Here is a 48,832-nt window from a genome sequence, read left to right as displayed (position 1 = left end):
CAACTCGCTGTCGAAAACCGCGTAACTCATTGTTTACCAAGGAGTTTTCCGTTTCGACTGCGCCGGAAGTGGGGCGAATTATAGACTTCCAGAATCTGTCGTCAACCCTTAATTACGCTTTTCGTACAGAAGGTGTCTTTTTGGCTATTAATCGTGGGATTCGGCGGGTTACAGGGGGTAGTCGCAACACTAATAGCAATGTACCTATAGCGGCGTAAACCGCCCACTCCTTAAGATCAGCGCGCACGATCCACAACATATGCAGCAATCCAAGCCCGAGAACCACATAGGCAAGACGATGTAATTTCTTCCAGCTAGAACCCAAACGCCGCTGACTATAGCGATTTGAGGTCACCGCCAAGGCCAACAAACACAGAAACCCAAGCGCCCCGACAATAATGTACGGCCGTTTGCGCAACTCGACACCCAACTGCGACCAATCAAAGCCGAGAATGAAGGCCGTATAACCACTCAAATGCAAAACCACATAAGCGAAGCACCACAACCCCAGTTGCCGCCGAACAGCAACCCACCCCGCCCAACCGGTAAGCTTCTGCGCAGGTGTGATGCTTAACGTAATGAGCAGTAGGACAAGCGTCCCCAGCCCCAACCGGTCAACCAGCACCTTGCCCGGATCAGGCCCCAGCACATCCTCCCAGGCCTGATAAAACCAAAGCAGCGGCCAGACCGCAGCAGCTATAAAGACGCCAATTCGCCAAAACGGAAATCGCATCAGTAGTTCTTCCGCAAATCGAGCCCCGTATATAGAGAGGCGACTTCATCCGAGTAGCCATTGAACATCTGCGTATCCCGCACACTGGGCTTGAACAGCCCGCTCGGCAAACGTCGCTCACGCGCCTGAGTCCAACGCGGATGGTCGACCGCAGGATTTACGTTCGCATAAAAACCATACTCATCCGAGGCAATGCTCTGCCAGGTGGTTTTCGGCTGCTCACTCACCAGACTGATCCGCACGATGGATTTGATGCTCTTGAAGCCGTACTTCCACGGGACCACCAAACGCAGAGGCGCGCCGTTCTGATTAGGTAACTCCCGCCCGTACATACCCACGGCAAGAATCGCCAACGGGTTCATCGCCTCATCCAGGCGGAGCCCTTCCACATAAGGCCAGTCAATCAAGGCAAAACCGGAACGTTGCCCGGGCATGCTCTTGGGATCTTCCAGGGTTTCGAAGCGAATGAATTTGGCTTTGGAAGTCGGTTCGACTTCCTTGAGCAAGGCCGAGATGGGAAATCCGATCCATGGAATGACCATCGACCAGGCCTCTACACAGCGAAGACGGTAAATACGCTCCTCCAACTGATAAGGCTTCATGAAGTCTTCCAGTGCATACCGTCCCGGCTTACCCACCTCCCCGTCCACCACCACACTCCAAGGTTCGGTTTTCAGCGCGCCGGCGTTGGCGGCAGGATCACCTTTATCGGTGCCGAACTCATAGAAGTTGTTGTAATGGGTCGCGTCCTTGAATGGCGTGATCGCCTCATCCTTGACGTTGACCGCTCCCCATTTGGTAGCAGGCAGTTTTTCGGCAAACCAGGCAGGCGCCTTGCCTGGCTCGACATCCGCATAACGCGCAGCATCCTCCGCAGCCGCCCAACGCGGCAGACTGCTCACGGCCAAACCGGCAACGGCGGCACCGAGAACATTGCGACGAGATAGATAGAAAGATTCAGGCGTGACGTCCGACTCATGGCAGTCAGACGCTTTGGGGACTTTGATCAGCATGGCAACTCCGCAGCATTGGAGAACAGATGCACCAACAGACTGCGGAGTATGAGGGAAATTACATCACTCGGCGTTTTTGTGCCGACGAAGACGCAACAGGTACTGCACCGGTCCAGAAGCCGCATAAGCGAGGAAAACCAGCAGCAGGATGCGCGGCGGATCACTGAACACTACGGCAAACACCAACACCACCGCGAGGATGGCCACGAAAGGTACACGCCCTTTCAGATCCAGCTCCTTGAAGCTGTTGTACTTGATGTTGCTGACCATCAGCATGCCGGCGGCAGCGACCATCAGCGCAACCAGGAAGGACATCTTCGAACCCTGAATGCCGTAGTCACTGAATGCCCAGACAATGCCAGCAACCACACCAGCAGCAGCCGGACTGGCCAGACCAATGAAGTAGCGCTTGTCCGCAGTGCCAACCTGGGTATTGAAACGCGCCAGACGCAACGCCGCACCGGCCACATAAATGAAGGCAACCATCCAGCCGACCTTACCCATGTCGCCCAAGGCCCAACCGAACGCCAGCAATGCCGGCGCGACACCAAAGGCGACCATGTCCGACAGCGAGTCGTACTCGGCACCGAAGGCGCTCTGGGTATTGGTCATACGAGCAACGCGACCATCGAGGCCGTCGAGCACCATCGCGACAAAAATCGCGATCGCTGCAAAAGCAAAATACTTGCTCGCACCAATCGAATCACCGGCACTCAAGGCGCTCTGGGCGCTCATCGAGTTGATGATGGAATAAAACCCTGCGAACAGATTCGCAGTGGTAAACAGATTCGGCAGAAGATAGATACCACGATGCCGGACTTTACGACCTTCAGCGTCATGCCCTTCCTCGATGTGTTCATCGATGGGCAGCAGGCTTTCGGCGTCAGAAGCCTGGTTTGGCTCTTCGGGACGTTCGCTCATGGACATTACCTTGCAACGGGGTGGAAAGTTTGGACAGGTGTCTGGGACGACGGTTCGGCCGCAAACGATGCAGCTTTATACCAGAACCAGCCACCCAAACGAAAAAACGCGGCCTAGGCCGCGTTTTTCGTACAAGTGCGCGACTTAGTTTTTAGCTTTGTCGACGATCTTGTTGGCACCGATCCACGGCATCATGGAGCGCAGTTGCTCGCCGATGATTTCGATACCGTGAGCGGCGTTGTTACGACGCTTGGCGGTCATCGAAGGATAGCCGGTAGCGCCTTCGCTGATGAACATCTTGGCGTATTCGCCGTCCTGAATACGTTTCAGGGCGTTGCGCATGGCCTGACGGGATTCGGCGTTGATCACTTCCGGACCGGTCACGTACTCGCCGTATTCAGCGTTGTTGGAGATCGAGTAGTTCATGTTGGCGATACCGCCTTCGTACATGAGGTCAACGATCAGCTTCAGTTCGTGCAGGCATTCGAAGTAGGCCATTTCCGGCGCGTAGCCAGCTTCAACCAAGGTTTCGAAACCGGCTTTAACCAGCTCAACGGTACCGCCGCACAGAACGGCTTGTTCGCCGAACAGGTCGGTTTCAGTCTCGTCCTTGAAGGTGGTTTCGATGATGCCGGTACGACCGCCACCAACGCCAGCAGCGTAGGACAGTGCAACGTTTTTGGCGTTGCCGGAAGCATCCTGATAGATAGCGATCAGGTCAGGGATACCACCGCCTTTGACGAACTCGGAACGTACGGTGTGGCCCGGAGCTTTCGGCGCGATCATGATCACGTCGAGGTCAGCGCGCGGAACAACCTGGTTGTAGTGGATCGCGAAGCCGTGGGAGAAGGCCAGGGTGGCGCCTTTCTTGATGTTCGGCTCGATTTCGTTCTTGTACAGAGCGGACTGGAACTCGTCCGGGGTCAGGATCATGACTAGGTCGGCAGCCGCAACAGCGGAAGCAACGTCGGTCACTTTCAGGCCGTGAGCTTCGGCTTTGGCAACAGTGGCCGAACCTTTACGCAGGCCAACAGTAACGTCAACGCCGGAGTCTTTCAGGTTGCACGCTTGAGCGTGGCCTTGGGAACCGTAACCGATGATGGCAACTTTCTTGCCCTGGATGATCGACAGGTCGCAGTCTTTTTCGTAATAAACTTTCATGAAATTCCCCTATATATCCAGGCCGTTCAGGCCATTCGCTAATTTGGTTTAGATGCTGAGTACTTTGTCGCCGCGGGCAATGCCGGTTACGCCGCTGCGGACGGTTTCCAGAATCGAGGCGGTGCCAATGGACTGAATGAAGCTGTCGAGCTTATCGCTGGTACCGGTCAATTGAACGGTATACACGCTAGCGCTGACGTCAACGATCTGCCCACGATAAATATCGGTAGTGCGTTTGATCTCGGCGCGCTGGGCGCCGGTGGCCTTGACCTTGACCAGCATCAGTTCGCGCTCGATGTGAGCACTCTCCGACAGGTCGACCAGCTTGACCACTTCGATCAGCTTGTTCAGGTTTTTGGTGATCTGCTCGATAACTTCATCGTGACCAACCGTGGTCAACGTCAGACGCGACAACGTCGGGTCCTCGGTAGGTGCCACGGTCAGGCTTTCGATGTTGTAGTTGCGCTGCGAGAACAGGCCGACTACACGAGACAGAGCGCCGGGTTCGTTTTCCAGAAGCAAGGAAATAATGTGCCGCATGATTAAGTACGCTCCGTCTTGCTCAGCCACATATCGCGCATGGAGCCGTCTTTGATCTGCATCGGGTAGACGTGCTCGCTGGTGTCGACCGAAACATCGATGATCACCAAACGATCCTTCATGGCGAACGCTTCTTCCATCTTCGACTTCAAATCTTTCGATTCGGTGATGCGCACGCCGACGTGACCATAGGCCTCTGCCAGCTTGACGAAGTCAGGCAACGATTCCATGTAAGAGTGCGAGTGACGGCTGCCGTAACTCATGTCCTGCCACTGGCGAACCATACCCAGAACACCGTTGTTCAGGATGACGATTTTCACCGGTAAGCCATATTGCAGACAGGTGGACAGTTCCTGAATGTTCATCTGGATACTGCCCTCGCCCGTCACGCAGACGACGTCGTCATCCGGGAAGCTCAGCTTGATGCCCATGGCCGCCGGAAAACCGAAGCCCATGGTGCCCAGGCCGCCGGAGTTGATCCAGCGGTTCGGCTTGTTGAACGTGTAGTACTGCGCCGCAAACATTTGGTGCTGGCCCACGTCGGAGGCAACAAAGGCATCGCCCTTGGTGACTTCGCACAGGGTTTCGATCACGGTCTGCGGCTTGATGACGCTGCCGTCACCCTTGTCGTAAGGGAACAGACCGCGGTCACCGCGCCACTCATCAACTTGCTTCCACCAGCTGGCAACGGACTCCTTGTTCGGGGTCTCGCCGATTTCCTTGAGGATCGCGACCATTTCGGTCAGGACACTCTCGACCGGACCGACGATAGGAACGTCTGCCTTGATGGTCTTGGAAATCGAAGCCGGGTCGATGTCGATGTGAATGATCTTGGCATTCGGGCAGAACTTGGCCGGGCCGTTGATCACGCGGTCGTCGAAACGAGCGCCGACTGCAAGGATCACGTCGGCATGGTGCATCGCCAGGTTAGCGGTGTAGCTGCCGTGCATGCCGAGCATGCCGATGAACTGACGGTCGGTGCCAGGGTAGGCACCCAGACCCATCAGGGTATTGGTCACTGGCAGGTTGAGCATCTTCGCCAATTCGGTCAGCGGCGCGGAGCCGCCACCGAGAATCACGCCGCCGCCTGCATACATCACAGGACGCTTGGCCGCCAGGAGCATTTCTGCCGCCTTGCGGATTTGCCCGGAGTGACCGCGAACGGCCGGGCTGTAGGAACGCAGCTTGGCTTTTTTCGGGAAGATGTATTCGAACTTCTCGGCCGGGTTGGTCATGTCTTTCGGGATATCGACAACGACCGGACCAGGACGACCGGATTGCGCGAGGTAGAACGCTTTCTTCATGACTTCCGGGATTTCCGACGCGTGCTTGATCATGAAGCTGTGCTTCACGATCGGCCGGGAGATACCGATCATGTCGGTTTCCTGGAACGCATCGGTGCCCACCATGTTGCTAGGCACCTGGCCGGAAATGACCACCATCGGAATGGAGTCCATGTAGGCCGTGGCAATACCGGTGATGGCGTTGGTTGCGCCCGGGCCGGAGGTCACCAGTACCACGCCGGCTTTACCGGTGGCACGGGCATAGCCGTCAGCCATATGGGTCGCAGCCTGTTCGTGACGAACCAGGATGTGGGTCACTTCCGGTTCTTTGAACAGGGCATCGTAGACATGAAGAAGAGCACCACCCGGGTACCCGTAGATATATTTGACGCCTTCGTCACGCAAAAAGCGGACGAGCATCTCACCGCCAGATAAAAGCTCCACGTTGTTCACCTCTAAAACGCCAGAATACCGCCCACATAAAAGAGGACGGGTCTTAATAGGTTTACTTCTCAGCAGAGCATGAGCGACGGTGGTCGCCGACTACGTCAGCACTGACTGAGCAAGTATTGGGATCGTCCCAAGTGTTGCGGGCCTTTCCCACCCAGCGCGAGGTAACGCGTTGCGGGTGTAACAGGTCGGCGCGGATGTGCGCCTCATGATCTGCTGAGCGGGCCTGCTTCTGGCAGTCCCTCTACAGCGGACTTTGGATTCTTCTGTTTCGTCCTCTCCAAGTCAAGTCGTCTATGTGCTTTATTGAACTAAGCACATGAGAAAGCAAGAAAAAACCGCTAAACAGCAACTGTGTTAGCTTCAATTGCGCAACCCAATACAAGGAAATGGCATGCGAACGTTTTTCCTGACCGTCAGCCTGCTGATTGGCATCAGCCCTTTGTGCATGGCCGCTCAGATCTACAAATGGGTCGACGCCCAGGGCGTTACCCACTTCGACGCCCAGCCACCCCAAGACCGGGAAGCCACCACCGTGGTCACGCCCTCCTCGCCTGCCGGCAACCAGACTCCGCCGCCACGCAGCGGTGCCATTGGTGATCAACAGGCTATCGACAACAAAGTGAAAAAACAGGTCGCCGAGCAGCAAGCCCAGCTGAAGGAATTCTGCGAACAGGCGCGAACGAACCTGGCTCAACTGCAGAACAATCCGCGAATACGGGAGGATGTCGAAGGCGAGATGCGCCGCCTGACCGACCAGCAACGTCAGGAGCGCATTAGCGAAGCACAGAAACAGATTGCGGATAACTGCCAGTAGACACTGGCCGCCTCCGGTTTAGCGGGAGGCGGTGATCAGTAGATCAAACTCTTTGAGCAGCACCTGCAACTGCCGGTCCTTGCCCTGAACATTACGGGCGGCGAAGACCATTTCGGCCATCTCCTGAATTCCCGAAGCGTTTGGTAAAGGCAGATCCTGCTCGAGGATCACCTTCATCCGCGGAAGGAAGATCCATTGCAGCCACTGCTCGAAATCCAGCGTGTCGACCGAGAAGGGTTCGACGCTGGAAAGCGCTTCGGCGGAGGGCGAGACCTCGTCCCACCAACCCTGAACCCGCAGCTCGCGCTCGATCAATAGCAACTGTTCGGCAATCTTCGGAAAGCGTGCGTCCATCACAGCGAAACCTTGGCCTTCTGACGGGCCAATGCTGCGCCAGCAGAATCACCCTGTTTCTCACGTGCCTGAGCGATCAATTCCCACAGACTGGCCTGAAGTGCCGAACGACCGTTGGCGAAGGTCAGGCCACGACGAGCAAACTGCTCGGCTTGTGGTGCATCGCCTTGAGCCATGCGCACCTGAGCCAGACGATAAAGCACTTGCGGCTCACGCGGCGCAACACGCTGGGCGCGCTCGAGGCTGGAGGAAGCACCGTTGAGATCACCGCTCGCCTGTTGCTGCTGAGCGGTAGTCAGCAAGGCCAGAACCGGACCGTCCAATTGCTCGTCGGCAGACAAGCCACCAGAGCTCGCCGAAGGAATCCCGCTCGGCGTCGACGGCATGCTGTAGCTGCCCTGATTGATCGGTGCCGACTGAACCGGCGAAGTATCGATCGGCCCCGGGGTGATCGGGCCTGGTGTGATCGGCGCAGTGCTGATCGGGGCCGACGTCACTGCACCACCACCTGGCACCATCACGACGACGCCGGTATCACCTTGTGGAATCGCCTGAGTCTGGGCTTGCGCAGGACGTTTAGTCGTCGTCTGACGGAAACCGCCATTCGCCGAAATCCGTTCACTGTTCGAAACCGCGCTACCGGAATCCACAACCGGAATCGAACCGCGTTGTACGGAGGAGCAACCGCTGAGCAAAGCCACGGCGGTAACCGCTGGAATCAACCACTTGTTCACTTGAAACCCTCTTTGCTTAATTCATCCAGCCCTTGACCCAATCCATCACCGTTTCGCCGGAAACAGGGCTTTCGCCACCGCAAGCGGCACCGGGAGGCGGTTCGCTGCCGCGAATATACGGCATCTGCACCGCACCTGGGCAGTTGGCATCAGAGCCTTGTCCGGTACGCGAATCGACCCAGGCCTGAACAATGTTGTCTGGCTGCGGCATGTCCAGCGGCAACGGATCGGCCTTGCGCATGAAACTGGTCCAGACCTGCAGCGCACCGGTGGCACCGGTGAACGGTGTCTTGCCGTTGTCATCGCGACCCAGCCAGACCACTGCCAGCAGGTCCTGACTGAAACCGGCAAACCAGCTGTCCCGCGAATCGTTACTGGTACCGGTCTTGCCGGCCAAGGTCAGGGTTTTCGGCAATACGTTGTAAACAGAACTGCCGGTACCTTCACGCATCACCCGCTGCATGGCGCTCTGGATCAGGTAAATGGAGGCTGGATCGAAACGTTGCTGAATCTGGAACGGATAACGCTTGAGCGGTTCGCCTTCAGCGGTCAATACGCTACGGATCCCGCGCATCGGCGTATTGAAACCACCGTTGGCCAGGGTCTGGTACATGGTCGCCACTTCGATCGGGGTCAGACCGCCAGCCCCCAGCAACATCGACGGGAACGCCGGGAATTCACGACTCACACCGAGACGCGCCAGGGTCTTCAGGACATTCGGTACGCCCACCGCCAACCCGAGACGCGCGGTCGACAGGTTGTAGGAATGTGCCAGCCCCTGATACAGAAATACGGTGCCATGGGAGCGGCGATCGTAGTTCTGCGGTTTCCAGACTTGACCGTCCGCGCCTTTGACCGAGAAGGAATCGTCCGACAGCCAACTGGTCAAGGTGTACTGACTTGGCTTCTCAAGGGCTGTCAGATAAACCGCCGGTTTGATCAAAGAGCCGATCGGTCGCACAGCATCCAGCGCCCGGTTGAAGCCGGCAAAACTCGCCTGACGACTGCCGATCATGGCCTGGACTTCACCGGTTTCCGGGTTGGTCACGACCATGGCCGCTTCGACCTCATCGGAACCCTTGCGCCCGGAGAGTCTCTTGAAGGTGTCGTTGACCGACGCCTCGGCTTTCATCTGCAGGATCGGGTCGAAACTGGTGAAGATCCGCAGACCTTCTTCGGTCAAGTCTTCGTCGCGATAGTCTTCGCGCAGCTGACGCTTGACCAGGTCGAGGAAGCCGGGGAACGAGCTGTCCGCCAGCTTGCCGCGAGTCGTCACACCCAGTGGCATTTTCTTCGCAGCAGCGACCTGATCGGCGGTGGCAACACCTTGTTGCTCAAGTACATCGAGCACGAGATTACGCCGTTCAAGCGCCCGCTCAGGGTTGCGACGAGGGTTGTAATAGGACGGCCCCTTGACCATGCCCACCAGCATCGCGACTTGATGCAGCTTCAGTTCAGACAACGGCTGCCCGAAGAAAAACTGGCTTGCCAAGCCGAAACCGTGCACCGCGCGCTGCCCATCCTGACCGACGAACACTTCATTGAGGTAAGCCTCAAGAATTTCTCGTTTGTCGTAATGCAGCTCAAGCAACATCGCCATCATGGCTTCGGTGAGTTTACGGGTCAGGCTGCGTTCGCTGGTCAGGTAGAAGTTCTTGACCAATTGTTGCGTCAGCGTACTGCCGCCCTGGGTCATCTTGCCGCCAGAGGTGTTGACATAGATGGCGCGGGCAATCGACTTGGGCGACACGCCCCAGTGGCTGTAGAAATCCCGGTCTTCCACAGCGACCAGAGTTTCCAGCAGATACGGCGGGACCTGATCAATTTTGATCAAAATGCGATCTTCGAGATTTTTCGGGTAAATCCCGCCAATCAGTAGCGGTTCCAACCGCACCACAGAGAGTTTCGAACCGTTGGTCGCCGAAAGTTCGGCCACGTAGTCGCCAGAGAAACGTACCCGTACTGGTTGCGCTTGCTCCATGCCTTCATAGAACTGGAAGCCACGGGTATTCAAGTCGACGGTATTGCCGCTGACCGCCGCCGCGCCGGGTCCATTGCTCACGCTTTCACGTCGATAGCCCAAGGCATCGAGTTCAGTTAGAAAGTCGTCCTTGCTGAGCTTTTGTCCGACGAACAGCTCCAGCGGGCGCGCGTACACCTTGGCCGGAATGGTCCAGCGCTTGCCGGAGAACTTCTCCTGGACGATCGCGTCGAGGTAAACCGCGAACCCGGCCAGCACCACAAGGCCGACCAGACTGAGTTTAAGGGCCCAGCCCAGCCAGGGGCGCAGGCCCTTGGAAGGTGGTTTTTTTGGGGTGCGGGGGGATCGAGTACGAGTCATGGCGGCGGATTATACGCACTTTATTCATACTCAACAGGAGCCCTCCGAGGTTTGCGTCAGACGGACTTGCGGCCATAATGACGGCCGTGAATTTTCCCCAGACTCTGAAGGATCGCCTGTGAGCCAGTCCCTGATCGCTGCCCTGCAAAACCCGGCCCTCTACCCGCATCCCGTAGACGGGTTCCAGGTCATCGAAACCCATATTTCCTGGGTAATCCTCACCGGCCCCTTTGCTTATAAAGTGAAGAAGCCCGTGAATTTCGGCTTCCTGGATTTCACCAGCCTCGACGCCCGCAAGCATTTTTGCGGGGAAGAGCTGCGTCTTAACCAGCGCCTGACCAACGATTTGTACCTCGAAGTGTTGCCAATCACTGGCAGCGCCGAAGCCCCACAATTGGGTGGCGAGGGCCCGGCCGTCGATTACGCACTGAAAATGCGTCAATTCCCACAGAGCCAGCTGCTCAGCACGCTGCAAGCCAACGGCGAATTGACTACCGCGCACATCGACGAGATGGCCGCGCAGATCGCCCAATTCCACCTCAGCGCACCGAAAGTGCCTGCCGAACACGAAGCCGGCACGCCGGACAGCGTGATGGCACCCGTACGCCAGAACTTCGAACAGATCCGCCCGTTCCTCAGCGACAAGGCCGACCTGCTGCAACTGGATGCGCTGCAAGCCTGGGCCGAAAGCAGCTTCGAACGCCTCAAGCCACTGTTCGCCCAGCGCAAGACCGAAGGTTTCATTCGCGAATGCCACGGTGACATCCACCTGGGCAACGCCACCGTGATCGACGGCAAGGTCGTGATCTTCGACTGCATCGAGTTCAACGAACCGTTCCGCTTCACCGACGTTTATGCCGACACCGGCTTCCTGGCGATGGACCTGGAAGACCGTGGCCTGAAGAGTCTGGCGCGCCGCTTCATCAGCCAGTACCTGGAACTGACCGGCGATTACCAGGGCCTTGAGTTGCTGAACTTCTATAAAGCCTACCGCGCACTGGTTCGCGCCAAGGTCAGCCTGTTCAGCATGCCGGCCGAGGCCGACCCGGTGCAGCGAGCCACTACCCTGCGTCAGTACCGCAATTACGCCAACCTGGCGGAAAGCTACAGCACCATTCCTTCGCGCTTCATGGCCATCACCCACGGTGTTTCTGCCGTCGGCAAGAGCCACGTGGCCATGCGTCTGGTGGAAGCGTTGGGCGCCATTCGCCTGCGCTCCGATGTAGAGCGCAAACGTCTGTTCGGCGAGCAAACAGTGCCAAACGACCCTCAGGCCGGCATCTATACCGCCGACGCCAGCGCCGCCACTTACACCCACCTGCATGAAATTGCCGCGGTGATCCTGCGTGCGGGCTTCCCGGTGGTAGTCGATGCGACTTACCTCAAGCGCGACCAGCGTGACGGCGCAGCAAAAATCGCCGAAGCCACTGGCGCGCCATTCCTTATCCTCGACTGCAATGCGCCACAAGCGGTGATCGAGAGCTGGCTGGCCCTGCGTCAGGCAGACAAAAAGGACCCGTCCGACGCCAACCTGGCCGTAATCGAAGCCCAACAAGCCACTCGTGAGGCCCTGACGCCGGCAGAGATTCTCTGCAGCAAACGCGTTCAGACCAATGAAAGCGGAACCCTCGACACAGTCGTTGCACAGATCCGCCAGCGCCTGCCGGGTCTGTAAGAAACTATTTCAGCCGTGAAGCCTTCGCCGGCTTCACGGCTGCCAAATAGTGGCACTATACTGGCGTCATAAAACCAACAGGTGATGTGACATGAGCCAGCCGAAACTTCTCGACACCCCGCTTTATGCGTTGCTGCACAAAGACGACATCACAGGTTTCAACAACGAGCGCCCGAAAGACGGACCTATCGACATGGTCGGTGGCGATTTCCGGGGTCTGGACCTGCGCGAATTGAACGCCGACGGCGTCGACTTTACCGATGCCTATTTCCGCTCCGCCGACTTGCGCGGCATCGACTTTCGCAATGCCTCCCTGGAAGGCGCGAGCCTGGCTCACGCACAGATCTCCGGCGCCTACTTCCCGCCAGAGCTGAGTGCTGACGAGATCCTGATGTCGATGAATTTCGGTACACGCCTGCGTTATCGCACCCGCTAAAAGCGACTTTTAACTGACCCGTTCGGCGCCCCCGCTTTGCGCTGGACTCTGGGCATGGTTTGCCCGGAAACCTGATTCCACCGCCCTCTCTTCCTACCGCACTCGCAGACTTTCACGCAGCTTCAGGACTTCTCTTCTTAGAAGCTTTTGCGTCGAAACCGACCAAACAATCACGCTTTTCCTACTGATGGCTACACTCCTGAGAAGCTCGCCCACGCACCGTTCGGCCGTCGCAAGGAGGCTTGATGAATGATGAACTGCAGCACCTGAAGAATCTTGGCAAGACGTCGGCGCAGTGGCTGCATGCCGTGGGCATCCACAGCGCCTCGGACTTGCGTCGCCTGGGGGCGGTGGATGCTTATCGCGCCGTGCGCACGCGCGGGTTTCGGGCGTCCAAGGTGTTGTTATATGCCATCGAAGGTGCGCTGATGGATGTGCACTGGAACGACATTCCCGCCGAGCGCAAGGACGCCTTGAACAAACAGCTGGAAGCTATCTCGTCACGTCACAAAAACTGAACGGACGCAGCTGCCATGTACCTACTTGGGGAACAACCGGCTTACGCCGACGCGCTGATCAACCGACTGCAACATATTCCCGTCCGGCTGCTGGAAGGTTTGATGCCGTGCGGACCCACCCTGGAATTTTCAGCCGTCGATGATCTGGCCGTCCTGTTACCCGGCAATCAACTGTTTGTGCTGAACAATGGCCTGTTGCATGGATGCATCGACGAACGGGCGTTGTTCTATCTGCACGAGGGAGATCTGATCGGCTTGCGCCAAGGCACGGAACTGCCCCGCTGCCGGTTTCGCAGCGATAGCCCTTTGGCTCTGACGCCTTATCTGCGCTCCGAGGTTTTTCAGCATATCTATGCCGACCCGGAGCGTTCGGAGCTGTTCCTTCAATACATGGCCGGTCAGTCCGCCCTGCTGTCCGACGCACTCGCCCGCCTGAAACAACCTGAGTTTCGAAGCACCAATGGTTTTCAGCGCGTGGCCAGTGGCGAAGTGTTGATCCGTCAGGGCGAAGACGCGGATCACGTATTCGTCATCATTGATGGTCACGCCGAAGCCTTTGTCGACGGGCACAAAGTCGGCGATGTACCCAAGGACGAGATTTTCGGCGCCATGGCGGTGTTCACCGGCGAGAAGCGTAACGCCAGCGTGATCACCAGCGAGCCCAGCACTGTCATGCTGATCCCCAAGGACCAGTTTCTCAGCCTGACCCAAAGCAATCCGAAGATCGCCCACAGTCTGATCGAGAGCATGGCCCGACGTATCGACCTGCTGAACAAGCAGCTCATTCAGCTGAGCTTGCTCAACCGCACAGGCTGAAACCCAATGATTACGGGCGCTTCCAGTGAACGGACAGCGCATTTCAAATAATTGAGAAATCAGCGGTTGACTTGGTAATGAGAATCGATATGATTATCACAACTGGTCGCGAGACTGGTCGATATTTGAAAAGCCCTTGGTTCGGACTCTCAGATATCTCCTCATCAGGCTAATCACGGTTATTTGACCCGGCTCTTGCCGGGTCTTTTTTTGCCTGGAGAAAAGTCGTTCGATCACTTGCCAAATTGCTTACGCATTTGCGCGCAGTAATCCTGCGGCGGCGTGGCAGGCGTGTACCAGACATAATCAGCCATGGCCGGTGTGACCTCGCTGCCCTGCTCCGCCAGCATCAACACCGCAGGCGTCTGAGACTCTCCCAGATCAAGCACATGAATCGGCACGCCGACATCCTTGCGCGCATGGTAAGCGCCGGCAAACAGCAGTGAAGGCGTGGGTGCCGCCAGCAAGCGCTCGGCCATCCGTCGGTCGCGTTGCTGCTGAACCGCCAGCATCGCCGGCATCTGCGATTCGGGCAGCAGACCACAGTGGGAGTCGCTGACCTGCTTCAGCAACTCGTCTTTGACTGAAGCAGCGTTGGAGCGCGAACCGCTCAATGTCGGAGGGTTAGCGTAAACGGCACGGACTTCAAGCGTGTCCAGATTGGCTGCCAGCAGCGGATATGGCTGGGTCAGGGCGAAACGAACGATCGGCCCGTATAGATTCCAGTCCCAGCCAGACTGCCAGACTAATGCACCGGGTAAATCCGCCGGTGGTGTCGAAGCGTGACGAACATCATCAACACGCAGCTGTTGATCCGGCGTGAGCATTTCCAGCAGCAGACTGCCTTGAGGTCGCCGCTCACCCAGCGACTGCAATAACCACAACTGCAGTTCATGGTGATCGCGATTGTCATGTTGCTCGCCCACGATCACCCGTGAAGGCGTCTCCAACTGCGCAACCAGCTCCTCTGCCGTGAGGGTCTGACCGCTGCGCAAGTCCCGAATCTCGCCCACAACCGGCGGCGGAGTCGAAACATGCTGACAGGCACTCAGCATCAGCAAGGCCAGCATCAAAATCCCACGCATGTTTTCACTCCCTAAAAACTCAGCGGGCGATGATCAGCGGATGCCCACGCTCCGGGTGCTGCTGCACCAGCACTTCCAGCCCGAACACGGCCTTCAGTGGTTCCGGGCGCAACACCTGCTCCGGCGTATCGAGCGCCACCGGGCGCCCGCCTTCAAGCAGTAACAGGCGATCACAATAGCGCGCTGCCAGGTTCAGATCATGCAGGATCACCAGCACCGCCGCGCCGCGATTGGCGAACTCGCGTACGGCTTGCAACGTAGTGTGTTGATGAAGCGGGTCGAGCATCGACGTTGGCTCATCGAGCAACAACGTTTGCCCCGCTTCGCCCGGCCAGAGCTGCGCCAAAACCCGAGCCAGATGCACCCGCTGACGTTCGCCACCGGACAAGGCCAGATAGCTGCGGCCACTCAAATGCCCGGCATCGGCAGCGTGCAATGCGGCGGCAACAATCTCGTCATCGCGAACCCGACCGCTTTGATGCGGCAAGCGGCCCATGCCGACCACTTCTTCGACACGAAAGGCGAAGTCCAGGGTCGAGACCTGCGGCAATACCGCCAAGCGCTGCGCTCTCAGCGTCCCGGCCCATTGATTCAACTCACGGTCGTCAAGCCAGACACTGCCGTGATCGGCATGCAACTCGCCGCACAAGGCGCCGAGCAAGGTGCTTTTACCGGCGCCGTTAGGTCCCAGCACTCCGAGGACTTCGCCCGGTTTGAGCTCAAGCGTGATGTCCGTCAGGACAATCTTTCGGCCTCGACGGATTTGCAGATTTTGCGTTCGCAACATCAGGCACGCCCTCTGAGCAATAAATACAGAAAGAACGGCGCACCGATGAAAGCCGTGACGATCCCGATCGGCAATTCAGCCGGCGCCAGGGCCAGTCGCGCCACCAGATCGGCAAACAACAAAAGACTGGCCCCCGCCAATACTGACGCAGGCAACAGCACACGATGATCGGGGCCCGCCAGCAATCGCACCAGATGCGGCACCACCAGACCCACAAACCCGATCATCCCCGCCGCTGCCACCGCAGCACCGACACCCAACGCCGTGCAAAACACCAATTCGCGCTTGAGCCCTTCGACGTCGATACCCAGGTGACCGGCCTCCGACTCACCCAGCAACAACGCATTCAAGGCTTTGGCCCGACGCGGCAGCCACAACGCCACGCCGGCACTGATCAGCAGCAACGGCCAGAGCCGCGAATAGCTGGCGCCATTGAGGCTGCCCAGGTTCCAGAACGTCAGGGTGCGCAGCGTCGCGTCATCCGCCAGATAGGTGAACAGCCCCACGGCGGAGCCGGCCAGCGCAGTCAACGCAATACCGGCCAACAGCATGGTCGCAACATGGGTCTGCCCGTTGCGCCGGCCCAGTCGATACACCACCGCGGTCACGCCGAGCCCGCCGAGAAACGCGCACAGCGATAACAGATAAGGCCCGAAGGATTCGGGCAGTCCGCCGAATACCGAGCCACCGACAATCGCGATCGCCGCGCCCAATGCCGCACCGCTGGAGACGCCGACCAGCCCCGGATCAGCCAGAGGATTTCGAAACAACCCCTGCATCGCCACGCCGGACAATGCCAACACCCCTCCCACGGCCAAACCTAACAAGGTTCGCGGCAAGCGAATTTGCCCGAGGATCAGTTCGGCCTGCTCCAGTCCGTCGGGCGCGATCGGCACCCCCACCAGCCGCAGGGCTGCGCGCAAGGTGTCGAACAACGGCAAGCTCACCGGCCCAAGCGCCAACGACAGCCAGATGGCCAGCAAACACAGCAGGATCAGACCAATGAATAAAGCGCGGGGTTTAACCAGGATGGTCATTGGCCGGCCGAACCGGGGTAGAAAGCGTCAGACAGTTTTTTCAGCGCATCGGGTAGCCGCGGCCCCAAGCCCCCCACCAACAAAGTCGGATCAAGCTCCATGACTCGCCCGTCCTTGGCCGCGCGGGTCGAGGACAGGACCGGGTTCTCCTTGAACAACGCCGCACGGGCGGCATCGCCGGTCAGTGCGCGATCGGCAAACACCAGCACCTTGGGATCCAGGCTGACCAGGGATTCGACAGAAAAGGGTTTGTAGCCGGTATGCGTGGCCAGATTGTGCCCGCCGGCGTGTTGCAGCAACCAATCGGCGGCAGTGTCCTTGCCGGCGATGAGCGGTTTGCCGCCTGCGTGGCCCAGCAACAACAGCACACCAGGCGATTTCTCCTTCAACTGTGCCTGAGCGACCCGGATCTTTTGTTGATCGAGTTGCTGTTGATAAGTCTGAAACACCTGCGAAGCCTGATCTTCAGCGCCAAGCAACTTGCCCAGACGCTGCAAATTGCCCTGTAACGTCAGCAGATCCGGCTGGGCCGAGAACAGTTCGACCTGCACGCCTGCGCTGCGAACCTGCGAAAGCACCGGTGGCGGTCCCATTTCCTCGGTGCCAACCAGTATCTGCGGGCGTAAGCTCAAAAGGCCCTCCGCCGACAATTGCCGCTGATACCCGATGCTTGGCAATGCCTTGAGCGATTCCGGGTGCTGACTGGTGGTGTCGACACCGACCAGTTTCGATTCACCGCCCAGCGCGCTGATCCATTCCGATAAAGCTCCACCGGCACTGACCCAACGTTGTGGCAACTCGGCCGCTGCGGCGTGGTGGCTGACGAGGAGTCCGACACAGAGCGCAGCAACGCGGGTACTCAGGCGCATAAACAGCTTCCTTTAAGGGTTTTCCCGGGCATCGAGATGTCAGGCCAAGTATCCTCGGCATCTGGCACCTGAACCCGACAGGCAAGGCAGCCATTTGATAATTGTTTGCATTTGAACGTCAAGCTCGGACATATCCAGTCACGAGCTGCAGGACTTGAGGATAGACATGAAGTTTCTTTGTGCAGGCGTTGAGCTGGCCGATGCCAGCAGCCGCGGTTTCGACATCGACGGCCAGAAGCTCTTTGCCGTGCGCCGTGACGGCCAGGTTTACGTCTACATCAATCGCTGCCCGCACCGTGGTGTCGGACTGGAATGGAAGCCCGACCAGTTTCTCGACCCCAGCAACAGCCTGATCCAGTGCGCGACCCACGGCGCACTGTTTCTGATCGAGGACGGCGAATGCGTCGCCGGCCCTTGTGCCGGGCAGTCACTGACCACCGTCGCCTGCCGCGAAGACGAGCGAGGGATCTGGGTCAGTCTTTAGCCGTTGAGCAACACGTCCAGACGCCGATTGACTAGCATTTCTTCGTGGGTCAAGTGCACGCCATAGGCCAGCACCTCGACCCCGCACGACACCGCCTCACGCAAGGCTGCGGCGTAGGCCGAATCGATTTCTTCTGCCGGACGCACAGCGTCGATGCCGGTGAGATTGACGCAATACAACTGCACCGCACGAATTCCGTCCCGGGCCAAATGCGCCAGTTCGCGCAAATGCTTGGCCCCGCGCTGGGTCACTGCATCGGGAAATGCCGCTACCAATGAGCCATCGAAGCCCAGGGTGACACTTTTGACTTCGACATAAGCCGGCCCGCTCGGGTAATCGAGGCGGAAATCGATGCGGCTGCTTTCCTGACCGTAGGCCACTTCGCGCTTCAACTCGGTAAAGCCGTTCAACTCGGTGATGACACCGGCTCGCAGTGCCTCTTCGATCAAGCCGTTGGCCCGTCCGGTGTTCACACAAAACAAGCGTCCCTGCGGGGTTTCGCCGACTTCCCAAGTACCGGGCAACTTGCGCTTGGGATCGTTGGAACGGCTGAACCAGACCTGTCCGCCTTCGACCTGGCAATTGAGCATCGAACCGGTGTTCGGGCAGTGAATGGTCAGCAACTCGCCGCTAACGGTTTCGATATCGGCGAGAAAACGCTTGTAACGACGAATCAAACGGCCTTCTTCGAGGGGAGGATGAAAACGCATCAGCCTTGCCAGCTCTTCAAGCCGCGCGCAATCCGCTCGACCGCTTCCTGTAGGCGCGGAAGACTTTGGGTGTAGGCAAACCGCACATGGTGGCCAGCCTGAAAACGACCGAAGTCCAGACCCGGAGTAATCGCCACGTGTTCGGTTTCGAGGAAATGTCGGCAGAACGCGAAGGCATCGCCGCCGAACTTGCTGATATCGGCATACAAGTAGAACGCGCCTTCAGGCTCAACGGCGATACCAAAGCCCAGCTCTCGCAGGGCTGGAAGCAGGAAATCCCGACGACGGCCAAATTCGGCGCGACGCTCTTCCAGGATACTGATCGTGGCCGGTTCGAAGCAGGCCAGAGCAGCGTGCTGAGCCATGCTCGGGGCGCTGATGTAGAGGTTCTGTGCGAGTTTCTCCAGCTCACCGACCGCCGCTTCAGGCGCCACCAGCCAACCCAGTCGCCATCCCGTCATGCCGAAATACTTGGAAAAACTATTCAGTACAAAGGCACTGTCATCGACCTCCAGCACGCTGGCCGCATCGGTGCCGTAAGTCAGACCGTGATAGATCTCGTCCACCACCAGATGACCGTGGCGCTGCTTAATCGCGGCAGACAGGCCCGCCAGCTCATCACGGGTCAGGATCGTCCCGGTCGGATTGGCTGGCGACGCCACCAGGGCGCCGACGCTGTCTTGGTCCCAATGGCGCGCAATCAGGTCCGGCGTGAGTTGATAGCGCACGTCCGGACCTACAGGAACAAGCTGCGCCGCGCCTTCCACCAGCCGCAAAAAGTGCCGGTTGCACGGATAGCCTGGGTCCGCCAGCAGCCAGTGCTTGCCCGGATCCACCAACAAGGCGCTGGCCAGCAGCAGCGCACCGGAACCGCCAGGCGTGATGAGGATTCGTTGCGGGTCGATGTTCAAACCGTAACGCTGCTGATAAAACCCGGAAATGGCCTCACGCAACTCGGGAATGCCGCGCGCGGCGGTGTAACGGGTCTTCCCCGCCGTCAATGCGGCCTGGCCGGCCTGAATGATCGGCTCGGCGGTGGTGAAGTCGGGTTCACCGATTTCCAGGTGGATTACGTCGTGGCCAGCGGCTTGCAGTTCATTGGCCCGCGCCAGCAGCGCCATGACATGGAAAGGTTCGATCGCGCGACTGCGGGCACTGTAGGACTGAGCCATTAGCCTTCCTTCAACGGGGAAAAAAACTGATTCTACCCAAGCGCAGGAACGAGCGAGAACCTAAAGCGGTCAGACCGTTATAACGCTGGTCTCAAACGACTCAAGCGAGTGTCTCAGGTTTGACTAAAATCAATAATTGATCAGGTCTCCAGCACCGCCAGACAAGGCTTTGCAATCATTTGCAAGCACAGCGGGCCACTACCTCGACATCCGGGAGTAGCGCGGTCCGATTTGATCTGGTAAGTTCGCCCGCTTGCAGCCGCAGGGCCGGCAGGTGTCGGTGATGGAGCAATCCTGCGCAATGGATTACAAGAGTAGAGGCGGTCTATTTCATGTCCACCCAAGCAAAGCAACAACAGAACCAGTCGATCAGCGGCTTCGAACCCTACAAAGAAGTGAAGGGCGAGGAGTACATGGGCAAGCCCATGCGCGCTCACTTCACCAAGATCCTGAATAAGTGGAAACAGGACTTGATGCAGGAAGTCGACCGTACTGTTGATCACATGAAAGACGAAGCGGCCAACTTCCCGGACCCGGCAGACCGTGCCAGCCAGGAAGAAGAATTCAGCCTCGAGCTGCGTGCCCGTGACCGCGAGCGCAAGTTGATCAAAAAGATCGACAAGACGCTGCAACTGATCGAAGACGAAGAATATGGCTGGTGCGAGTCCTGCGGCGTCGAGATCGGCGTCAAGCGACTGGAAGCCCGCCCTACCGCCGACATGTGCGTTGACTGCAAGACCCTGGCGGAAATCAAGGAAAAGCAAGTCGGCAAGTAATCTCGACTTGAACTAAAAACGGAGCGTGCGAACGCTCCGTTTTTGTTTCTGACATTCGCCACGGCATAAAACCTGTGGGAGCGGGCTTGCTCGCGAAAGCGGTGTGTCAGTCAGCATAATTGTTGAAGCTGATGACCCCTTCGCGAGCAAGCCCGCTCCCACAGAGACTTGCGCATGACCAGACAAAGTAAACTTGCCCCATGACCGCCATCACCTCCCCCACCTACATCGGGCGCTTTGCCCCCACGCCCAGTGGACATCTGCATTTCGGTTCGCTGGTCGCAGCGCTGGCCTCGTACCTCGACGCGCGCTCGGTGGGTGGCCGTTGGCTGATGCGCATGGAAGATCTCGATCCGCCACGGGAAGAGCCCGGCGCTCAAGCGGCGATCCTTAAAGCCCTGGAAAGCTACGGTTTCGAGTGGGATGGCGAAATGGTCCGACAGAGTGACCGGCACGATGCCTACGCCGAAGTCCTCAATCGCCTGTTCAATCGCGGTCTGGCCTACGCGTGCACCTGTTCACGCAAAACACTTGCGCCCTATCACGGGATTTATCCCGGGCTGTGCCGCAATGCCGGCCATGGCACTGAAGACGCCGCGATTCGCCTGCGGGTCCCCGAGCTGGAATATCACTTCATCGACCGGGTGCAAGGCGAATACCGCCAACACCTGGGCCGGGAGGTCGGCGATTTCGTGATCCGTCGCCGCGACGGGCTCTACGCCTATCAATTGGCGGTGGTGCTGGACGATGCCTGGCAAGGCATTACCGATATCGTCCGCGGCGCCGACCTGCTCGACTCCACGCCGCGCCAGCTCTACCTGCAAGAACTGCTCGGCCTGCCGCAACCGCGTTATCTGCATATCCCGCTGATCACCCAACCAGATGGCAACAAGCTCGGCAAGTCCTATCGTTCGCCGCCGTTGACCGAAGATCAGGCAACCCCCTTGTTGCTGCGTGCGTTGCGCGCATTGGGGCAGAATCCCGGTGCCGAACTGGCTTACGCCACCCCACGGGAAGTGTTGAACTGGGGCATCGCCCACTGGGATGCAGCGTTGATCCCGCGCACACTCAACCTGCCCGAAGCGCAACTACAGTGATCACACTTGCAGTGGCGCGCCCATCCGTTACCATCGCCGCACGTTTTCGGGCACGCGCATAAAAAAGAGAGGCCGGGATGTACATCTATCGCTTGGTCCTGCTCCTGGTAGTGGGGATTTATCTGTTCTCCCCAGCCATCATGGATTGGTGGATCGACGCCACTGGCGCCTGGTATCGCCCTTATCTGCTCTGGCTGATTCTGATCGTCGTGACCTTCATCCTGCAGAGCCAAAAAGATGCCGATGAGCTTTAGCCTGACCCAGATGATCCTGATCAGCGCCGCGTACCTGGCGGTGCTGTTCGGCGTAGCCTGGGTCAGCGAACGGGGCATGATCCCCCGGGCGATCATTCGCCACCCGCTGACGTACACCCTGTCGCTGGGCGTGTATGCCAGTGCGTGGGCGTTTTACGGCACGGTGGGCCTGGCCTATCAATACGGCTACGGCTTTTTGTCCAGCTATCTAGGCGTCTCCGGCGCGTTTCTGCTGGCACCGGTGCTTTTGTATCCGATCCTGAAAATCACCCGCACGTATCAGCTGTCGTCGCTGGCCGATCTGTTCGCCTTCCGCTTCCGCAGCACCTGGGCCGGCGCACTGACCACGATCTTCATGCTGATCGGCGTGCTGCCGTTGCTGGCGTTGCAGATTCAGGCGGTGGCCGACTCCATCGGCATCCTCACCCGCGAACCGGTGCAACATCGCGTAGCCCTGAGCTTCTGCGCACTGATTACGCTGTTCACGATTTTCTTTGGCTCGCGCCACATTGCCACCCGCGAGAAACACGAAGGCCTGGTGTTCGCGATTGCGTTCGAGTCGGTGATCAAACTAATCGCCATCGGCGGCGTTGGCCTCTATGCGCTGTACGGCGTGTTCGACGGCCCGCAACAGCTGGAGCTGTGGCTGCTGCAAAACCAGACCGCCCTCGCCGCTTTGCACACGCCATTGCAGGAAGGCCCGTGGCGTACGCTGCTGCTGGTGTTCTTCGCTTCGGCGATTGTGATGCCGCACATGTACCACATGACGTTTACCGAAAACCTCAACCCGCGCTCGCTGGTCAGTGCGAGCTGGGGCTTGCCGCTGTTCCTGCTGTTGATGAGCCTGGCGGTACCGCTGATTCTCTGGGCCGGACTGAAACTCGGCGCGACCACCAACCCGGAATACTTCACGCTGGGTATCGGCATCGCCGCCAACAACAAGGCCCTCGCGCTATTGGCCTATGTCGGTGGATTGTCGGCGGCCAGCGGGTTGATCATTGTCACCACCCTGGCGCTGTCCGGGATGGCGCTGAACCATTTGGTGCTGCCGCTCTATCAGCCGCCCGCCGAAGGCAACATTTATCGTTGGCTGAAGTGGACCCGCCGGGCGCTGATCGTCGCGATCATCATGGCCGGTTATGGTTTTTACCTGCTGCTGGGCGCGGAACAGGATCTGGCGAATCTGGGCATCGTCGCCTTCGTCGCCACCCTGCAGTTCCTGCCGGGTGTGCTGTCGGTACTGTACTGGCCGACCGCCAACCGCCGCGGTTTCATCGCCGGTTTGCTCGCGGGGATTCTGGTGTGGCTGGTGACCATGCTGCTGCCGCTGGTTGGCAATCTGCAGGGTTTCTACATTCCGCTGCTGAACATGATCTACGTACTGGACGACACCAGTTGGCACATGGCAGCGATCGCCTCGCTGGCGGCCAACGTGCTGATGTTCACCCTGATTTCGCTGTTCACCAACGCCAGCAGCGAAGAAGCCAGCGCCGCCGAAGCCTGCGCCGTGGACAACGTGCGCCGGCCGCAACGCCGTGAACTGCACGCCGCCTCACCCCAGGAATTCGCCACACAGCTGGCAAAACCTTTGGGCGCCAAGGCAGCACAGAAAGAAGTCGAACAGGCCCTGCGTGACCTCTATCTGCCTTTCGATGAGCGCCGGCCTTATGCCTTGCGCCGCTTGCGCGACCGTATCGAAGCCAACCTCTCCGGCCTGATGGGGCCGAGTGTGGCTCAGGACATGGTCGAGACATTCCTGCCTTATAAGGCCGGCGGCGAAAACTACGTCACCGAAGACATCCACTTCATCGAAAGTCGCCTCGAGGATTACCACTCGCGCCTGACCGGGCTTGCCGCCGAACTCGATGCCCTGCGCCGTTATCACCGCCAGACCCTGCAGGAATTGCCGATGGGCGTTTGCTCGCTGGCCAAGGATCAGGAAATCCTCATGTGGAACAAAGCCATGGAGGAGCTGACCGGGATTGCCGCGCAGCGTGTAGTCGGTTCGCGCCTGAGCACCATTGCCGATCCATGGAAAGAGCTGCTGCAAGGCTTCATCAATCTGCCGGACGAGCATTTGCACAAACAGCACCTGGCGCTCGACGGCCAGACCCGCTGGCTGAACCTGCACAAAGCGGCGATCGATGAACCGCTCGCACCGGGTAACAGCGGCTTGGTGTTGCTGGTGGAAGACCTGACCGAAACCCAGATGCTCGAAGACAAACTGGTGCACTCCGAGCGCTTGGCCAGCATCGGCCGACTCGCCGCCGGCGTGGCCCATGAAATCGGCAACCCGATCACCGGCATCGCCTGCCTGGCGCAGAACCTGCGCGAAGAGCGTGAAGAAGACAGCGAACTGAAGGAAATCAGCGGGCAGATCCTCGAGCAGACCAAACGCGTGTCGCGCATCGTTCAGTCGCTGATGAGCTTCGCCCACGCCGGCAGCCATCAGCACAGCGACGAGCCCGTCTGTCTGGCCGAAGTGGCCCAGGATGCCATCGGTTTGCTGGCCCTGAACCGACGCAATTTCGAAGTGCAGTTCTACAACCTGTGCGATCCCGATCACTGGGTCGAAGGCGACCCGCAGCGGCTTGCACAAGTACTGATCAACCTGCTCTCAAATGCCCGCGATGCCTCGCCTCCCGGCAGCGCGGTGCGGGTCAAAAGCGAAGCCGGCGAACACACGGTCGATTTGATCGTGGAAGACGAAGGCAGCGGTATTCCGAAGAACATCATGGATAGATTGTTCGAACCTTTCTTCACCACCAAGGATCCTGGCGAAGGCACCGGTCTGGGCCTTGCACTGGTCTATTCCATCGTTGAAGAGCATTATGGACAAATCACCATCGACAGCCCGGCTGATGTTCAAAGCCAACGCGGCACCCGTATCCGGGTGACCTTGCCGCGTCATGTCGAAGCGACGTCCGCTGTGAACTGAGACCGTCGAGAGTATCGAATCAATGCCGCACATTTTGATCGTCGAAGACGAAACAATTATCCGCTCCGCCTTGCGCCGCCTGCTGGAACGTAACCAGTACCAGGTCAGCGAAGCCGGTTCAGTGCAGGAAGCACAAGAACGCTTCACCATTCCCACGTTCGACCTGATCGTCAGCGACCTGCGTCTGCCTGGCGCACCTGGCACCGAGTTGATCAAGCTCGGCCAGGGCACTCCGGTGCTGATCATGACCAGCTACGCCAGCCTGCGTTCGGCGGTCGACTCGATGAAGATGGGCGCGGTGGATTACATCGCCAAGCCTTTCGATCATGATGAAATGCTCCAGGCCGTCGCGCGAATCCTGCGTGACCGTCAAGCTGTGCAAGCCAGCGGTGAGCCGGTCGCCGGTAAAGCCGGCAATGGCGCTGCGAAACCGGGCGCCAGCAACAACAACGGCGAAATCGGCATCATCGGCTCCTGCCCGCCTATGCAGGATCTGTACAGCAAAATCCGCAAAGTCGCGCCAACCGACTCCAATGTTTTGATTCAGGGCGAATCCGGCACCGGTAAAGAACTGGTGGCGCGCGCCCTGCACAACCTGTCCAAACGTGCCAAGGCGCCGATGATTTCGGTGAACTGCGCGGCCATTCCAGAAAGCCTGATCGAGTCCGAACTGTTCGGCCACGAAAAAGGCGCGTTCACTGGCGCCAGCGCCGGGCGTGCCGGCCTGGTCGAAGCGGCCGACGGCGGCACTTTGTTCCTCGACGAAATCGGCGAACTGCCACTGGAAGCCCAGGCCCGCCTGCTGCGCGTGCTGCAGGAAGGTGAAATTCGTCGTGTGGGTTCGGTGCAGTCCCAGAAAGTCGATGTGCGCCTGATTGCTGCGACTCACCGAGACCTCAAGAGCCTGGCGAAGATCGGCCAGTTCCGTGAAGACTTGTATTACCGCCTTCACGTGATCGCCCTGAAACTGCCGGCCCTGCGCGAGCGCGGCGCGGACGTCAACGAAATTGCCACCGCGTTCCTGGCGCGACAGAGCGCGCGGGTCAACCGCACCGACCTGAAGTTCGCCCCGGATGCCGAACAGGCCATTCGTCATTACGCCTGGCCGGGTAACGTTCGAGAGCTGGAAAACGCCGTAGAACGTGCCGTCATCCTGTGCGAGAGCCCGGAGATTTCCGCCGAGCTGCTGGGGATCGACATCGAACTGAGCGATCTGGACGATGACGACTTCATCGGCCTGCCACCACAACAGGGCAGCGCCGCCGGTAACAATAGCCATGAGCCGACCGAAGACCTGTCACTGGAAGACTACTTCCAGCACTTCGTTCTCGAGCATCAGGACCACATGACCGAAACCGAGTTGGCGCGCAAACTTGGTGTCAGTCGCAAATGCCTGTGGGAACGCCGTCAGCGCCTGGGCATTCCGCGGCGCAAGACCGGGGTGGCCAGCGAGAGCTGAACCTCGCCTGTCTGATGCGCGGGTAACACGTGACAAGGTGAAAAAACTGTTACCTCAGTTTTTCCACGTAACAGAAGCCGGGGCTTACGGTAACGAAGCCCCGGTTTTTTTTGGCCTCTGAAAACCTCACCAGCCGGCCTAACCCCTTGTTTTGCTGGGCCTCGCAAAAGTTGGCACGCCCCCTGCTATATGTTTGGTACAAGAACAATAACAAGCAATGCACAAGACAATAAAAATAAGACGTATCGACTCACGCACAATAAAAACAAGACGGCGAGAGGCGCAGCTAACTGATTCTTTTGGAGAGGCGTTGTATTTGGGGCTTGCCCCACGACCAGGCCGAGAACAACAAAAAACTGTCACAAGACAGAGCCTGAACTGGTTGGATCGCAAGATCACTGCAACACAGCGACCAAAGCAATCCGTTTGCTCTTGGCTCCCGATTGGGAGGGCCATGAAGGAAAAACTTCATGGCGAGGGCACTTAACAAAAACAAAAAGCCCGAATCAAAAATAAAAATAGAGCATGCAACTACTTTCTTGGGGAGCTTCGGCTCCCCTTGTAGTTTCTGGTGTTTGGCCCTTGTAGCGGCACTTTGTAGCAGCTGCCGAGCAACGCGAGGCTGCGTTCGACTGCGGAGCAGTCGCAATACAGGCACCCGGCTTCTTCTGACACACCGCAATCTCTGGTTTTACGACTACTGCGTAGTCGAACGCAGCCTCGCAGGCTCGGCAGCTGCTACACAGAGCCAATCCGCACCAACAAGCCCCTGCTTCAAGCGCTTGCGCAGCTTCCTACACCATCCCCCGACTAAATGCTAGAATCCCCGCCCATCATGCGGTCATTCTTCGTTTTGGCCGAACATTCCTTCAAACAGTGCATCCCATGCTGAAGAAGCTGTTCCAGTCATTCCGTTCTCCCAAGCGTCATACGCAACACATTCGCAGTACGCCTGAAGTGCTCAACAGCGGCCAACATTCGCTGCAAAAGGCCCAATTCAGTCGCTACGCGGTGAACATCGTCGAACGCCTGCAGAACGCCGGTTACCAGGCTTATCTGGTCGGCGGCTGTGTGCGTGACATGCTGCTCGGCATCACGCCAAAAGATTTCGACGTCGCCACCAGTGCCACACCTGAACAGGTGCGAGCCGAATTCCGCAACGCGCGGATCATCGGTCGTCGCTTCAAGCTGGTGCACATCCACTTTGGCCGCGAAATCATTGAAGTCGCGACCTTCCGCGCCAATCACCCGCAAAACGATGAAGAGGAAGACAGCAACCAGTCTTCCCGTAACGAGAGCGGGCGCATCTTGCGCGATAACGTCTACGGCACGCTGGAAGAAGACGCGCAACGCCGCGACTTCACCATCAACGCCTTGTATTACGATCCGGTCAGCGAGCGCATCCTCGATTACGCCAACGGCGTACACGACATCCGCAATCACCTGATCCGCCTGATCGGCGATCCGAAGCAACGCTACCAGGAAGATCCGGTACGGATGCTGCGAGCCGTGCGTTTCGCCGCCAAGCTGAATTTCGGCATCGAAAAACACAGCGCCGCGCCAATCCGTGAACTGGCGCCGATGCTGCGCGAGATTCCATCGGCCCGCCTGTTCGAAGAAGTGCTCAAGCTGTTCCTCTCCGGCCATGCCGCGGACACCTTCGAGATGCTGGTCGACCTGCAGCTGTTCGATCCGCTGTTCCCGGCCAGTGCCGAGGCGCTGGAATACAACCCGACCTATACCCACACGCTGATCAGCGAAGCGTTGATCAACACCGATCTGCGGATCAAACAGAACAAACCGGTGACCCCGGCGTTCCTGTTTGCTGCGCTGCTTTGGCCTGCGTTGCCGGCCCGCGTGTTGCGCCTGCAAGAACGTGGCATGCCACCGATTCCGGCGATGCAGGAAGCGGCTCATGAACTGATCGCCGAACAGTGCCAGCGCATCGCGATTCCGAAACGCTTCACCATGCCGATCCGCGAGATCTGGGACATGCAGGAGCGTTTGCCACGCCGCAGCGGCAAGCGCGCCGACCTGTTGCTGGACAACCCACGGTTCCGTGCCGGTTACGACTTCCTGCTGCTGCGCGAAAGCGCCGGCGAGCAGACCGATGGCCTGGGCGAATGGTGGACGGATTATCAGGACGCCAACGACAGCGAACGTCGCGACATGATCCGCGACCTCAGCGGCAAGGACGACGGCACTGGCGCTCCACGCAAACGTCGCCGCAGCGGTGGCGCCAAGCGCAAACGCACCGCCGGTGCACCGAGCGCCACGGGCGAGTAATCCATGGAACGCATCTACATCGGCATGGGCAGCAATCTGGCTGACCCCGCCGAACAATTGCGCAGCGCCGTCGACGCGCTGGCACAGTTGCCGCAGACCGAACTGATCGAGGTTTCCGGGTTTTATCAGAGCGACTCGCTGCTGCCCGGCCAACCGCGTTATACCAACGCGGTTGCCGCCCTCGACAGCACGCTCCCGCCGCTGGCGCTGCTTGATGCGCTGCAAGCCATCGAGAACGGGCAGGGCCGCGAGCGCCTTGAACGCTGGGGGCCGCGAACGCTGGATCTCGACATCGTACTGTTCGGTGATCGGCTGATCGATGAACCTCGCCTCAAGGTGCCTCACTACCATCTGCAGGAACGAGCTTTCGTTCTCTATCCACTGGCCGAACTGGCGCCTGCGGATTTGCGTCTGGCCGATGGCCGCAGCCTGAGTGATTTGCTCGCTGCCTGCCCGTTCGTCGGCTTGGAACGACTCCCTCCGAATTAATGCACATCCCCTGTGGGAGCGGGCTTGCTCGCGAAGGCGGTGTGCCATTCGGCATCAATATTAACTGACACACCGCCTTCGCGAGCAAGCCCGCTCCCACATTGGTTTTGTGTCGAACATGAGATTGGTAGTTGCTGAATCGCATCAGTTACCCCGGTAACACCCCACGCGTAACAATGCGGTAACACACGCAATTGACTTCCCGAGTTCTCCTCACGACTATAGGCGTCCCGCTGCCGCCAACACGGCGTTGAAGGGCGCAATCCAGGCCTTAAAAGCACGACAACAGACCGTGCGCCTGTATTTAACGAAGAATCACGCGCGTTACTCGCAGTAGTTTCCACAGCGCCTGAATGAGGAACTTTTCATGCCAGCCATCACCCTGACCACTCTGCAAGGTCTCAAGCAAAAAGGTGAAAAGATCACCATGCTGACCTGCTATGACGCGACCTTCGCCCACGCCTGCAATGAGGCTGGTGTCGAAGTGCTGCTGGTGGGCGACTCCCTTGGCATGGTTTTGCAAGGTCACGACAGCACCCTGCCGGTCACCACCGCTGAAATGGCTTACCACGTGGCGTGCGTCAAACGCGGTAACACCGATGCGTTGATCCTCGCCGACCTGCCCTTCATGGCCTACGCCACCACCGAACAAGCCATGACCAACAGTGCCCTGTTGATGCAGGCGGGTGCGCACATGGTCAAGGTTGAAGGTGCGCTGTGGCTGGCGGACTCGATCCGTCTGCTGGCCGAACGCGGTATCCCGGTGTGCGCGCACATGGGGCTGACACCGCAATCGGTGAATATCCTCGGCGGTTACAAAGTCCAGGGTCGCAACGAAAACCAGGCGCGGCAGATGCGTGCCGATGCGATCGCCCTGGAACAAGCGGGCGCGGCGATGTTGCTGCTCGAATGCGTACCGAGTGAACTGGCCGAAGAGATCACCCAGGCGGTAAAAATCCCGGTGATCGGCATCGGCGCCGGCAGTGGCACCGACGGCCAGGTACTGGTTCTGCACGACATGCTCGGCCTGTCGATCACTGGCCGTGTGCCGAAGTTCGTGAAGAACTTCATGGCCGGGCAACAAAACATTCAAGCGGCGCTTGGTGCGTACGTCACTGAAGTCAAAGCGGCGACTTTCCCTGGTATCGAACACGGATTCTCTGCATGAACACCGTAAAAACCGTACGCGAATTGCGGGCCGCCGTGGCCCGTGCCCGCAGCGAAGGCAAGCGCATCGGCTTCGTGCCGACCATGGGCAACCTGCACAGCGGTCATGTGGCACTGGTGACCAAAGCCTCCCAACGGGTGGATTTCGTGGTCGCAAGCATTTTCGTCAACCCGCTGCAGTTCGGCGCCGGCGAAGACCTCGACAAGTACCCGCGCACCCTCGCAGCCGATCAGGAGAAACTGCTCCAGGCCGGTTGCCACTTGCTGTTCGCGCCAACTGTTGAAGAAATGTACCCCGACGGCATGGTCGGCCAGACCCGAGTCAGCGTTCCGCAACTCTCCGAAGGCCTCTGCGGCGCCAGCCGTCCCGGGCATTTCGAAGGTGTGGCGACGGTAGTCACCAAGCTGTTCAACATGGTTCAGCCGGACCTGGCGATCTTCGGCCAGAAAGACTTCCAGCAACTGGCTGTGATCCGCGCCCTGGTGCATGACCTGAACATGCCGATCCAGATCATCGGCGAACCGACGGTACGTGCAGCCGATGGCCTGGCGCTGTCGTCGCGCAATGGTTTCCTCAGCGAAGAACAGCGGGCCGTTGCGCCGGTTGTGTATCGCGGTTTGAGCCAGATTGCCGACGCGATCAAACAGGGCGAACGGGATTTCCCGGCGTTGATCGGTGCGCAGATCAAGCAGCTTGAAGCGGCGGGTTTGCGTCCTGACTATCTGGAGATTCGTCATGCGCTGACCTTGCGCCCGGCAACGGCGGAAGATCGGGATCTGGTGATTCTGGTGGCAGCGTTCCTGGGTACGACGCGGTTGATCGATAACCTGCATCTGAACCTCGACGCTACTGCCTGAACACCGCAAAACAAATGTGGGAGCGGCGGTGCGACGATTCGACTTGCTCGCGAATGCGGTGGATCAGTCGGCATCAATGCTGAATGACACACCGCTTTCGCGAGCAAGCCCGCTCCCACATTAGATCTACGTCGCTTCCAGACTGTATTGCTGGCCCTCAAGCCTTTGGGCACAATGCCCGCCGTTCGATTCCGACCCGGGGAAACACTCATGCACGCCATCATGCTCAAAGCCAAGCTGCATCGCGCCGAAGTCACCCACGCTGTACTCGATTACGAAGGTTCTTGCGCCATCGACGGCGAATGGCTGGACCTGTCCGGCATCCGGGAGTACGAACAGATCCAGATCTACAACATCGACAATGGTGAACGCTTCACCACCTACGCGATACGTGGCGAAGAAGGTTCGCGCATGATCTCGGTCAACGGTGCCGCAGCGCACAAGGCCAAGGTCGGTGACCGCGTGATCATTTGCGCTTACGCCCACTACAGCGAAGCCGAGCTGCTCAACTTCAAGCCACGCATGCTCTACATGGCGCCGGGCAATGAACTGAGCCATACCAGCAATGCCATTCCGGTTCAGGTCGCCTGATCCCGTCTTAGCCCCTCCCCCTTCCGTTTGTCGGACCGTTCCCTGCTCGATGTATAAAAAAGTACCGGGAACGGGTCAGACAAAGTCAAGACAGATCGCAGCGCGAGGTTTACTGTATTCGCCCTGTGTCATGAAATCGTGTCGACGCAGTTGACCGGACGCCCACCCACAGCGCTCCGGTATTTTTAGTGTTCAAAAGGCCGTTCAAGTAAAAAGGAAACCCGCAGCGATGGCGTATTACCGCACCCCTCAAGACGTTACCGCTCTGCCCGCCTGGCAAGCGTTGAATGACCACCGCCAAGCCATGCAGGATTTCAGCATGCGCGAAGCCTTTAATGCCGATCCGCAGCGCTTTACCCAATTCACCCTCAGCAGCTGCGGCCTGTTTCTCGACTACTCGAAGAACCTGATCAACGCTCAGACCCGAGATCTGCTGGTGGGCCTGGCCAACGAAGTTGACCTTCAGGGCGCGATCAAAGCGCTGTTCGAAGGCGAAATCGTCAACTCCTCCGAAGGTCGTCCGGCCTTGCACACCGCCCTGCGCCGTCCGGTCGGCGACAAGCTGAAGGTCAACGGCGTCAACGTGATGCCGGAAGTGCACAAGGTCCTGAACCAGATCACCGACCTTGTGGGCCGTATCCACGACGGTTTGTGGCGCGGTTACTCCGAGAAGCCGATCACTGACGTGGTGAACATCGGCATCGGTGGCTCGTTCCTCGGCCCGGAGCTGGTCTCCGAAGCGCTGCTGTCCTACGCCCAGAAAGGCGTGCGCTGCCATTACCTGGCGAACATCGACGGCAGTGAGTTCCACGAACTGACCATGAAACTGCGCGCCGAAACCACGCTGTTCATCGTTTCGTCGAAATCCTTCAACACCCTCGAAACCCTGAAGAATGCCCAGGCCGCACGCGCCTGGTACCTGGCTCAGGGTGGTTCGGAAGCCGAGCTGTATCGTCACTTCATCGCCGTCTCCAGCAACAATGCAGCGGCTGTGGCATTCGGGATCCGCGAAGAAAACATCTTTCCGATGTGGGACTGGGTTGGCGGCCGTTACTCGCTGTGGTCGGCCATCGGTTTGCCGATTGCCCTGGCCATCGGCATGTCGAACTTCAAGGAACTGCTGTCCGGTGCCTACACCATGGACCAGCATTTCCAGAGCACACCGTTCGAACAGAACATGCCGGTGCTGCTGGCGTTGCTCGGCGTCTGGTACGGCAACTTCTGGGGCGCGCAAAGCCACGCGATCCTGCCGTACGACCACTACCTGCGTAACATCACCAAGCATTTGCAACAGCTGGACATGGAATCCAACGGCAAGAGCGTGCGCCAGGACGGTACCCCAGTGTCCACCGACACCGGCCCGGTGATCTGGGGTGGCGTGGGCTGCAACGGTCAGCATGCTTACCACCAGTTGCTGCACCAGGGCACCCAACTGATCCCGGCCGACTTCATCGTGCCGATCGTCAGCTTCAACCCGGTGTCCGACCACCACCAGTGGCTGTACGCCAACTGCCTGTCGCAAAGCCAGGCGCTGATGCTGGGCAAGACCCTTGCCGAGGCCGAAGCCGAGTTGCGCGACAAAGGCATGAGCGAAGAAGAGGTGCAGAAACTCGCGCCTCACAAGGTGATCCCGGGCAACCGTCCGAGCAATACGTTGGTGGTCGAGCGCATCAGCCCGCGTCGTCTCGGCGCATTGGTGGCGATGTACGAACACAAAGTCTTCGTGCAAAGCGTGATCTGGGGCATCAACGCCTTCGACCAGTGGGGCGTGGAGCTGGGCAAAGAGCTGGGTAAAGGCGTCTACAACCGCCTGGTCGGCAGCGAAGAAACCCCGGCTGACGATGCTTCGACCCAAGGCCTGATCAACTACTTCCGCGGTCGTCACCGCGGGTGATAGGCTGAAGGGGCGGCTTACCCGCCCCTTCTACTTGCAACATCGACAGTTCCACGGCACCGGGTTTACCGCAAAATCGGTGGCGTGCGCTATCACTGTGTAGGAGCTGCCGAAGGCTGCGATCTTTTGATCTTGTTTTTAACAATCAAAATCAAAAGATCGCAGCCTTCGGCAGCTCCTACGAGGGTCGCGCAGCTCCCCTCTTGTCGCAAAACAAGAATAAGGAACCGTCATGTTCGATATCAGCACGTTCCCCCAAGCCGATGCCGTCCGCCGGGCTGCACAATTAAGTCAAGACGACTACAAGCGCCTGTACCGCCAGTCCATCGAACATCCCAGCACCTTCTGGGCCGAGCAGGCCACACGCTTTCTCGACTGGAGTAAGCCGTGGGATACCGTCCAGCGCTATAACCTGAAAACCGGTGAGGCGAGCTGGTTCGCCGGCGCAAAGTTGAATGTCAGTTACAACTGCATCGACCGTCACCTGGAAAAGCGCGGCGATCAAATCGCGATCATCTGGGAAGGCGACGACCCTGCCGAATCCGCGCAGATCAGCTACAAAAAACTTCATCACAACGTCTGTCGCCTGGCCAACGTGCTCAAAAGCCGTGGCGTGAAGAAAGGCGACCGCGTGTGCATCTACATGCCGATGATCCCCGAAGCCGCGTACGCCATGCTCGCCTGCACGCGCATTGGTGCGGTGCATTCGGTGGTGTTTGGTGGTTTCTCTCCGGACTCTGTGCGTGACCGGATTCTCGATGCCGACTGCCGCACCGTGATCACCGCCGATGAAGGCGTGCGCGGCGGTAAGGTCGTTCCGCTCAAGCAGAAGGTCGACAAGGCGCTGCACAGTTGCCCGAACGTCAGCACCGTCATCGTGGTCGAGCGCACCCAGGGCGAAGTGGACTGGGTCGAGGGCCGGGACATCTGGTATCACCAGGCGCTGCGTGACGTCAGCGATGATTGCCCGCCTGAACCGATGGACGCCGAGGACCCGCTGTTTATCCTCTACACCTCCGGCAGCACCGGCAAACCCAAAGGCGTGCTGCACACCACTGGCGGCTATCTGCTGCAAGCGGCGATGACCTTCAAGTACGTGCTCGACTACCGCGACGACGAAGTCTTCTGGTGCACCGCCGATGTCGGCTGGGTCACCGGTCACAGCTACATCGTCTACGGTCCGCTGGCCAACGGCGCGACCACGCTGATCTTCGAAGGCGTGCCGAGCTACCCGAGCAGCTCGCGCTTCTGGCAGGTGATCGACAAGCACCATGTGAACATTTTCTATACCGCCCCGACCGCCCTGCGCTCCCTGATGCGTGAAGGCCCCGAACCGTTGAAGGAAACTTCCCGCGCGAGCCTCAGATTACTCGGCAGTGTCGGTGAGCCCATCAACCCGGAAGCGTGGGAGTGGTACTTCAATGCCGTCGGCGAACAGCGTTGTCCGATTGTCGATACCTGGTGGCAGACCGAAACCGGCGGCATCATGCTCAGCCCTTTGGTCAGCGCTCAACGGATCAAACCCGGCTGCGCCACGCAACCGATGTTCGGCGTGCAACCAGTGCTGCTCGATGAAGTGGGCAAGGAAATCAAAGGTGCGGGCAGCGGCGTGCTGGCGATCAAGTCCAGCTGGCCGGCGCAGATCCGCAGCGTCTACGGCGACCCGCAACGAATGGTCGACACCTACTTCAAGCCCTACCCCGGTTACTACTTCACCGGCGACGGCGCCCGGCGCGATGAGGATGGCGATTACTGGATCACCGGGCGCATTGACGACGTGATCAACGTTTCCGGGCACCGCATCGGCACCGCGGAAGTGGAAAGCGCGCTCGTGCTGCACGACAGCATCGCCGAAGCGGCGGTGGTCGGTTATCCCCACGACGTCAAGGGTCAGGGCATCTACGCCTTCGTCACCCCCATGAACGGCACCGAGCCCAGCGACGAACTGAAGAAAGCATTGCTGGCTCACGTCAGCGAGGAAATCGGCAGCTTCGCCAAACCGGACCTGATCCAGTGGGCGCCGGCCTTGCCGAAAACCCGTTCGGGCAAGATCATGCGGCGCATTCTGCGCAAGATCGCCTGCAACGAACTGGACAGCCTGGGCGACACCTCGACCCTGGCTGACCCGAGCGTGGTCCAGGAGTTGGTCGATAAACGCCTGAACCAATAATCGCTTGTTTCAAAAGCCTGCGCGGCCGTTAATGGCCGCGCCTCCTTTTCCGCCACTGAGTCGCCATGGAATTCATCCGAACCCGTATCGAAACCCAGATCATGAGCCTGAGCGGTTTGTCACTGGGCAAGCTCGACCTGGAAAACCCCAAGGGCGATCCCGGCCTGTTCGGCCCCGATTCGGTGAGCTGGCAAGTGCATGGTGACTTCAGCAGCATGCTGATCGGCGGCATCAGCGCCCTGATGCTGCAGGCACTGCATCCACTGGCCCTGGCCGGGGTCTGGGACCATTCGAATTTTCGCGAGGACATGCTCGGCCGACTGCGCCGCACCGGGCAGTTCATTTCCGGCACCACCTTCGGTTCGCGAAAGGACGCCGACTGGCTGATCGAGAAAGTCCGCACCATCCACCTGCAAGTGACCGGCACGGCACCGGATGGCCGGCCCTACGCCGCCAGCGATCCCGATCTGTTGACCTGGGTGCACGTGGCCGAAGTCAGCAACTTCCTCGCGGCCCATTTGCGTTACCGCAATCCGAACCTTTCCCTGGCCGACCAGGACCGTTACTACGCGGAAATCGCGCTGGTCGCCGAACGGCTCGGCGCCCGTGACGTGCCGCGTTCGCGACAGGAAATTGCCGATTACCTTGAACGCATTCGCCCACAGCTACTGTGCGATGAGCGCAGTCGAGAGGTGTTACGGCTATTGTTGAACGCCCCGTCCCCCAGCCGTTTGGCCAGACCTTTCGGCAGTTTGATGATGCAGGCCGGGATCGACCTGCTGCCGGACTGGGCCAGTGACATGCTGGGCGTCAGCCAGAGCCCGCTGCAACGCAAGCTGATCCGCGCCAGCGTCAATCGCAGCGTGCCGATGCTGCGCTGGGCGGTGCGTAACGGCTCGGCGCACCGGGCCAAACGACGGATGGGATTGTTGACCTGATAGTCCCTAAAAGCATCGCGAGCAGGCTCGCTCCCACAGTGGGTTTGTATCGGACATAAATTTTCAAACAATAGTGATCCCTTGTGGGAGCGAGCCTGCTCGCGAAGGCAGCCCCTCGGTTTGCTGCCAAGCTGTTAAACTCCCGCGCCAAATTCCCTCCTGCAAGGCGCCCAGCATGTCTTCCTTGAATCAGGCGCTGCGCGCCGCCCTCGCTCGTCGTCAGGACCTGCTGGCCGAACTGCATCAGCAAGGCACCGATTGCTATCGCCTGTTCCACGGCAGCCAGGAAGGCGCCGGCGGCCTGACAATCGACCGCTACGGCCCACAATTGTTGGTGCAAAGCTTTCACCAGTCACTGGAACGTGATGCGCTGCTGCAACTGCACGACACCATCAATCAGCACCTGGGCCTCGAAACACTGCTGGTCTACAACGATCGCTCCCGGGGCAACTCACGCATCGACCGTGAAGACACCGTCTACCACGCCGACGAAGCCGCCCTGCAAGACTTGATCGGTCACGAATGGGGCTTGAACTACCGGGTTCGCGGCCGCCACGCCGGCCAGGATCCGCTGCTGTTCCTCGACCTGCGCAACACGCGCGGCTGGGTCAAGCAGCACAGCAAAAACAAAAGCGTGCTGAACCTGTTCGCCTACACCTGTGGCGTCGGCCTGAGTGCTGCGGCCGGTGGCGCGAGCGAAGTCTGCAACCTCGACTTCGCTGAGGGCAACCTGGCCGTCGGCCGTGAGAACGGTTTGCTCAATCCCCAGTTGCCGACCATGGACTTCATCCAGTCCGACTACTTCCCGGCCATCCGCCAGCTGGCCGGCCTGCCGATCAGCCAGCGCCGCGGACAAAAACTGCCGAGCTATCAGCGCCTGGAACAGCGTCAGTACGACCTGGTGCTGCTGGACCCGCCGGCCTGGGCCAAGAGTGCATTCGGCACCGTCGACTTGCTGCGCGACTATCAGAGCCTGCTGAAGCCGGCATTGCTGACCACCGCTGACAATGGCGTGCTGATCTGCTGCAACAACCTGGCAAAAGTCAGCATGGACGACTGGCGCGAGCAGGTTTTGCGTTGTGCAGAGAAAGCCGGCCGGCCGGTGCGCGAGTGGACAGTGATGAAACCGGGCGGCGATTTTCCGTCAATGGATGAGCAGCCGCCGCTGAAAACCCTGATTCTGCAACTCTGAGATTCGTCCGAAAAATCAGATAAATCCTATAAAGCTTGATCACTTCGGAACCGGAAACGCGTGCCATACTCCAACGCACTCCGATTCAGACAGATGAAGCCACACATGCCCAAAGGATTGATTCGCGCTATTGGCGCTCTGTTGACCGCTCTAGCCCTCTACAGCCTGCTGGGGTTTCTGATTTTGCCGGGCATCGCGTTGCGGGTAGCCAATCAACAATTGGCCAATTACGCAACGACGCCCGCGACGATTCAGCGGATCGAACTCAACCCGTTCAGCCTTGAAGTGACCCTGTGGGGCCTGATCATCGGCGAGCCGGGCAAGGAACAGGTTGGCTTCGAACGCCTGTACGCCAACCTGCAGATCGACAGCCTCTGGACCAAGGCGCTGCACCTGTCCGATATCGAAATAGACAAACCCAAGACCGAAATCCTCTTCGGCAAGGACGGCAAGCTCAATCTCCTTGGCCTGTTCAAAATCCCCGCCAGTGAACCGACTCCGGCCGACCCGAACGCCAAACCGTTCCCGTTGCGCATCGAGCGGATCAAACTTGCCAGTGGTTATGTGCACTTCCAGGATGCGCGCCCCAGCGAGCCCATTGAATTCCTCTACGACAAACTCGATTTCGAGTTGAAGAATCTCAGCACCCTGCCAGAAGACAGTGCCGACATGACCTTGATGGCCGTTGGCCCGGGAGGTGGGAAGCTTGACTGGACCGGCAATTTCAGCCTGATCCCGATCGCCTCCGAAGGTAAGCTGAAAATCACCGATGGCAAGATGAAATCCTTTTGGCCCTACGTGCGTGATTCGGTGCCACTGGTGCTCGAAGACGGCGTCATGAACCTCAGCACCGACTACAAACTGAATCTGGCCAAGGAGACCGAGCTGCTGTTGAGCAACGTCGCCGTCAGCATCGCGCCGTTCGCGATCAAGGCACCAGACGGTCGACCACTGGCGAAACTCGAGCGTCTGGACATCAGTGAAACCACCGTCGACCTGGCCAAGCAGCAAGTGGTCGTCGGCAAGATCCGTAGCCAGAAACTGGAAACCTGGGCCGCCCTCGAGGCCGACGGGCAACTCGATTGGCAGAAACTGTTCGCCAGCCAACCGTCCAAAGCAGCCGTCAAAGCCAAGGCCGAACCGACCAGCACGCCGGCAGCCGCCGATTCACCGAAACCCGACCCGGCGCCACCGAGCAAGCCATGGCAGGTGCTGCTCAAAGACGTGCAACTGCGCAATTACCAGGTGCATCTGGCTGACCGCAAGGCGCAACCCGCCGTAGCGTTGGATGTCGGCCCGCTGAACCTGGACCTGCAGAATTTCGACAGCCTCAATGGCTCGCCTTTTAACCTCAAGCTCGATACGGGCGTGGGCAAGCAAGGCAAGATCACGGCAGACGGTATCGTCAATCTCGCCCCGGTCAGCGCCAAGTTAAAAGTACAAACCAAGGACATTGACCTGCGCGTCGCCCAGTCCTATATCAACCCATTCATTCGCCTGGAACTGCGCAGCGGCATGCTCGGCAGTGATCTGGCGGTCGATCTGAAAAGCACCGAGCCACTGGCGTTCAGCGTCACCGGCCGTGCTCAGGTCGATCAACTGCATACCCTCGACACCCTCAAAACCCGCGACTTCCTCAAGTGGCAGCAGTTGGTGCTCGAAGGCCTGAACTATCAGCACGGCGACAGCCTGTCGATCGACAAGGTCAACCTGTTCCAGCCTTATGCGCGCTTCATGATCAACGATGACCGCACCACCAACATCGATGACCTGTTGATCCCGCAACCGGCCGACTCAGGCGCCAAAACGGCTGCCGCCAAACCTGTCAGCAAGGAAAAACCGCTGGGCATCCACATTGGTGGCATTGCTATCAATGACGGTTCGGCCAACTTCGCCGACTTCAGCCTGACCCCGAATTTCGCCACGGCCATTCAACAGCTCAATGGGCAAATCGGCACCATCGACAGCCGTCAGGCGAAACCGGCCAGCGTCGATATCAAAGGCAAGGTCGACCGTTATGCACCGGTCACTATCAAGGGCTCGGTCAACCCCTTCGACCCGATGGCCAGCCTCGACATCGCCACCAGTTTCAAACGTGTTGAACTGACTACGCTCACGCCCTACTCCGGCAAGTTCGCCGGTTACCGCATCCGCAAGGGCCGGCTCAATCTCGACCTGCATTACCTGATCACCAAGGGCCAGCTCAAGGCCGAAAACAAAGTGGTGGTCGAGCAACTGCAACTGGGTGAGAAGGTCGACAGCCCAGACGCCGTGAGTCTGCCGCTGAAACTGGCGATCGCGTTGCTCAAGGACGTCGACGGCAAGATTTCCATCGAACTGCCGGTGACCGGCGACCTGAACAACCCGCAGTTCAGCATCATGCCGATTGTCTGGCAGACCTTGCGCAACCTGATCGTCAAAGCCGCCGCGGCGCCATTCAAAATGATTGGCGGGCTGGTCAGTGGCGGCGGCTCGGAAGATTTGGGCACTGTGTCGTTTGCGCCTGGTTCAAGCGACCTGAGCAAGGAGGCCGAAGGTTCGCTGGTCAAACTGTCCCAGGCCCTCAAGGAACGTCCGGCCCTGCGCCTGGAAATCGAAGGCACGGCTGCCGCCAGTAGCGATGGCCCGCTGATCGCCGAGCAACGCCTGGAGCGGGAATACCAGTACAACTACTACAAAATGCTCCAGCGTCGCGGCGACAAGGTGCCGGCTCAGGCTTCATTGCTGCAAGTACCGGATAACGAGAAAGGTCCGCTGCTGGAAGGGATCTATCGCACGCGCCTGAAGACGCAGCCACCCGCCGAGTGGAAGGATCTGGGCAAGGAAGAGCGCACGGTAAAAATGCGCGAAGGCATAATCAAGTTCTGGAGCTCCAGCGACGTGCTGTTGCGTCAGTTGGGTCAGGAACGCGCCAGCAGCATCAAGGACTATCTGGTCGACAAGGGTCAGTTGGCCGATGACCGCGTGTACTTCATCGACGCTAACCTCGGTGAAGCGGAAAGTGACGGTCGGGTGGTTACACCGCTGCATCTGGACGCCGAGTGATGCGCGCGAAATGGCTGACGATCCTGGCTCTGGCGATGGCCGCCAGTCAGGCCTCGGCAGCCGATACCCTGCGCTGCGGCAGTCAATTGGTCAGTGTCGGGGACAGGTCCAGCGAAGTGCTGCAGAAATGCGGAGAACCGGTCAGCCGTGATCTGTTGGGCTACAAGCGCAGCGCTAACCGACGGGAAGAGTTTCAAGTCGAGGAATGGACCTACGGGCCCAACGGCGGGATGTATCAGTACCTGCGTTTTGAAGGTAATCGTTTGAGGCAGATCACCAGTAAGCGCGGTAACTGAACCCACCACAACCCTAATGTGGGAGCGGGCTTGCTCGCGAATGCGGACTCACATACAACATTGATGTGGACTGACACACCGCTTTCGCGAGCAAGTCGAATCGTCGCACCGCCGCTCCCACATTTTGTTTTGCGTCGCTCAAAAATAGAACAGGCCCCGACACGAATGCCGGGGCCTGTAATGGCCACATCCTTATGGCCTTTCGCATGAACTCTCCTGAGGCGGCTGACGTATTGCTCGGCCCGTCTGCCGCGCCTTCTCCCAGTCCAGGCGAGAAGTCTTGCCTTACTCGGCTTTCAGGCCGTCAGCGGAGACCGCTTTGACGCCTTTGATTTTCTTGGTGATCGCCACAGCGGTGGCTTTCTGAGCGTCAGTCACCGCAACGGTGGACGACAGGGACACGACGCCTTTATTGGTTTCGACTTTGATGTCGGTGCCAGGAATGCCTTTCTCGGTTACCAGGTCACTTTTAACTTTGGTAGTAATCCAGGTATCGGAAGTAGCTTCTTTGGCTTTGGTGACTTCACCCGCCGCCAGAGTCATCGGAGCCTGGGTGGCTTGGGTGGTCTGTGCAAATGCGACGTTGGCCATGGTCAGGGTCAACGCGGTAGCAGTAGCGGCAGCGATAGCGAACTTCTTCATACGAGTAACTCCTGTTTTTCATAAAGTCTGCTGCGTGTCTTGTCAGCAGGGTTATTGGAGATATTGCGAACGCTGTGCCAACTTTGAAACAGACAATAAATCGTTATAAATCATGATCTTATAAAAACGACCAATTTTCGGAATCATGCAAATTGCATGACTTGGAAATTATCGACATGCAAGTTGCGGGTTTTGCCGCAGGCCTAAGGCCATGAATTGTTGGAAGTTTTCTCAATTACGCGATTTTTCCCGAACGGCGAACAAAAAAATGCCTCGTCAAACAGACGAGGCATCAGATCAGGCAGCCAGATTACGCGCCGCTGCCGGGACAGCCTTTTGGTGCAAAGTCAGCGTTAACAGTGCTGGCACACGTCCAGGCACCCGCCGTGTTCCCTGATGAGCGAGTCAGTGTGATGGTCTTGCCCAACACCGGTCCTGGGGCATTAACCAGCGTGCACGTGATCGTGCCTGCACCGTCTGTAGCAGTCCCTGAAGCAGCCAGCGTGCAATTGGAGGTCGTCGCCGTCGCGTTACCTGCAACCAATAGCAATGTAGGGTTGGTGCCTTGGTTGATGATGTCTTCGAAAGGCACTTTCAACGCGCTGATCTCAGCCAGCCCCGCCGTGACTTTAGCCCGGGCCTGGTACTTGGAATATTGCGGCAACGCAAACGTCGCCAGAATCCCGATGATCGCCACCACGATCAGCAGCTCGATAAGCGTAAAACCTTTCTGAGTATTCATAGACAAGCTCCATGCATGAGTCGAAATCTCATGATCTGAACTAGCCGCAGCACAGCCCATGCCAAGCGCCGTGCCCCCTGTTGGCGGGATGCGAGGCGATTGCAATGCCCTTTCCTACCCCCAGAATCCGCACTTTCTGACACTTTTTGTCACCTCAACGCCGCTGGTTTGGTTCCTTCCCTTGACTAGGCTATAAGTCATGAACTGTCTGCGCTTGGAATCCCAATGAATGACATCGCCCTTAGCGGTCTGGCCAAGCAATTGGTCCTGGCCGAGCTGCTCACTGACAAAAGCGCGCAACAGGCGTATCAGCAAGCCCAACGCAACAAAATCTCCCTGGTCAGTTATCTGGTGCAGAACAAACTGGTGAAGAGTCGCCAGGTCGCCGAGATCGCTTCGGAGCACTTCGGCATGACGCTGCTTGATCTCAGTTGCCTGGACAAGGAAACACAACCCAAAGGGCTGGTCAGCGAGAAACTGGTCCGTCAGCACCACGCCCTGCCCCTCTGGCGGCGCGGCAACAAGTTGTTCGTGGGCGTTTCCGACCCGACCAATCATCAAGCCATCAATGACATCCAGTTCAGCACTGGGCTGAATACCGAAGCCATCCTGGTGGAGGAAGACAAGCTCAGTGACGCCATCGAGAAATTCTTCGATACCCAAGGCACCGGCCTGGAAGACATGGCCGACGTTGACCTCGATGGCGTGGACATCGAGTCGATCGATGACAGCAAACTGGAAGCCATCGCCGGCCAGGATGCCGATGACGCGCCTGTGGTGCGCTTCGTCCACAAGATGCTGCTGGACGCGATCAAAAGCGGCTCTTCCGACCTGCATTTCGAGCCCTACGAAAAAACCTACCGCGTGCGGATGCGCACCGACGGTATTTTGCGTGAAGTCGCCAAGCCGCCGATTCACCTGGCCAACCGCATCGCCTCGCGACTGAAAGTCATGGCCAGCCTCGACATCTCCGAACGGCGCCGGCCCCAGGACGGGCGGATCAAGATGCGCCTGTCGAAGAGCAAATCCATCGACTTTCGGGTCAATACCCTGCCGACCCTTTGGGGCGAGAAAGTGGTGATCCGGATCCTCGACCCATCCAGCGCCCAAATGGGCATCGACGCCCTCGGCTATGAGCCCGATCAGAAAGACCTGTACATGGCCGCCCTCAAGCAGCCACAGGGGATGATTCTGGTGACTGGGCCCACCGGCTCGGGCAAGACCGTGTCGCTCTACACCGGGCTGAACATTCTCAACACCGTGGACATCAACATCTCCACCGCCGAAGACCCGGTGGAGATCAACATGGAGGGCATCAACCAGGTCAACGTCAATCCCAAGCAGGGAATGGACTTCGCCCAAGCGCTGCGCTCGTTTTTGCGTCAGGACCCGGACGTGATTATGGTCGGCGAAATCCGCGACCTCGAAACCGCCGAAATCGCCATCAAAGCCGCCCAGACCGGTCACCTGGTGCTGTCGACCCTGCACACCAACAGCGCCGCCGAAACCCTGACTCGCCTGCACAACATGGGCATTCCGGGTTTCAACATTGCCACCTCGATCAGCCTGATCATTGCCCAGCGCCTGGCGCGCAAGCTGTGCAGCCATTGCAAGAAGCCCATCGAGATTCCCCGGGAAGCGCTGATCAAGGAAGGCTTCCCCGAGGAACGCATCGGCTCATTCACGATCTATGAGCCTGTCGGTTGCGATCAGTGCAACGGCGGTTACAAAGGACGAGTCGGGATTTATGAGGTGGTGAAGAACACACAGGACCTGCAACGGCTGATCATGGCAGAAGGCAATTCACTGGAAATCGACAGTCAGATGCGTAAAGACGGCTTCAACGACCTGCGGACGTCGGGCCTGCTCAAGGCCATGCAAGGCATCACCAGCCTTGAAGAAATCAACCGGGTCACCAAGGACTGAATATGGCGGTCAAAGCAGCAAAAATCAGCGTCTATGCCTGGGAAGGCACGGACCGCAAAGGCACCAAAATGACCGGCGAGTTGAGCGGTCAGAATCCGGCGTTGATCAAGGCCCAATTGCGCAAGCAGGGCATCACCCCCGGCAAGGTACGCAAGAAGTCCACCTCGATTTTCAACATGGGCAAGCGCATCAAGGCGCAGGACATTGCCCTGTTCACCCGGCAAATGGCGACCATGATGAAAGCCGGTGTACCGCTGTTGCAGTCCTTCGACATCATCGGTGAAGGCTTTGATAACCCGGCCATGCGCACACTGGTAGACGAGGTAAAACAGGAAGTCGCGGCGGGTAACAGCTTCGCCGCTTCCCTGCGTAAAAAGCCTCAGTATTTCGATGAGCTGTATTGCAACCTGGTCGATGCCGGCGAGCAGGCCGGTGCCCTCGATACCCTGCTGGAGAGAGTGGCGACCTATAAGGAAAAGAGCGAAAGCCTCAAGGCCAAGATCAAGAAAGCCATGACCTACCCACTGGCAGTGGTGTTCGTCGCGATCATTGTGACCGGGATTCTGCTGGTCAAAGTGGTGCCGCAGTTCGAATCGGTATTCAAAGGGTTTGGCGCCGAATTGCCGGCCTTCACGGTGATGGTCATCGGCCTTTCGGAATTCATGCAGGACTGGTGGTGGGCGATGTTCGGTGTGCTGATCGCGGCCATCTTCGGTGTGCGCCACGCGTTTAAAACGTCGCAAGGCTTTCGGGACCGAATGGACACCTGGCTGCTGAAATTGCCGCTGATTGGCACGCTGATGTACAAGTCCGCCGTGGCCCGTTACGCCCGCACGCTGTCGACTACCTTTGCGGCAGGTGTGCCACTGGTGGAAGCCCTGGATTCGGTGGCCGGCGCCACCGGCAACATCGTGTTCAAGCGTGCAGTGCTGCGCATCAAGCAGGACGTGTCGACCGGTATGCAGCTGAATTTTTCCATGCGCGCCTCCGGTATCTTTCCGAACATGGCGATCCAGATGACCGCGATTGGCGAAGAGTCCGGCGCACTGGACGATATGCTCGACAAAGTCGCGAGCTTCTACGAAGACGAAGTGGACAATATGGTCGATAACCTCACCAGCCTGATGGAGCCGTTCATCATGGTGGTGCTGGGTGTTATCGTCGGTGGTCTGGTGGTTGCGATGTACCTGCCCATCTTCCAACTTGGCTCAGCGATCTGACATGCCCTTGAACGACATTCTGACCCTCTACCCGTTGACCTTCGTGATCGCCGCCCTGTTGGTCGGCCTGCTGATTGGCAGCTTTCTCAACGTGGTGGTCTGGCGCCTGCCAAAAATGCTTGACCGCGAATGGCGTGAGGAGGCTCGTGAAGTGTTGGGCTTGCCAGGCGAAACACCGCTGCCGACCTTCAACCTGATGCTGCCCCATTCCCAGTGCCCACATTGCGGCCATCGAATCCGTGCCTGGGAAAACATTCCGGTACTCAGCTATCTGTTCTTACGGGGTCGATGCTCGAACTGCACGGCAGCCATCAGCAAACGCTACCCGATGACCGAACTGGCCTGCGGTCTGCTCTCGGCGTTCATCGCCTGGCATTTCGGTTTCGGCTGGCAAGCCTGCATGGCGCTGCTCCTGAGCTGGGGGTTGCTGACCATGAGCCTGATCGACGCCGAGCACCAACTGCTGCCGGATGTGCTGGTGCTGCCGCTGATATGGCTGGGGCTGATCGTCAACAGTTTCGGGCTCTTCGTGTCCCTGCATGAAGCATTGTGGGGCGCGGTGGCCGGCTATTTGGCGCTGTGGTCGGTGTTCTGGCTGTTCAAGCTGATCACCGGCAAGGACGGCATGGGCCACGGGGATTTCAAGTTGTTAGCGATGTTCGGCGCCTGGGGCGGCTGGCAGATCCTGCCTCTGACCATCCTGTTATCGTCGATGGTGGGCGCTATTGTCGGCGTGATTTTGCTGCGTTTGCGCAATGCGAAAACCTCCACGCCGATCCCCTTCGGACCCTATCTGGCAATTGCCGGCTGGATTGCCTTGCTCTGGGGTGGTCAAATAACCGACTTCTATTGGCAGTTTGTCGGTTTGAAATGAATACCCCTGTGGAAAAACCCTGGATTCTCGGCCTGACCGGCGGCATCGGCAGCGGCAAAAGCGCGGCGGCCCAGCACTTCATCGACCTGGGCGTGCACGTGGTGGACGCTGATCATGCGGCGCGTTGGGTGGTGGAACCGGGTCGCCCGGCACTGGCAAAGATCGCCGAACACTTCGGCCCCGGCGTATTGCAAGCCGACGGGCAGCTGGATCGCGCGGCGTTGCGCAAACTGATCTTCGAAGTGCCAGAGGAGCGCCGCTGGCTCGAAGCGCTGCTGCATCCGCTGATCGCCAAGGAAATCGCCGATCATCTGGCCAAGGCACAATCGCCTTACGCGATTCTGGTTTCGCCGCTGCTGATCGAGTCCGGGCAGTACGCCACGACCCAACGGGTTCTGGTGATCGATGCCCCGGAACAACTACAGATCGAGCGCACCCTGCAGCGTGATCAGACCAGCGAGCAACAGGTCCAAGCGATCCTCAAGGCCCAGTCCAGCCGACAGGACCGCGTGAGCCACGCCGACGATGTGGTGGTCAACGACCGCGACCTCGCCTGGCTGCACAGCGAGGTCGAACGCCTGCATCACTTTTACCTTACTTTGCGTGGAGGCCAGTCATGAGCCAAATCCCAACCGTCGATTGCCCAACCTGCGGCGCCCCTGTTGAATGGAGCCCAGAAAGCAAATTCCGGCCATTCTGTTCGGACCGTTGCAAGCTGATTGACCTGGGCGCCTGGGCCTCGGAAGAACACAAGATTCCGGTCAGCCCGGATGCCGAAGACGACCTGTTCAGCGAAGACTTCGAGCCGCGTCACTGATCTTCAAGGCCGCATAAAACCGTAGTCCTGGCTGTCATCGAGGTTTTCCGCAAGAAAACGCAACTCATCGGCCAGGTCTTCGGCGCTGCGCACCGCCTTGCTCTGTTGCACCACTGCACTGAGCAAGGCACGCAGGCTCAACCCCGGATCAAACCCCACTTCCTGCGCCCCATCCAGACTTTGACGCAACTCCTGCCTTGCCCATTCGTAGACACTCATTTCGATGCTCCTGAAGGTTTTCCAGAGCATGGATTCGTGAGCGGTTTTTGCCTTTGATGTGGATCAAGATTTGGGATCGTCGTCTTTCCAGGGTGCCGAAAGGTAGCGCGTGCGATTGAACGTCTCCAGCCACTCGGGGCAAAACACCACCAGCGCACTGACCACCATGCCGTTGATGAACGCTTCCGGAAAAATCAGCAGCCACAGATACCCGACAAAATCTTCCAGCCAATACGGCATGGCAAAACGTTCATCGAACCACAGCAGCCACAGCGCCAACAGCAGGCACAGCAACGCCGACAGCGCCGCTGCAAAAAAACCGGACACGAAGATATACACAAAGGGATTACGCGGTTGCGCTCGCTCCACCAGGATCGCGCAGCACTCGGTGACCAGCACCGGCAGCAGAATCAGCAGCGCGCCGTTGACCCCCATTGCCGCCAGATCCTGCCGCCCGAGCAACACCAATCCCGCTTGCGCGACCAACCCGCCGACAATCGCCAGCGGCCAGTCGAGCAACAGGGTCACGGCGGTCATGCCGATAAAGTGGTAGGACACGCCGGTGTCGAAGTCTTGTCGCACCAGCCAGAGCATAAACAGTGCGAACACCGTGCCGAACAACAGATGTTGGCGGCGACTGTCGCTGAACAGTTCGACCCACGGTGCTCGCGCAACGGCCCAGATCAGTACCGGCACATAGATCAACCACCCCGCCGTGAGGGTTTCAGGTGACAGCAACTCGGCGCCGATCATGGCTGGGCACACTCCCTTGTCTTGCCGAAAGAGAACAGGCCCTCAGTCTACACCGCCCCTCGAGCGCCCTTCGATTTCCGGCCGGCACAGAGGGTTTGCTCTGGGGGAGCGTTCTACGATTGGGGTACATATCCGTTTCTGCGGTGATGGCKGCTGGCGGTTTCGCTTTTACAGCGAGTCACTTGGAARAGCCCCAAGTAACCAAGGGCTCTTGCCCCGCCATTCGGTGCCTCGCCTAGGCTCGGCATGCCCT

46 protein-coding genes are annotated in these 48,832 nt (G+C 58.9%); 27 read left to right on the top strand and 19 right to left on the bottom strand.

What is annotated here, in order from left to right:
* Positions 1-112: 112 nt before the first annotated feature.
* From msrQ to ASC74_RS28630, 6 genes are all read right to left on the bottom strand, one after another.
* Entirely contained in the window at positions 113-733 is a 621-nt protein-coding gene (gene msrQ / locus ASC74_RS28655) for a protein-methionine-sulfoxide reductase heme-binding subunit MsrQ (protein WP_056746104.1), read from the bottom strand.
* Complete coding sequence (gene msrP / locus ASC74_RS28650) at positions 733-1,746, bottom strand: protein-methionine-sulfoxide reductase catalytic subunit MsrP (protein WP_056746102.1); 1,014 nt, start codon at positions 1,744-1,746, stop codon at positions 733-735. Before msrP ends, msrQ begins: the two co-directional genes overlap by 1 nt.
* A 63-nt stretch (positions 1,747-1,809) precedes the next feature.
* Positions 1,810-2,667 (bottom strand): CDP-diacylglycerol--serine O-phosphatidyltransferase, encoded by an 858-nt coding sequence (pssA, locus tag ASC74_RS28645; RefSeq protein ID WP_056746100.1) that lies wholly within the window; start codon positions 2,665-2,667, stop codon positions 1,810-1,812.
* Positions 2,668-2,811: 144 nt separating this feature from the next.
* Positions 2,812-3,828, bottom strand: a complete 1,017-nt coding sequence (gene ilvC, locus ASC74_RS28640; protein WP_007948647.1) for a ketol-acid reductoisomerase — start codon at positions 3,826-3,828, stop codon at positions 2,812-2,814.
* A gap of 48 nt (positions 3,829-3,876) precedes the next feature.
* Entirely contained in the window at positions 3,877-4,368 is a 492-nt protein-coding gene (gene ilvN, locus ASC74_RS28635) for an acetolactate synthase small subunit (RefSeq protein WP_003176102.1), read from the bottom strand.
* A gap of 2 nt (positions 4,369-4,370) precedes the next feature.
* Positions 4,371-6,095, bottom strand: a complete 1,725-nt coding sequence (locus ASC74_RS28630) for an acetolactate synthase 3 large subunit (protein ID WP_056746111.1) — start codon at positions 6,093-6,095, stop codon at positions 4,371-4,373.
* A 400-nt stretch (positions 6,096-6,495) separates the two neighbouring features.
* Between ASC74_RS28630 and ASC74_RS28625 the strand changes: the two genes are divergently transcribed.
* On the top strand, positions 6,496-6,918 hold the full coding sequence (locus ASC74_RS28625; protein WP_056746098.1) for a DUF4124 domain-containing protein: 423 nt from the start codon (positions 6,496-6,498) through the stop codon (positions 6,916-6,918).
* An 18-nt stretch (positions 6,919-6,936) separates the two neighbouring features.
* Here the strand turns inward: ASC74_RS28625 and ASC74_RS28620 are convergent, their stop codons facing one another.
* From ASC74_RS28620 to mrcB, 3 genes are read right to left on the bottom strand one after another with little or no spacing between them, the layout of a single operon-like run.
* Positions 6,937-7,272, bottom strand: coding sequence for a YqcC family protein (locus ASC74_RS28620; protein ID WP_033054374.1), 336 nt, complete (start codon positions 7,270-7,272; stop codon positions 6,937-6,939).
* Positions 7,272-8,006, bottom strand: a complete 735-nt coding sequence (locus ASC74_RS28615) for a tetratricopeptide repeat protein (protein ID WP_056746096.1) — start codon at positions 8,004-8,006, stop codon at positions 7,272-7,274. Before ASC74_RS28615 ends, ASC74_RS28620 begins: the two co-directional genes overlap by 1 nt.
* A gap of 16 nt (positions 8,007-8,022) precedes the next feature.
* Entirely contained in the window at positions 8,023-10,347 is a 2,325-nt protein-coding gene (mrcB, locus tag ASC74_RS28610; protein WP_056746095.1) for a penicillin-binding protein 1B, read from the bottom strand.
* Between the two features lie 118 nt (positions 10,348-10,465).
* On the opposite strand from mrcB, the gene ASC74_RS28605 reads away from it, so the two are divergent.
* The 4 genes from ASC74_RS28605 (at position 10,466) to ASC74_RS28590 (ending at position 13,792) form a co-directional block, all read left to right on the top strand.
* Positions 10,466-12,022: a bifunctional aminoglycoside phosphotransferase/ATP-binding protein gene (locus tag ASC74_RS28605; RefSeq protein WP_056746093.1), complete on the top strand. Its 1,557-nt coding sequence runs from the start codon at positions 10,466-10,468 to the stop codon at positions 12,020-12,022.
* A gap of 91 nt (positions 12,023-12,113) precedes the next feature.
* Entirely contained in the window at positions 12,114-12,458 is a 345-nt protein-coding gene (locus ASC74_RS28600) for a pentapeptide repeat-containing protein (RefSeq protein ID WP_008015079.1), read from the top strand.
* 245 nt (positions 12,459-12,703) lie between these two features.
* Positions 12,704-12,976: a TfoX/Sxy family protein gene (locus tag ASC74_RS28595; protein ID WP_003228231.1), complete on the top strand. Its 273-nt coding sequence runs from the start codon at positions 12,704-12,706 to the stop codon at positions 12,974-12,976.
* Between the two features lie 15 nt (positions 12,977-12,991).
* Positions 12,992-13,792, top strand: coding sequence for a Crp/Fnr family transcriptional regulator (locus ASC74_RS28590; RefSeq protein ID WP_056746091.1), 801 nt, complete (start codon positions 12,992-12,994; stop codon positions 13,790-13,792).
* A 233-nt stretch (positions 13,793-14,025) separates the two neighbouring features.
* Here ASC74_RS28590 and ASC74_RS28585 read toward each other — a convergent pair whose 3' ends face one another.
* From ASC74_RS28585 to ASC74_RS28570, 4 genes are read right to left on the bottom strand one after another with little or no spacing between them, the layout of a single operon-like run.
* Positions 14,026-14,877 carry a ChaN family lipoprotein gene (locus ASC74_RS28585; protein WP_056746089.1) on the bottom strand — a complete coding sequence of 284 codons (852 nt, stop codon included), beginning with the start codon at positions 14,875-14,877 and terminating at the stop codon, positions 14,026-14,028.
* A 19-nt stretch (positions 14,878-14,896) separates the two neighbouring features.
* Entirely contained in the window at positions 14,897-15,664 is a 768-nt protein-coding gene (locus ASC74_RS28580) for a heme ABC transporter ATP-binding protein (protein WP_046049394.1), read from the bottom strand.
* A complete protein-coding gene (locus ASC74_RS28575; RefSeq protein ID WP_177338889.1) occupies positions 15,664-16,647 on the bottom strand; it encodes a FecCD family ABC transporter permease in 984 nt (327 codons plus the stop codon). Before ASC74_RS28575 ends, ASC74_RS28580 begins: the two co-directional genes overlap by 1 nt.
* A gap of 50 nt (positions 16,648-16,697) precedes the next feature.
* Positions 16,698-17,570, bottom strand: coding sequence for a heme/hemin ABC transporter substrate-binding protein (locus tag ASC74_RS28570; protein WP_056746083.1), 873 nt, complete (start codon positions 17,568-17,570; stop codon positions 16,698-16,700).
* 166 nt (positions 17,571-17,736) lie between these two features.
* Between ASC74_RS28570 and ASC74_RS28565 the strand changes: the two genes are divergently transcribed.
* On the top strand, positions 17,737-18,054 hold the full coding sequence (locus ASC74_RS28565) for a Rieske (2Fe-2S) protein (protein ID WP_046049391.1): 318 nt from the start codon (positions 17,737-17,739) through the stop codon (positions 18,052-18,054).
* On the opposite strand, the gene sfsA is transcribed toward ASC74_RS28565, so the two are convergent.
* A complete protein-coding gene (gene sfsA / locus ASC74_RS28560) occupies positions 18,051-18,764 on the bottom strand; it encodes a DNA/RNA nuclease SfsA (RefSeq protein ID WP_056746081.1) in 714 nt (237 codons plus the stop codon). The two genes, ASC74_RS28565 and sfsA, sit on opposite strands and share 4 nt — an antisense overlap.
* A complete protein-coding gene (locus tag ASC74_RS28555) occupies positions 18,764-19,936 on the bottom strand; it encodes a pyridoxal phosphate-dependent aminotransferase (protein WP_056746079.1) in 1,173 nt (390 codons plus the stop codon). The genes sfsA and ASC74_RS28555 overlap by 1 nt, the downstream gene beginning before the upstream one ends.
* A 332-nt stretch (positions 19,937-20,268) precedes the next feature.
* Here ASC74_RS28555 and dksA point away from each other — a divergent pair, with 332 nt between their 5' ends.
* The 16 genes from dksA to ASC74_RS28475 all read left to right on the top strand — a co-directional run bounded on the left by dksA (position 20,269) and on the right by ASC74_RS28475 (position 41,386).
* Positions 20,269-20,712 (top strand): RNA polymerase-binding protein DksA, encoded by a 444-nt coding sequence (gene dksA, locus ASC74_RS28550; protein WP_008153293.1) that lies wholly within the window; start codon positions 20,269-20,271, stop codon positions 20,710-20,712.
* A gap of 200 nt (positions 20,713-20,912) precedes the next feature.
* The gene (gene gluQRS / locus ASC74_RS28545; RefSeq protein ID WP_056746077.1) at positions 20,913-21,809 is read left to right on the top strand and encodes a tRNA glutamyl-Q(34) synthetase GluQRS; all 897 of its coding nucleotides are present in this window, start codon (positions 20,913-20,915) and stop codon (positions 21,807-21,809) included.
* A gap of 77 nt (positions 21,810-21,886) precedes the next feature.
* Entirely contained in the window at positions 21,887-22,063 is a 177-nt protein-coding gene (locus tag ASC74_RS31740) for a hypothetical protein (protein ID WP_003176118.1), read from the top strand.
* The gene (locus tag ASC74_RS28535; RefSeq protein ID WP_162247459.1) at positions 22,047-25,001 is read left to right on the top strand and encodes a sensor histidine kinase; all 2,955 of its coding nucleotides are present in this window, start codon (positions 22,047-22,049) and stop codon (positions 24,999-25,001) included. Before ASC74_RS31740 ends, ASC74_RS28535 begins: the two co-directional genes overlap by 17 nt.
* Before the next feature lie 22 nt (positions 25,002-25,023).
* Positions 25,024-26,460 carry a sigma-54-dependent transcriptional regulator gene (locus tag ASC74_RS28530; protein WP_056746074.1) on the top strand — a complete coding sequence of 479 codons (1,437 nt, stop codon included), beginning with the start codon at positions 25,024-25,026 and terminating at the stop codon, positions 26,458-26,460.
* Between the two features lie 885 nt (positions 26,461-27,345).
* A complete protein-coding gene (locus ASC74_RS28525; protein ID WP_008153304.1) occupies positions 27,346-28,746 on the top strand; it encodes a polynucleotide adenylyltransferase PcnB in 1,401 nt (466 codons plus the stop codon).
* Positions 28,747-28,749: 3 nt separating this feature from the next.
* Positions 28,750-29,235 carry a 2-amino-4-hydroxy-6-hydroxymethyldihydropteridine diphosphokinase gene (gene folK / locus ASC74_RS28520; protein ID WP_056746072.1) on the top strand — a complete coding sequence of 162 codons (486 nt, stop codon included), beginning with the start codon at positions 28,750-28,752 and terminating at the stop codon, positions 29,233-29,235.
* A gap of 367 nt (positions 29,236-29,602) precedes the next feature.
* Positions 29,603-30,403 (top strand): 3-methyl-2-oxobutanoate hydroxymethyltransferase, encoded by an 801-nt coding sequence (gene panB, locus ASC74_RS28515; protein WP_033054352.1) that lies wholly within the window; start codon positions 29,603-29,605, stop codon positions 30,401-30,403.
* Positions 30,400-31,260, top strand: coding sequence for a pantoate--beta-alanine ligase (panC, locus tag ASC74_RS28510; RefSeq protein ID WP_056746070.1), 861 nt, complete (start codon positions 30,400-30,402; stop codon positions 31,258-31,260). Before panB ends, panC begins: the two co-directional genes overlap by 4 nt.
* Positions 31,261-31,470: 210 nt before the next feature.
* A complete protein-coding gene (panD, locus tag ASC74_RS28505) occupies positions 31,471-31,851 on the top strand; it encodes an aspartate 1-decarboxylase (protein ID WP_008153310.1) in 381 nt (126 codons plus the stop codon).
* Between the two features lie 229 nt (positions 31,852-32,080).
* Positions 32,081-33,745, top strand: a complete 1,665-nt coding sequence (pgi, locus tag ASC74_RS28500) for a glucose-6-phosphate isomerase (RefSeq protein ID WP_056746068.1) — start codon at positions 32,081-32,083, stop codon at positions 33,743-33,745.
* A 232-nt stretch (positions 33,746-33,977) separates the two neighbouring features.
* On the top strand, positions 33,978-35,915 hold the full coding sequence (acs, locus tag ASC74_RS28495; protein ID WP_056746066.1) for an acetate--CoA ligase: 1,938 nt from the start codon (positions 33,978-33,980) through the stop codon (positions 35,913-35,915).
* Between the two features lie 65 nt (positions 35,916-35,980).
* Positions 35,981-36,853: an oxygenase MpaB family protein gene (locus ASC74_RS28490; RefSeq protein WP_056746063.1), complete on the top strand. Its 873-nt coding sequence runs from the start codon at positions 35,981-35,983 to the stop codon at positions 36,851-36,853.
* Positions 36,854-37,028: 175 nt separating this feature from the next.
* Complete coding sequence (locus ASC74_RS28485; protein ID WP_056746061.1) at positions 37,029-38,045, top strand: class I SAM-dependent rRNA methyltransferase; 1,017 nt, start codon at positions 37,029-37,031, stop codon at positions 38,043-38,045.
* A 93-nt stretch (positions 38,046-38,138) separates the two neighbouring features.
* Positions 38,139-41,090, top strand: a complete 2,952-nt coding sequence (locus ASC74_RS28480; protein WP_056746060.1) for a DUF748 domain-containing protein — start codon at positions 38,139-38,141, stop codon at positions 41,088-41,090.
* Positions 41,090-41,386: a DUF2845 domain-containing protein gene (locus tag ASC74_RS28475; protein ID WP_056746058.1), complete on the top strand. Its 297-nt coding sequence runs from the start codon at positions 41,090-41,092 to the stop codon at positions 41,384-41,386. The genes ASC74_RS28480 and ASC74_RS28475 overlap by 1 nt, the downstream gene beginning before the upstream one ends.
* A 285-nt stretch (positions 41,387-41,671) precedes the next feature.
* Here ASC74_RS28475 and ASC74_RS28470 read toward each other — a convergent pair whose 3' ends face one another.
* Both ASC74_RS28470 and ASC74_RS28465 read right to left on the bottom strand, forming a co-directional pair.
* Complete coding sequence (locus ASC74_RS28470; RefSeq protein ID WP_056746057.1) at positions 41,672-42,028, bottom strand: BON domain-containing protein; 357 nt, start codon at positions 42,026-42,028, stop codon at positions 41,672-41,674.
* Between the two features lie 310 nt (positions 42,029-42,338).
* The gene (locus ASC74_RS28465) at positions 42,339-42,770 is read right to left on the bottom strand and encodes a pilin (protein WP_056746053.1); all 432 of its coding nucleotides are present in this window, start codon (positions 42,768-42,770) and stop codon (positions 42,339-42,341) included.
* A 225-nt stretch (positions 42,771-42,995) separates the two neighbouring features.
* Here ASC74_RS28465 and pilB point away from each other — a divergent pair, with 225 nt between their 5' ends.
* From pilB to yacG, 5 genes are read left to right on the top strand one after another with little or no spacing between them, the layout of a single operon-like run.
* Complete coding sequence (pilB, locus tag ASC74_RS28460) at positions 42,996-44,696, top strand: type IV-A pilus assembly ATPase PilB (RefSeq protein ID WP_056746051.1); 1,701 nt, start codon at positions 42,996-42,998, stop codon at positions 44,694-44,696.
* A gap of 2 nt (positions 44,697-44,698) precedes the next feature.
* The gene (locus tag ASC74_RS28455; RefSeq protein WP_056746050.1) at positions 44,699-45,916 is read left to right on the top strand and encodes a type II secretion system F family protein; all 1,218 of its coding nucleotides are present in this window, start codon (positions 44,699-44,701) and stop codon (positions 45,914-45,916) included.
* A gap of 1 nt (position 45,917) precedes the next feature.
* On the top strand, positions 45,918-46,790 hold the full coding sequence (locus ASC74_RS28450; protein WP_056746048.1) for a prepilin peptidase: 873 nt from the start codon (positions 45,918-45,920) through the stop codon (positions 46,788-46,790).
* On the top strand, positions 46,787-47,410 hold the full coding sequence (gene coaE / locus ASC74_RS28445) for a dephospho-CoA kinase (RefSeq protein WP_056746046.1): 624 nt from the start codon (positions 46,787-46,789) through the stop codon (positions 47,408-47,410). The genes ASC74_RS28450 and coaE overlap by 4 nt, the downstream gene beginning before the upstream one ends.
* The gene (gene yacG, locus ASC74_RS28440; protein ID WP_046049370.1) at positions 47,407-47,607 is read left to right on the top strand and encodes a DNA gyrase inhibitor YacG; all 201 of its coding nucleotides are present in this window, start codon (positions 47,407-47,409) and stop codon (positions 47,605-47,607) included. Before coaE ends, yacG begins: the two co-directional genes overlap by 4 nt.
* 3 nt (positions 47,608-47,610) lie before the next feature.
* Here the strand turns inward: yacG and ASC74_RS28435 are convergent, their stop codons facing one another.
* A complete protein-coding gene (locus ASC74_RS28435) occupies positions 47,611-47,826 on the bottom strand; it encodes a hypothetical protein (protein WP_033054332.1) in 216 nt (71 codons plus the stop codon).
* 63 nt (positions 47,827-47,889) lie between these two features.
* Entirely contained in the window at positions 47,890-48,579 is a 690-nt protein-coding gene (locus ASC74_RS28430; protein WP_008153325.1) for an energy-coupling factor ABC transporter permease, read from the bottom strand.
* Between the last annotated feature and the right edge of the window lie 253 nt (positions 48,580-48,832).

Source organism: Pseudomonas sp. Root329, assembly GCF_001424925.1.
Lineage (GTDB): Bacteria > Pseudomonadota > Gammaproteobacteria > Pseudomonadales > Pseudomonadaceae > Aquipseudomonas > Aquipseudomonas arabinosi.
This window is presented reverse-complemented; position numbering and strand designations above follow the sequence as displayed.

Coding starts and splice junctions, on each gene's coding strand:
- ASC74_RS28470 (WP_056746057.1), bottom strand. CDS start 42,028: ATGAAGAAGTTCGCTATCGCTGCCGCTACTGCTACCGCGTTGACCCTG.
- ASC74_RS28435 (WP_033054332.1), bottom strand. CDS start 47,826: ATGAGTGTCTACGAATGGGCAAGGCAGGAGTTGCGTCAAAGTCTGGAT.
- ASC74_RS28450 (WP_056746048.1), top strand. CDS start 45,918: ATGCCCTTGAACGACATTCTGACCCTCTACCCGTTGACCTTCGTGATC.
- pilB (WP_056746051.1), top strand. CDS start 42,996: ATGAATGACATCGCCCTTAGCGGTCTGGCCAAGCAATTGGTCCTGGCC.
- ASC74_RS28600 (WP_008015079.1), top strand. CDS start 12,114: ATGAGCCAGCCGAAACTTCTCGACACCCCGCTTTATGCGTTGCTGCAC.
- yacG (WP_046049370.1), top strand. CDS start 47,407: ATGAGCCAAATCCCAACCGTCGATTGCCCAACCTGCGGCGCCCCTGTT.
- ilvC (WP_007948647.1), bottom strand. CDS start 3,828: ATGAAAGTTTATTACGAAAAAGACTGCGACCTGTCGATCATCCAGGGC.
- ASC74_RS28535 (WP_162247459.1), top strand. CDS start 22,047: ATGCCGATGAGCTTTAGCCTGACCCAGATGATCCTGATCAGCGCCGCG.
- folK (WP_056746072.1), top strand. CDS start 28,750: ATGGAACGCATCTACATCGGCATGGGCAGCAATCTGGCTGACCCCGCC.
- ASC74_RS28430 (WP_008153325.1), bottom strand. CDS start 48,579: ATGATCGGCGCCGAGTTGCTGTCACCTGAAACCCTCACGGCGGGGTGG.
- sfsA (WP_056746081.1), bottom strand. CDS start 18,764: ATGCGTTTTCATCCTCCCCTCGAAGAAGGCCGTTTGATTCGTCGTTAC.
- ASC74_RS28565 (WP_046049391.1), top strand. CDS start 17,737: ATGAAGTTTCTTTGTGCAGGCGTTGAGCTGGCCGATGCCAGCAGCCGC.
- panC (WP_056746070.1), top strand. CDS start 30,400: ATGAACACCGTAAAAACCGTACGCGAATTGCGGGCCGCCGTGGCCCGT.
- gluQRS (WP_056746077.1), top strand. CDS start 20,913: ATGACCGCCATCACCTCCCCCACCTACATCGGGCGCTTTGCCCCCACG.
- panB (WP_033054352.1), top strand. CDS start 29,603: ATGCCAGCCATCACCCTGACCACTCTGCAAGGTCTCAAGCAAAAAGGT.
- ASC74_RS28625 (WP_056746098.1), top strand. CDS start 6,496: ATGCGAACGTTTTTCCTGACCGTCAGCCTGCTGATTGGCATCAGCCCT.
- ilvN (WP_003176102.1), bottom strand. CDS start 4,368: ATGCGGCACATTATTTCCTTGCTTCTGGAAAACGAACCCGGCGCTCTG.
- ASC74_RS28555 (WP_056746079.1), bottom strand. CDS start 19,936: ATGGCTCAGTCCTACAGTGCCCGCAGTCGCGCGATCGAACCTTTCCAT.
- pgi (WP_056746068.1), top strand. CDS start 32,081: ATGGCGTATTACCGCACCCCTCAAGACGTTACCGCTCTGCCCGCCTGG.
- ASC74_RS28530 (WP_056746074.1), top strand. CDS start 25,024: ATGCCGCACATTTTGATCGTCGAAGACGAAACAATTATCCGCTCCGCC.
- ASC74_RS28490 (WP_056746063.1), top strand. CDS start 35,981: ATGGAATTCATCCGAACCCGTATCGAAACCCAGATCATGAGCCTGAGC.
- panD (WP_008153310.1), top strand. CDS start 31,471: ATGCACGCCATCATGCTCAAAGCCAAGCTGCATCGCGCCGAAGTCACC.
- ASC74_RS28455 (WP_056746050.1), top strand. CDS start 44,699: ATGGCGGTCAAAGCAGCAAAAATCAGCGTCTATGCCTGGGAAGGCACG.
- ASC74_RS28465 (WP_056746053.1), bottom strand. CDS start 42,770: ATGAATACTCAGAAAGGTTTTACGCTTATCGAGCTGCTGATCGTGGTG.
- ASC74_RS28585 (WP_056746089.1), bottom strand. CDS start 14,877: ATGCGTGGGATTTTGATGCTGGCCTTGCTGATGCTGAGTGCCTGTCAG.
- ASC74_RS28580 (WP_046049394.1), bottom strand. CDS start 15,664: ATGTTGCGAACGCAAAATCTGCAAATCCGTCGAGGCCGAAAGATTGTC.
- coaE (WP_056746046.1), top strand. CDS start 46,787: ATGAATACCCCTGTGGAAAAACCCTGGATTCTCGGCCTGACCGGCGGC.
- acs (WP_056746066.1), top strand. CDS start 33,978: ATGTTCGATATCAGCACGTTCCCCCAAGCCGATGCCGTCCGCCGGGCT.
- msrQ (WP_056746104.1), bottom strand. CDS start 733: ATGCGATTTCCGTTTTGGCGAATTGGCGTCTTTATAGCTGCTGCGGTC.
- ASC74_RS28595 (WP_003228231.1), top strand. CDS start 12,704: ATGAATGATGAACTGCAGCACCTGAAGAATCTTGGCAAGACGTCGGCG.
- ASC74_RS28475 (WP_056746058.1), top strand. CDS start 41,090: ATGCGCGCGAAATGGCTGACGATCCTGGCTCTGGCGATGGCCGCCAGT.
- msrP (WP_056746102.1), bottom strand. CDS start 1,746: ATGCTGATCAAAGTCCCCAAAGCGTCTGACTGCCATGAGTCGGACGTC.
- ASC74_RS31740 (WP_003176118.1), top strand. CDS start 21,887: ATGTACATCTATCGCTTGGTCCTGCTCCTGGTAGTGGGGATTTATCTG.
- ASC74_RS28525 (WP_008153304.1), top strand. CDS start 27,346: ATGCTGAAGAAGCTGTTCCAGTCATTCCGTTCTCCCAAGCGTCATACG.
- ASC74_RS28570 (WP_056746083.1), bottom strand. CDS start 17,570: ATGCGCCTGAGTACCCGCGTTGCTGCGCTCTGTGTCGGACTCCTCGTC.
- ASC74_RS28590 (WP_056746091.1), top strand. CDS start 12,992: ATGTACCTACTTGGGGAACAACCGGCTTACGCCGACGCGCTGATCAAC.
- pssA (WP_056746100.1), bottom strand. CDS start 2,667: ATGAGCGAACGTCCCGAAGAGCCAAACCAGGCTTCTGACGCCGAAAGC.
- ASC74_RS28485 (WP_056746061.1), top strand. CDS start 37,029: ATGTCTTCCTTGAATCAGGCGCTGCGCGCCGCCCTCGCTCGTCGTCAG.
- ASC74_RS28620 (WP_033054374.1), bottom strand. CDS start 7,272: ATGGACGCACGCTTTCCGAAGATTGCCGAACAGTTGCTATTGATCGAG.
- ASC74_RS28480 (WP_056746060.1), top strand. CDS start 38,139: ATGAAGCCACACATGCCCAAAGGATTGATTCGCGCTATTGGCGCTCTG.
- mrcB (WP_056746095.1), bottom strand. CDS start 10,347: ATGACTCGTACTCGATCCCCCCGCACCCCAAAAAAACCACCTTCCAAG.
- dksA (WP_008153293.1), top strand. CDS start 20,269: ATGTCCACCCAAGCAAAGCAACAACAGAACCAGTCGATCAGCGGCTTC.